Here is a 57,671-nt window from a genome sequence, read left to right as displayed (position 1 = left end):
CAACGAACGTTATTTTTCAAGATCCGATCCCAATTGGAACGACATTTATCGCAAATAGTGTGACTGTGGATGGGGTTTCACAACCTGGGGTAAATCCAGCGACTGGGTTTACAGTAGCTAATATATCTCCTGGCGGAAGTAGGACTGTTACATTTCAAGTACGAGTAACATCTACACCATCGGGAGGTACGATTGCGAATCGCGGAAATGTATCTGCTAATTTCGTCGTTATTCCGAATCAGCCACCGATAACAATTAATAGACAAACGAATACAGTTGTGACACAAGTTAATACAGGCGGTTTAAATGTAATAAAAGAAGTAAATACAACGCAAGCGGCGGTAGGGGATACTTTAACGTACACAATTGCCGTCCAAAATACAGGGAATGTTCCGTTAACAAATGTATTTTTCCAAGACCCTATTTCTTCTGCTGTTTCATTTGTTGCAAATTCTGTAACAATTAATGGAGTACAGCAAAGTGGACTAAATCCGAATACAGGATTCTCTCTTCCGAATATTCCTGCGGCTCAAACGGTTGTAGTCACATTTGACGTAGTAATTGTACAGAATCCAGAAAATGAAGATATTTTAAATCAAGCAAATGTAACAGCAAGCTTTCAAGTGAATCCGAATGAACCACCAGTAACAATCAATGTACCGAGTAATGTTGTGAATACGACAGTACAATCAGGAAACTTTGAAGTTGTGAAAGCAGTCAATACGGATGTTGCAACAGTAGGGGATATTTTAGTATATACAATAGAAGTCATAAATGCAGGTAGTGTACCAGCTACGAATGTATTTTTCCAAGATTCAATTCCCCAAGGGACATTATTTATTGAAAATAGTGTAGTTGTGAATGGTGTTTTACAAGAAGGGGCAGATCCAGAACTTGGATTCCTATTAAATAATTTGCCTACTGGCGCCAGTGTTATTGTTACATTTGAAGTATTAATTGATGAAATTCCCCAAGGAAATAATGTTGTAAATAATGCGAATGTAACTGGAGATTTCCTTGTAAATCCAACAGAGCCGCCGATTACTGTAACAGTACCAAGTAATACTGTTATGACGATCGTGAATTCTTCAGGGTTAAATGTAATGAAAAATGTAAGTGCTACTGAAGCCGGTGTAGGAGATACGTTAACGTATACAGTTCGTATACAAAATAGTGGAACGGTGACAGCGACAAATGTATCATTCCTTGATCCGATTCCAGTTGGAACCACTTTTGTAGCGAATAGTGTAACAATAAACGGGACACCTCAACCAGGTTTAAACCCGACAACTGGATTTCCACTTGCTAATATTCCAGTAGGAGGAATGGTGACGGTCACTTTTCAAGTGACAATCACGAGTGTACCGCCAAATAGAGTTCTTCCGAATAATGCGAATGTCACTGCTGATTTCCAAGTAAGTCCTCTCCAGCCACCAATTACAATTGTAACGATTAGTAATATTGTTGTGACGCGAGTGAATGTAGGATCACTTAATGTAATGAAGAGTGTAAATACACTACAAGCCGGTGTAGGAGATACGTTAACGTATACGATTCTTATTCAAAATACAGGAACTGTTCCTGCAACGAATATTGTTTTTCAAGATCCAATTCCGTCTGGTACTGCCTTTGTAGCAAATAGTGTGACGATAAATGGAGTCGTACAGCAAGGCGCGGATCCTATGCTAGGTTTCCCGGTACCAAATATTCCGGTCGGGCAAACGGCTACGATTACGTTTCAAGTTACAGTGACGAGTGTTCCGAGCGGTGGAAATATAAGAAACCAATCGAACGTTACTGCAAGTTTTCTTATAAACCCAGCAAACCCTCCAATAACGACTGTTACAAATAGTAATTTTGTAGTGACGCAAGTAAACACAGCACAGTTAAATATACAAAAATCTTCATCTGTACAACAAGCAGCACTTGGAGAAACTTACACGTATTCTGTTGTCATTCGAAATAACGGTACAGTAACAGCAACGAATGTCTCTTTCCTTGATCCAATTGCTTTAGAAACAACTTTTGTAGCAAATAGTGTAACGATAAATGGAACGCCACAACCTGGATTTGACCCAAATGTTGGTTTCCCGCTTCCTAATATTGCAGCTGGAACATCATTGACAGTAACGTTCCAAGTTACGGTAGTTGCACCGTCTACACGTGGAGCAGTATTAAATACAGCATCTGCTACAGCCACTTTCTTATTAAATCCTTTACAGCCACCTGTAACAACAACGAATTCAAGTAATACAACGGTAGTTACAATACCGTTACCTCCTCCTGGTGAAGTAACTGCAACAAAAACAGTTGATGTTGCAACTGGGGCCGTTGGGGATGTATTAACGTATACTGTGCTCATTTCAAACGTAGGAATTATCCCTGTTACAGATGTGTTCTTCCAAGATGTCATACCAGAAGGAACGACGTTTGTTGACAATAGTGTAACGATAGGTGGAGTGCAGCAACTTGGTTTAAATCCAGAAATAGGATTTACAGTTACTCCATTATTAATCGCTGGTGGAAGTATTGAGATCACATTCCAAGTGACGATTACAGAAATTCCAGATAATGAAGTCATATTAAATGATGCAGATGTTACATTTACTTCACAACCAAATCCGCAGGAACCACCGATTACGGAAACGATATTAACAAATTTAGTCGTTACGACAATTAATATAGCGTTTATTTTTCCATTGAAACTAGTAGATAAAGAAGTAGCGACGGTGGGAGAAATATTAACGTATGATGTATTGATTTTTAATTTCGGAACAGTGCCAGCGACGAATGTTCAATTTATCGATACTACTTCCGCGGGTGTAGCATTTGTACCAGGAAGTGTGAGCATAAACGGGGTACCAGCACCAGGATTAGATCCTTTCATTGGTTTTACAGTTCCAGATATACCTGTCGATGATTTTGTACTTGTCACATATCAGGAAGTGGTTACAAGCATACCAGAAGGTGGAACGATTGTTAATTTTGTAGACGTTACAGCTACATTTGCTGTAAGTGAAACAGAACCGCCTATTACGGAAACAACGACAAGTAATACGACATTAACAGAAATCAATGAGCCTGGTTTGAATGTTTTAAAATCAGTGAGTCAGCCGGTTGTTGCAGTAGGCGATACAATCACATATACAACAGTAGTTCAAAATACAGGAACAGTGCCAGCAACGAATGTTCAATATAGTGATGTATTACCTTCCTCTATAGCATTCGTGCCGAACAGTGTAACGATAGATGGTGTGTTACAACCTGGATTCAATCTGAATAATGGATTCCCGCTTCCAGATATAAATCCAGGTGAAAGTGTAGAAGTCATCTTCCAAGTAACCGTTGTTAGTGCGCCATCAAACGGAACAATTGCCAATACGGCAAATGTAACTGGAAGTTTTGTATTAGTACCAGGAGAACCACCAGTTATAGTAACAGAGCCGAGCAATACAACACTTACAACTGTAAATAGAGGGCAATTTAATGTTATTAAACAAGTAAATAGGGTTGCTACTCTCGTTGGAGATATATTAACGTATACGGTTCAAATAACAAATACAGGAACAGTAACAGCTAATGCTGTTCAGTTTGTTGATACCATTTCAGCAGGGGCGTCATTTGTACCAAATAGTGTAACGATAAATGGAGCCCCGCAACCAAACTTAAATCCGATTACTGGATTTGGAGTTGGAGATATCCCAGTTGGTGAAACAGTTATAGTGACGTTTCAAGCGACAGTTACAAACATCCCGTCATCAGGAACAATTACGAACGTTGCAAATATAACAGGAAGCTTTACTTTAGTGCCAGGAGAACCACCAGTTGTAGTAACAGAGCCGAGTAATACGACGATAACTAGAGTGAATAGAGGACGATTCAGCGTTATAAAATCTGTAAATAAAGAAGCTACACGATTAGGAGATACGTTAACGTATAGTGTGCAAGTTACAAATACGGGAACGGTAACAGCAACGAATGTTCAGTTTATCGATGTTCCATCACCTAGTTTAGAATTCGTTCCTGGAAGTGTACAAATAAATGGGATTCCGCAAGTAGGTTTAGATCCATTTGTAGGCTTTGCATTGCCTGATCTTGCAGTAGGGGATAGTGTATTAATTACATTTGAAGTAAATGTAATCGCAGTTCCGCCTTCTAGTAGCATTATGAATACAGCAAGAGTAACGGGTGATTTCGAATTGATTCCAGGAGAACCTCCGTCTACAATTACCAATTCAAGTAATACGACGGTTACGCCGGTAAATAGAGGCAGCTTAGATATGCTAAAAGAAGTAGACCATTCAGTTGTTGGTGTAGGAGAAACGGTAACGTATACTGTTCGTATATTAAATACTGGTACTGCTGATGCAATGAATGTTCAATTTATCGATGTGCTATCTCAGGAAGCTGATTTCGTTCCAAATAGTGTAACGATAAATGGGGTTCCGCAACCGGGGTTAAATCCGCAGATTGGATTTACGATACCTGATATACCAGTTGGTGAGACGTCACTTGTAACATATGAAGCTACGATTACAAGTTTTCCGGATGGTGGTACAGTAGTGAACGTTGCTGGGGCGTTAGCAGAATATATTTTAGTACCAGGGGAGCCGCCAGTTACAGTGATGGATACAAGCAATACAGTTATAGTGACGGTAAATACTGCAATCTTATTTGTTGCAAAAGGAGCAAACTTTGAAGTAGCAATGATAGGGGATGTTGTCACTTACGGAATCGCTGTTATAAATGATAGTACAGTTCCTGTGACCAATATTGTGTTAACAGATATCATTGATCCGAATACGCTATTTATAAATGGTACGGTAACGGTAAATGATGTACCTCTTCCATTTGCTAATCCGAATACTGGTATTCCGTTAGGTGATTTTCAGCCAAATGATGCAGCAATTATTAATTTCCAAGTTGTAATAATAGGAGGGCAAGTAAATAATTTAGTTACAAATACTGCTACAGCGAATGGGCTTGCAACTGTAAATCCGAATGAGCCGCCAGTAGTAGTTGAAGGTGATAGTAATACAGTTGTTATCCCGTTTATTCCTCAAAATGTCTCAACGACAGTCGTAAAAACGGCAGATTTACAGGTAGCAACAATTGGAGATGTCATTACGTTTACGACAGTCATCACAAATACGGGCGATACTGTAATGCAAAATATTCGTTTTCAAGATATGTTAGATAGTAGTGTTCGATTTGTTCCTGGAAGTGTAACGGTTGATAATACGCCAGTGCCGAATGTAAGCCCGGCAGTAGGGTTTCTTATCGGAAGTTTAAATCCTGGTGAAGCAAGGACAGTTTCGTTCCAAGTAGCAGTACAGAGCGCGCCAAATGGTTCAGGAAATTATATAAATCAAGCGAGTATTCGTTTTGAACATCAAGTAGGCACAGTATTGCCACCTGTTACACAAATAGTAGAAAGTAACATAGTTGTCATTCCATTTGTTCCAACGATTGAACACATTTGCGAAACAAACTTTAATTGCTTAGATAAGATTCCATTTCAATGTTCTCCGTGTAATCATTTGCATGGACATAAAAAATAAAAACAGAAAGAGCATCCAATTATTTTTCAGGATGCTCTTTCTGTTTTAATCATATAGATTCATTTTCGGGCGAGGTGAAAAATTCTTCGATTTTGTCGGAGAGTAGTAATGGAATGGCTCCTTTTATAACAGAAATGTCCCAGTCCCACCATGCGAGATTCTCTAGTTTGTCAATCGTTTCTTGCGGGAAACGATATCGAACAAATTTTGCAGGATTACCAGCTACAATTGCATACGGGGGTACGTCTTTTGTAACAACGCTTCTGGCGCCGATAATGGCCCCGTTACCAATTGTAACACCAGATAAAATGCAGGATTGATAACCAATCCATACATCATTGCCGACTACGATATCACCTTTTGAAGAAGGGTGACCAGTAATATGTGCTCCTTCATCAAAAAGTGCATTAAATGGATAAGTTGTTATCCAGTCTGCGCGATGTTCACCGCCAAGTATGAAAACGACTTCTTCTGCTAATGAACAAAACTTACCTATTTTTAATTTTGTTTCATCGTTCCAAGAAAAAATGGTTGGCCCTACTTTACTATAAGTATAATCACCAATATCATATTTATTATATTCAGGTTTTTGATTTAAATATAACATGCTTCTTCAGCCTCCTTTCTCAATTAAGTGATACGTATGGAATATTATATGCAAGATGTAGTAATGTGAACTGTATTAATAGGTGAAATGAACAAAAGGGAGTGGGATGTATGCGATACGAAATGGGTTTATATAATAAACCGTTTCAGTCAATTCAATCAGGAAAAAAAGTATATGAAGTACGCCTATACGATAAAAAACGTCAACTAATAAACAAAGGTGATGAAATCGTATTTACGAATCTTACGACAACAGAAATGATGACGGTAAAAGTAACGGAAATAAAGCGATACGAGAGCTTTAAATCTATGTATGAACAAATTGATAAAAAATTATTGGATTGTGAAAATGATAGTTTAGAGGAAATGTTAGAAAGTACATACAAAATATATACGAAAGAACAAGAAAAAGAGTGGGGAACAGTTGCGATTCGTATTGAGGTAATAAAATGATAAGAAATCGCGGGGCGGCCATCATTGTACAGGAAGGAAAAATCGCTCTTATAAAACGTATTCGAGAAGAGGAAACATATTATGTTTTTCCTGGCGGAGGGATTGAGGAAGGTGAAACGCCTGAAGAGGCAACGAAAAGAGAGGTATACGAAGAATTAGGGCTACATATAAAAGTGAAGCACCTTATTGCAAAGTTAAAATATAAAGGAAATGAATATTATTATGGCGCCTATATTACAGGGGGAGTGTTCGGAAGCGGAACAGGTGAGGAATTTCAGCGGGAAGGTAGAGGAAGTTATATTCCGTTATGGCTACCGATAAACGAGTTGGAAAAAGTGAATATAAAACCTTATGAAGTGGTCGGAAATATATTTAATTATTATAAAATATAACGTCTGACAACATACAAAAAAAACCATTGACATAGGCTTCTGATTTAAGTATTGTATTCGAGTATGTTTATAATCAGGAGGTTTATATGAGCAATCAAACTACTACACATCATGTGAAAATGACAACAGCGGATCCATCTGGAATTGGTCTATTTGGATTAGCGATGGTAACACTTGTAGCATCATCTCAAAAGTTAGGCTTAACAGATGGCGTTTCACTTGTATTACCATGGGCAATCTTTTTAGGAGGATTTGCACAAATCTTTGCTTGCATTCACGATGCAAAGCATAACAATACATTCGGTACGACAGCATTTGGTGCGTACGGCCTATTTTGGTTAGGTGTTGGAATGACTTGGTTAATTCAACTTGGAGTATTTGGCGAAAAATTAGCACAAGTTGCAGATTCAAAACAGCTTGGTGTAGCCTTTATCGGATATTTGATTTTCACAATCTTTATGACGATTGGTGCAATGGAAACACATAAAGTATTATTTATGATCTTCGTCCTTATTGATTTCTTATTTATTGGTCTTTCATTAAGTACTTTAGGTGTTATGCCGCACGCAATGCATAATTTAGCAGCATATTCTGAACTTCTTATTTCATTATTATCTTTCTATGGTTCAGCAGCAGCAGTGTTAAACACACACTTCGGAAAAGTTGTTTTACCAGTAGGGAAGCCTTTTGGTATTTTTAAAAAGTAATAAAAAAGCACAGATGATTGTATAGTCATCTGTGCTTTTTTTATTTATTCCTCTATTTGTGGGCTGTCTGAAAAATCCTGATTGGTGAGGACTCATTAAAGTTTCACTTTATTTGAAATAAGTAATGTGAAATGTAAATAAAAGTAGAAAAAAATCAATTGAAATTGATTCTCATTATTAATATAATGAGAATGAGAATCATTTATTGTTAGAGGGGGATGCCAAAGTGGCAAAAATTTTAATAGCTTATGCAAGTATGTCAGGAAATACAGAGAGTATTGCTGATTTAATTAAAGTTAGTTTAGATGCTTTTGATCATGAAGTAGTATTGCAAGAGATGGAAGGCATGGATGCTGAAGAATTATTAGCTTATGATGGAATCATTTTAGGATCTTATACGTGGGGCGATGGTGAATTACCATTTGAAGCAGAAGATTTTCATGAGGACTTAGAAAATATAGATTTAGCTGGGAAAAAGGTAGCGGTATTCGGATCAGGTGATACGGCGTATGAACTGTTTTGTGAAGCGGTAACGATATTTGAAGAACGCCTTGTAGAACGAGGTGCAGAGCTTGTACAAGAAGGGCTGAAAATTGAATTAGCTCCAGAAGATCAAGAGGATGTTGAAAAATGCAGTAATTTTGCAATTGCATTTGCTGAGAAGTTCTAAGAATGGGAGTGTCAACGTGGAGACGATGTTAAGTGCAACTGCTATTACAAAGTTAAGAGATGGAAAACTGTTGTTAGCTACTACATATAATGGCTTATTTGTTGAACAAGACGGAGAATGGAAACGAATTTTAAATGGTTTTCAAAAACGAATTAGGGATTTACATAGCGAAGATAATGTAGTTTATGGTGTAGGTGACGAAGGGATTTTTATTCGTAGTATGAATGGTGGAGAGAACTGGACAATTCAGCGTTTTCCAACAAAAGCAACAAGTTGGAATGTATGTAGCAATGTACAAGGAACTGTTGTTGCTCATGGAGAAAAAACGCTGTATCTTTCTAATAATTTCGGTTCGACATGGGAGACTATTCATCCGTTTCTTGAGTATGGCAGTGCGGCACCGTCTATTCGATCATTATTTTTATATAAACATTACTTATTTATTGGTACGAAAATACATGCTAAGTATGGTGGTGTTTGGCTCTTTGATTTGAAGACACGTAAATTAAAGAGGATTAAAATTACGATGAATCAAATGATCTCTGCGTTGACTTTACACAATTCTTATTTAGTAGCGGCAAGTGGATCGTGCAAGGGAGTTAGCGGGAATATTTCTTATTGTAAAATAGATGACAGTATTGCGAGTGAAAAAATATATTGGCATACATGTCAAAGTGAGCAGAAAGCAAGTAGTTATTTAGACTTAAGTGTAGACCAACATGTCTTATATACAACTTCAACACAAAATAAGGCGGGTATTAGTAGTGTGTGCCGTGTACTTCTTGACGAAGGTATTGTTACAGTATGTGATTCAGTTAAAGGGCACGGATGGCGCATTGTTAATCAAAAAGATGGTTATGTAGTAGCTGGATCAGGTGAATTAAAAGCAATGCAGTGGGAACAAAAAATAATTTAAGAAAAAACTTTACTTTTATTATATTGATATGATATAGTATGTTTAAACCATTTTACTTTTAATAATATAGAGATTTAAATGAGCTGTAACTTCCGAGGAGGATAGCAATGTTAAATCTCCTCAGGGGTTGCAGTTTTTTAATATCTGGCTTATTATTGTAAGGTGGTTGAAAATGAATATGTACATATAGGTACATTGTAGGAGGATTTTTTTCATGCAAAACGGTAAAGTAAAATGGTTTAACTCAGAAAAAGGTTTCGGTTTCATCGAAGTTGAAGGCGGAGAAGACGTATTCGTTCATTTCTCAGCTATCCAAGGCGAAGGCTTCAAAACTTTAGAAGAAGGTCAAGAAGTTACTTTCGAAGTAGAACAAGGTAACCGTGGACCTCAAGCTACTAACGTAAACAAGAAGTAATTTTTGAAAAAAGAAGGGCTCGCCCTTCTTTTTTTTTTTTTTGCATTTTTATAGATGTCCTCCTACTTACATATCATAATAAGACTGAATTTTCATTTATTTATTCGAAGGATTTTTGTATAAAGTACATGAATAAATAAATACTGAAAATAGAGTGTTTGTGTGAAAAAGGAATTTAGAAAGAGGTAAATAAATTGAAAAACGCTACACATTTCATTGTGTTTGATATTGAGAGGAATTTCAGACCGTATAAATCAGAAGATCCGTCAGAAATAGTTGATATCGGAGCTGTAAAAATAGAAATAGGTACAATGAAGATAATTGAAGAATTTTCGGAGTTAGTAAAACCAAGTGCACGATTAACTCGTCATACAACAAAATTAACCGGTATTACGAAGAAAGATTTAATGGCTGTAGACAAATTCCCTCAAATTATAGAGAAATTTATTCAGTTTATCGGAGAAGATTCTATATTTGTTTCATGGGGAAAAGAAGATTATCGCTTTCTATCTCATGATTGTACATTACATGGTGTTGAATGCCCCATTATAGAAAAAGAAAGTAGAATTGATTTGCAAAAATTTGTTTTCCAAGCATATGAGGAATTGTTTGAACATACGCCAAGTTTACAATTTGCGGTAGAACAGCTCGCTTTAACGTGGGAAGGGAAACAGCACCGTGCTTTAGCAGATGCCGAAAATACAGCAAATATACTTCTTAAAGTGTATAGCGAGAGAGATATTAATAAGCGATACAAAAGACATGGTGAACTTGAACTTGTAAAAAACGGAAAACTAACAGAAAAAGCGAAAAAAAAGATGCGGAAATGGGTGTTTAAAGAACTAAAGAAAAATACAGAACGCCCTTTTGAATGGAGTACATTTGAAAGTAGTGACACGTGGGAAAGTATAACGGAAAGATATTATATAAGTGAAAATACAGTAGAACTCCTGAAAAAACATTTTCGTACGGCAGTGAGAAAAGCGGAACGACAGATTAGGTATTTGGCTGAGATGGAGGAGAATGTAGAGGTTAAATGACATTCTCCTCTATTTCTAGCTACATAAATTTAACATCATTATACTGATGGATGAATAAAGTATTCATATTAAATAGGAATTGATTTGTTGTGATTAGGCCATTATAATTGCTTTGAAAATTAAGGGGTGGTAAGAATTTTTAAATACATTCATAAAATTAGAGCCCATAGAAATGAAAGAGGGTAGAGTTAAATGGAAGCAATCTTTAACATTGTAACAGTTTTAGTTTTGGGGATAATATTTGCCACGCTATCAGCAGTAATTATACTTCCTTTCATAGCAAAGAAGAAGAATTGGAAAAAGCTTAATATATCTTTAAAGCGTGGTGTATTAAAGGTTAAAATCGAAGAATAAAATATGAGTTTTATACAAGGGAGGTGTGATAGTGATAGACTTGGATATTAAAGATGTCACCGTACAGATGGAATTAAACGGTGTCTTTTGGAATGAGGATGGGGTTGCTGAAATGACGGTGACTACAAAAGCTGAGTATTCTCTTCTTCTTCGTTTAGTAGTTGACTTAAAAAGTAAAACTATTAGGGCGACAAGTGCCGACATAGTAAATGGATTCTGCCCTCTGTGCAAACAGAAAAAGGACAAATGTAGTGAACTTAATGACCTACAAAACAAAATGGGAATTTTAGAAGAAGCCTACGATTGGGTGAGAGAGCATCCGGAATATCGTTTTCAATTATCTTTTTACGAGTATAATAAATTTGAGGTAGTGAAGTGAAGCTTTCATTTTACCAACATACATAGTGACTACTCTAATGGAAATACGCTTGTACAACAAGGAAGGAATTTACTGGATTCTGCAACAAGTGTTATCTTGGATTAAAAATAAATATTTTTGTTATAAAGCAGAAAAACTGATTCTTAGTAGAATCGGTTTTTTATATAACTATAAAATATGTCCACAATAAAAGAGCGCTTATTAAAAGCGCTCGGTAAAAATAGTTATATGGAAGGATTTATTCAATCCCGTTCGGATCATAAGAATATTGCTGCTTATTCTCAATCCGCTCAATCACATCTTGCAACTCATCCGGCTTCAGGAATTCAATAGGAGAGAAGCCTTTCTCAAACGTAAGTGTATCAGCCTCAATCATTAATACGTATCGGTCATTTACCTTCGCAATATGTATTTGATCCCCGAAATCAGCAAGCAAAGCCTTCACAGAGATATGATCTGCTTTTAGTTTTAATTCCACTTCAGGAGCGTGCTCGACGATTTGAGCGGTAGCTTCCATTACTTCTTCGGTTGAAAATTGTTCCATAATTTCCCGCTTCGGACTAGCAGCCCATACTTCCATCGCTTGGTCGAATTGTTCGCGTTCTTCCGTACCTTCTTCAAATACATCTTCAATTTGGTCGTATACCATGTCCATTACTTGTGTTTTCATAATTTCAGGCATAGAGCGTTCATATTCGACGAATTTTAAGAAGTCTTCAAAGTAGCGGGCATGTGATGCTTGGTGTATTTTTAGTTCGCCTACTTCAACCATACCTTCTTCAGGCATGTATGGGTATTGGATAGATTTCATATTCTTTGTTGTGATGGCCATTTCAACGTTACGAATCAGTGTGGATTCATCAGAAATAGAAGCAACCTTTGGTTCGAAGTCGCATTTCATTACGAATACGAATGGGTCATCAAAGTATTTTCGAAGTTTTGCCTGAGCAATTAAAAATACACCACCGCGTACAGCGCTTGTGTCAAGATATGTATAAACGAGAGGTTCGCTCATATCTTTAAAGTTGTCCTTTGTTTCTGCAAAGCGAATACGATTAAAAAGGTTGTAATGAGGGTTTGAATCAAGTTCGTGCCCCTCCTCTACAATAAAGCGACCAATTTTTGTTGGGGCTTGTTCTGTTTTTGCATGACGTTCTACTTTTCGCTTCGATATTTTTAATAACTCACCATTCAAAAATTCTTTTAAGGAGCTATCTTCATATTCTTCAGCGTCTAAAGTTTGAAAATGTTTGTAGCGTTTATCAACTGCTTCACCTTTTCCTTCTACTTGTACAACATAAAAGGAAAGATAATTTATTTCAAAATCCATATTTATCACCTTGTTTCATTTCATTAACTCTTATCAGTATAGAGATGGAAAAAACTTTCGTCAATTTATATAAGGAAGGGGGAGCCCCTTCCTTATATAATTTTTATTTTCTCGATTAAAATCCGTCTTCTAATGCTGCGAATGGAATGTTTAGTCTGTTTTCTACTGTACGTAAACGTTGGTTTAAGCGGTTTAGTCTACGTGTATGGCGCTCAACTGTATTTTCTAGTTGACGTACTCTTTGTTCAAGCTCATTTACGCGTCTTTCTAATTGACGATTTCCAGTGCCAGGAAAAGAGATTGGAAGTTGGAATTGTCTATTTTGGTCATATGGATTCGTTTGCTCTGCTTGATCTATATTAGATTGGTATTGTGCTTGTAAGTCATACTGTGGTTGTTGGTACGCATATTGATTATATGGATCATATGGATTGTAGGGATACATAATAACATCCTCCATTTCTTTAAAATAGGTTGAATTCACCATAATGTATGTGCAAAAGCGGAGCGGTGGCACGGCAAATACCTATTTATGTTGACGGGATTTCTCTTTATCCCGCATTAACGGGCAGTAAGACCCCACTGATTAAAGTTTCACTTTATAAAAAATAGCTTGAGGGTTTTTGATTTGTATTTCTTTTGCTTGATGGTATATACTGGATAAAAGAGAGAGTTTACATAAAAGTTACAATTCTATCAAACTCAAACTTTTATGTAAATATGTATAGACATTTATAAAAGAAAAGAGTAATTTATATAGAGTGAAAAATAACTTGTAACATTTTATAAACATATTGTAAAATGATTGTAACAAAACATACATAAAAATGAAATAAATACATAATAGTGATGTTGGGGAAAGGGAGAGAGTATATTGTTCCGTAAAGTAAAGGGTATATTAGTTGGGGTGTTATGTGTAGCTGTAGTGAGTGGCTGTGGTGCAAAAGTAAGTGATGTTGCATTGGTAAGTGATATTGGTGGGCACACTGTAGAGGCTAAAGCAGAAGTGCAGGATACTATTAGTTTAGTTGATGGTCGAACTGGTACTGAAGTGAAAAAATTAGATTTATCTGGTTTAGGCTATTTTGAAGATGAAGCGAAATTTAAAAAGTCTGTAACAAAGGTTGTTGGTGAGGTTGGAAAAAGCGTCGACAAAAAAATGGTTCCTTCACGTATAGCACCTGATGGAAGTTGGCAAGAAGGAAAACCTTCTTATGAATTAATGGAAAAAGAATTAGTAGATAAATTGTTAAACGTTGGTATGTGGGATGCTACGTATCAGTTGCCGATTGTGGAGAAAAAACCAGTCGCAACATTAAGTGATGCGCAAGGAAATGGTACGGTAATTGGTAGATATGAAACGAACTTAGGTGGTTCAACAGGTGGCCGTATTGAGAATATTCGTTTGTCAGCAGCGAGCATAAATGGAGTTGTGTTAGCAAAAGGAGACCGTTTCTCTTTTAATTCTTTAATCGGTGATACAACACCAGATAAAGGATATCAATTAGGGAAAGAAATAGTTGATGGTAAATTAGTAGATGGATATGGCGGTGGTGTTTGTCAAACATCTTCAACTTTATACAATGCAGCAGATCAAGCTGGCCTGAAAATGGTGGAGAGAACTACACATTCTAAAACGGTAGGTTATGTTCCACAAGGAAGAGATGCTACAATTGCATATCCATATTTAGATTTAGTATTTGAAAATACGAATGATGCACCTGTGAAGCTTTATATGGGCATTCAGGGTGGAAAGCTAGTTGCTGAAGTACATAAAATGAGATAAGAGTTATAAAGCCCCCTTTTCTGAAAGTTAGAAAAGGGGGCATTTTATTATGAAAATAAAAATGTATGTAAATTCTGACTTTTCTTATTTACATAGGATGATTTTAGTTGTATCCTTCATAGTAACGGTTATATGTAATGGGAAAATATAGGGATAAGGAGATGAGGTTATTCATGGTACAAATTCATCCGAAAACACGTATTGGTCATGTTGAATTTAAAGTGAAAGATTTAGAGCGTCAAATTTCTTTTTATGAGAATGTTGTAGGATTAGAGGTAATTAAGCAAGAGGGGAATAAAGCATATTTATCTGGAAAAGGTGGAAAAAACGCGTTACTTGTTCTTGAAAAGATAGAGGACGGGGTACTGCAAGAACCGCGTACGACTGGTATATATCATGTAGCCTTTTTAGTTCCGACTCGTGAAGCTTTTGCTTCTGCGCTATTTGGGGTTCTTCGTAATAAGAATGTAATTGACAGCCCGGCTGAGCAAGAAGGGCGTTATACATATTCAAATGAAATTTTACCAATTTCAAGGTTTAATAGTGCAAGTGATCATACATATAGCGAAGCTTATTATTTGCAAGATTTAGAGGGGAATGGTATTGAAATTTATGCAGACCGACCGCGCGATCAATGGGGAGAAGGGCCAGGAGGAAGTACACCACTTGATTTAAAAGAATTGGCAACACTCGTTGATTATGAGTTTGATGGTTTGCCTGCTAATACTGTCGTTGGGCATGTACATTTACGAATAGCTGATGTAGAGAAATCACATGAATTTTATGTGGAAACAGTAGGTTTTGAAGTACAGCAGCGTGAAGAGGATTGCTTATTTATTTCAGCAGGGGGATATCATCACCATATTGGTGCAAATACGTGGAACGGAGTAAACAATCCACACCCACCAGTACATGCAACTGGACTAAAGGTATATGCGATTGTACTACCGCATAAAGAAGCGTTAGATGAAGTGAAAGAAAGATTAATAGAAAAACAACATGAAATAAATGAAACTACAAATGGGTTTGCGGTAGTAGATCCAAGTGGTATTACAGTGCAGTTTGAAATAGAAACAGTGTAAAAGAAGCGAGAAAGTGTATAATCACTTTCTTGCTTCTTTGTGATCATTCATATCTCAATCCAATATCTTCTTACTACATTCCCATCTTCCTCAGTGAAATCATCATTACGAAGCCCACCGTTATGTAAAATCGTTTTTTCAGAAGCGGTATTCACTGCGTCGCAAACGACAAGTACTTTCTCGATGTTTAATTCCTTCGTTTTTTCTAGCGATAATTTTAATAACTTTGTAGCATAACCTTTTCTTCTTTCAGAAGGGCGAATGCCATAACCAATATGACCGCCAGCGTTAAATAAATGTTCGGTTAAACTATGACGTATATTAACAGCTCCCACAATTTTATTTTCATCTGTAACAAGCCAATATGTAGAATCTGGTACCCAAGTTTCAGGGATATTTATTCCGTTATGCGCATCGAGAAGTTCTTGAACCATAGCTGGGAAGTTGGCAGGATTTTTTGTGATAACCCACGGGATCATTGTTTCACCGCTATCTTTCCATTCGTTATAGAAATCTAAGTATTCTTCTTGTAAATCAGTAGTAGGTGTAAGTAATGAGACGTTCATTGTTAGTAAGCTCCTTTATTTATGTAGTTTTTATAAAAAATTATGAAACAAAGTGAAAGCGTTTTCCAAAATTTCTCAACCTAATTTCATGCAATCCACCTTTGGTTTTTTAGAAAATTAGTGAAGGTTTAAAATTAGGAGTTATTTATTTTATGTTAATATTTAAAATATTAACATAAAACAGTCGGAGTATTAAGTGTATTTTAGTGGTATTCTTTCATGTTGATAAATGGATGTTTGTGATAATTTTTGTTTTATCTATCTATAATGAATGAAAGGGGGAAGTGCCCGTGAGTGTAGATTTTGATTTTATTATACGAATCGGTGTTGCTGGCTTGTTAGGAGCAATGATTGGTATTGAAAGAGAAATTCGATCGAAAGAAGCTGGATTAAAGACTCATTTCCTCGTAGCGGTAGGAAGTGCGTTAATAATGGTTGTTTCGAAATATGCCTTTTCAGATATTGTGTATGAAGAGCATACGTCTCTAGACCCAAGTCGGATTGCGGCACAAGTCGTTAGTGGAGTTGGTTTTTTAGGTGCAGGCACAATTATTATTCAAAAGCAGGCGGTGAAAGGATTAACGACCGCGGCTGGTTTATGGGCTACTGCCGGTATAGGATTAGCAATTGGAGCGGGAATGTATGTAGTAGGCATTGGAGCGACGATTCTCGTTTTAATTGGTTTAGAAATTGTAAGTCGTATTTTTAAGGTGCAATTTTTATTTCCACAAAATATAACAGTGCAAATGTTTGTAAATAAACATGAAGCGGTACAACAAATATTAGAAACACTACAAGTGAAAGGCATCCCAATACTCTCATATGAGGTGGAAGCTTCACAGCAAGGTACAGAAACTGTTTATAAGGTAGGGATGCAACTGAAAAATATATCGTCAGAAGAAAAGAATGAGTTTATTCAGCATATGCAAACATTACCGGAAGTTACATTTATAAAGTTAAAATCATAGTGTTGAAAACGAGGATAGATGTAGCAGGAATTTTGCTATTATCTATCTTTTTTTGATATAAAATGCACGGAAAGTCAAGCGTTAATTTTATATGGAATGGATACATGTGTGAACGTTACCTTATTTTTTTCTCAATACAGGACAAAAAGTAAAAATAGTAAAATAATGGAGCGGGACACTAAAAATGTAAGGTAGGGGAGAGCATGAAAGGCTATTCAAAGAAAATGTTAGTAGGGGTAAGTTTTGCTAGTTTAATGTTAGGGAGTTTTCAAGGAGTAAGTTTGGCAGAAGATACTAAGGGAGAGCAAGTTTCTTATCGAAATGTGCTCAAAATGGAGCCAGTCGGTGTACAACTACCAGTACAAGAATTAGCTCATTCATCGAAAGTGCTCGAAAGCAAGTCTTTTGAGAAAAGGTTACAATTTGCCGATTTATCACAAAGACCACCTGAGGTGAAAAAAGAAAGTAAGCAATTAGCTGTAGCGAAAACTTATACAATTGCCGAATTAAATCAATTAAGCAATCAGCAGTTAGTAGATTTACTTGTAACAATTGATTGGGAGCAAATTACGGGGCTATTTCAGTTTAATATAGACAGTCTAGCATTCTATCAAAATGATAGTAGGATGCAGGCGATTATTGATAAATTGAAGCAGCAAGGACAAGCCTATACGAAGGATGATTCAAAAGGGATTGAGACATTAGTAGAGGTAGTACGTTCAGGGTTTTATTTAGGATTTTATAATTCGGAACTTAGTAAATTAAATGAACGGAGTTATCATGATAAATGCTTACCTGCATTAAAAGCGATGGCTAACAATTCAAATTTTAAGCTGGGTACATTAGAGCAAAATAGAGTGGTATCATCATACGGAAAGTTAATAGGAAACGCTTCGAGCGATGTGGAAACGATAACATCGGCTGCAAAGATTTTTAAACAATATAATGATAATTTTTCTACATTAGTAGATAATCTTTCAGCTGGAAATGCTATTTACGATATTATGCAAGGTGTTGATTACGACATTCAATCGTATTTGTACGATACGAGGAAAGCACCGAAAGATACAGTATGGTATCAGAAAATAGATAGTTATATTAATGAATTAAGTCGTTTTGCATTAATGGGAACGATTACAGCAAAAAACGGTTGGCTTATTAATAATGGCATTTATTATACAGGTAGACTCGGTATGTTCCATAGTACAGGAACGAAAGGGTTACAAGTTGTAACAGATGCGATGAAAATGTATCCGTATTTAGGGGAGCAATATTTCGTAGCTGCTGAGCAAATTGCAACGAATTATGGCGGAAAAGATGCAAATGGTAAAGTGGTGAATTTAGATCAAATAAGAGAAGATGGAAAGAAAAAATATTTGCCAAAAACGTATACGTTTGATGATGGGGCAATTGTTTTAAAAGCTGGAGATAAAGTGACAGAAGAAAAAGTAAAACGTTTATATTGGGCGGCAAAAGAAGTAAAGGCACAATTCTATCGTACGGTTGAAAGTGATCAACCTTTAGAAAAAGGAAATCCTGATGATGTATTAACGATGGTTATTTATAATAGCCCAGCAGAATATCAATTTAATCGTCAATTGTACGGTTATGAAACGAATAACGGTGGTCTTTATATAGAAGGAACAGGTACGTTCTTTACTTATGAGCGTACGCCAGAAGAAAGTATTTATAGTTTAGAAGAATTATTCAGACACGAGTTCACGCATTATTTACAAGGTAGATATGAAGTACCAGGGTTATGGGGACAAGGGAAAATATATGAAAATGAAAGATTATCTTGGTTTGAAGAAGGAAATGCTGAATTTTTTGCAGGGGCAACGAGAACGGATAATGTTGTACCGAGAAAGAGTATTATAGGAGGATTATCTTCAAACCCAGAGGAGCGTTATACGGCAGAGCGAACGTTAAATGCAAAGTATGGAACGTGGGATTTCTATAATTATTCCTTTGCTTTACAATCGTATATGTACAATAAGAGATATGATATGTTTGATAAAATACATGATCTTATTAGGAAAAATGATGTAACAGCATATGATGCATATCGCTCTACATTAAGTAAAGATGCGAATTTAAATAAAGAATATCAAGACTATATGCAAATGCTAGTTGATAATCGTGAGAAATATAATGTGCCATTAGTATCAGACGATTATTTAGCGAATCATGCATCGAAGCCAGTTTCAGATATTGCAGCAGAAATAACAGCGGAAGCAAAATTGAAAAATGTATCAGTGAAGAAAAATAAATCACAGTTCTTTAATACATTCACACTACAAGGAACATATACAGGAACTGCAGCAAAAGGAGAATATGAAGATTGGAAAACAATTACACAAAACGTTAATGATACGTTAAAACGTTTAAGTGCAAAGGAATGGACAGGCTATAAAACAGTAACAGCATACTTCGTAAATTATCGCGTGAATGCATCAGGACAATTTGAATATGATGTTGTGTTCCACGGTATTAATACAGAAGAAGGTGCAGAGAATAAAGCACCAGTTGCAGTTATAAACGGTCCGTATAGTGGAAATGTAAATGAAGCAATTTCATTTAAAAGCGACGGATCAAAAGATGAAGACGGGAAAATTACTTCGTATAAATGGGAGTTTGGTGATGGAGCAGTAAGTAATGAGCAAAATCCAACTCACGTATATACAAAAGAAGGAACGTATACAACGAAATTAACGGTAACAGACGATAAAGGAGCAACTAATACTGCTACAGCGACTGTAACTGTTCAAAAGAAAGAAGATAACAGTGTAGAAAAAGAACCGAATAACTCATTCCAAACAGCAAACAAACTGCAGTTAAATCAAGTCTTACGTGCTAGTTTAGGAAATGGCGATACAAGTGATTTCTTTGAAATTAATGTGGAGACTGCTAAAAACCTTCAAATTAACGTAACGAATGAAAATAATATCGGAATGAACTGGGTACTTTATTCTGAAGCAGATTTAAATAATTATGTTACGTATGCTCAGCAGCAAGGGAATAAACTAGTAGGTAGTTACTACACGTATCCAGGGAAGTATTATTTACATGTGTATCAGTATGGCGGGGGGACAGGGAATTATACGGTGGAAGTGAAGTAGTAAAAAGGGAGTTGTCTTTTTCAATGAATGGCACAAGGTCTGTACTTTAATGGAAAAACAACTGTAGGAAATGTCTATAATGATAATAACAAATTAAGTGTCGAGAGATGTTATATTTACATTAAACCAATCTAATCAGTAAATGAGATAAAGTCGATGAACTAGTATTTCATCACGATGTAAGAAAAGTTATAAATATTAAGTGTTTTTAATTGAATTAAACTAAAGGATCAGAGTATATCTGTAACAATAGATAAGCTCTGATCCTTATTATTTTTAATTAATATACATGAATTTAAGATAATTAATAAGTAAGCTAGCGCTAGCGGGATTCTTAAAATTCATTTATGTAATTAACTAAACAGAAAATTTTTATCGCATTAGTAAGGGATACTAATAGAAAAGCGTGTCCCTTTACCTAAGTTACTCTCTATCTCTATATCTCCGTTTAATTCTTTAATAATACTATAAGCAATCATAGTACCAAGCCCAGTTCCTTTTTCTGTTGTTGAATAGAATGGCAAAGCAATTCGTTTTATTTGTTGAGATGACATCCCAATTCCTGAATCAATAATATCAATTATGATATTTCCTTTTACTTTTTGTATATTTATTTGTAATAATCCACCATTTTTCATAGCCTCAATTCCGTTTTGGATGATGTTGTTTAGACAGAGTTTGAATTTTTCGGGGTCCCCATTTATATAAAAGGAATCTGTACTATTTTGTTTGATTTCAACTTTGTATGATAGAGCGAGTGGTGAAATAGTATCTTTCACCTGATTTAAAATGTGATTAATATCTATTTTCTCTTTTAGGGTGTTCTGTGGTTTGGTTAAAGATAAATAGTTATTAATAGTAGATTGTATTTGCTGCATTTCAATTAACATGATTTCTAAGTATTGATCCTGAGATAGCTTAGAGGCATGTTTTTCATTTAATAATTGAGTGAATCCATGTACCGTGGTTAGTGGATTGTGGATTTCGTGTGCAATTGACGCTGCTAGTTCGCTAGCTATATAAAATTTTTCAGCCCGTTGTAGCTTTTCTTTCATTTTATATTTCTCGATCATTCCCTCTATTAAATAAACTGATAATAATACTGTGAAAATATTAATGATTATGTAATTTAATAAAAATTCTATGAGAGTAGAGTCTATTTTCCCTCCTGTATGTATTTGAGTTACAATACCGCAAATAGAAAGTGAAGTTGTACATACTAAAATAAGGAGTAAGCTTAATAATACTTTTTTTTCTTTAATATACATAGGTAATAAGTAACGAAAGAGCATTGTTATACCAAAAATAATAGTGAAGATAATAAATGATGGAAGAACGCCATTTCCGCCTAAGTAAAACCGATAAGAAAGATATAAAATTCCTATAAAAACAATGTTTTTTGTATTTCCATATAGAAAAACTAATATAATAGGAATAAAACGTAAATCATAAATAAATCCCACATGTAAATGAAAAGGAAAAGTCATACAAAAAATAATAGCAATGGAGGAAAGGATAGAAAATAATATATTATTACATGTTGTTTTTTCTTTAAACTCTAGCCAAAATACGTGATAGCTAAGGATACAAATTATTATAATAAAGGTATTTAATAAAAGAGTAGAAATTCCCATAGTTTTGCATCTCCAATAGTTTGTAAGTAGAATTATGTATGAGTTGGACATAGATGTTTAGTATTAGTAGACTTTTTATCTAAAAAAGGAAGGGTACTTGAAAAATGCTGTTATATTACTCGTATTAAAATTGATAAGGAAAATAGAAAAAATCTATTTAAATTTATGTACATATGAAATTATAAACTAACTTTTGTATAGGTAAAATTGGGATTGAGTTACTGATAAAATAAGGTTTTTTAAGTATGAATATTCTGTAAAAATGATATACATGGTGACTCCTGTTTTGTAGCCTTCGTTATATTAACATGGAATATATCAAATTACAAAGTGAAATTTTAGAAAAATTTTATTAGTACATTTTATCTGAAATAGAAATGCTATTTATGTGAGTATTTTGGTACTTACTCGTATAAAACTTTGTTAGAAAAAGACTTTAAAATTCACATGTTTTTTATGAAGCGTAATATTGTAACTTTATCTATGTGGGTTTCTCAATAACTATTAAGGTGCAGAGTTAAGATATATAGGTTTATAGATATGAATTATTACATAAAAACGCACTTGGAAAAGGATGTATGATGGTAATAGAATACAAACATCAAGGGGGAACTTAAAATGAAGTTAAATAAACTAGTGCTTAGTTGTGGAGTAGTTTCAGCATTAACACTTGGTGTGTTAGGGAATAATACTTATGCTGAAGAAGTACACAAAACGAATGATCCAATTCATGTAGTTGAACATGTTTCTGCAGACTTATTATTAACCCAAACAATGGATTATAGTGGCGAGGCTGAAACTTCTTTCGTATATGATGGGAGTACTGACTTAAGCTTCTCTATGAAAAATAATGGTCAAAATACAATGGGATATAGTGTAAAAGGTCCAAATACAGAGCTAATTGTTGGTGGTTATATAAAACCTGGAGAACAACAAATTAATGTTACAAATGTACGGAATGCTTTATCTCCATTACCGAATGGAACATATAAAATTTATGTTTCAAATGATGATGGTTCTAAGGGGCAATTCCAAGTTTCAGTAAGATCTATGAATTAAATTTAAAACGCTTTGCTTTTAAGTTAATTTAATCTTTACTTATTGGAAAGAAGCTAAATTGAATTGAGAATTACCGATAAAAATGAAAACGAGCACCTTATCTAATTGTGAGAGGGTGTTCGTTTTTTGCTATTAAACAGAAAACAATTATAAATACATTTTGATATTTCCATTGCTAACCTACTAGATTGTGTCAACGAGAGAATGTCTACTATAAAAGATATCAAAATAAAGATGATGTAACATTCCGCTAAATTATATGGGGAAATAGAAAAACCACTCTTATATGAGTGGTTTTTAGTAATTATTTTTAGGTTATACATTTAAAATTAGGCTAAGTTATAGAAATAATAAACATTTAATCCGTTGTTATTATTTTGGTTCTGGATAATGATTGTAGTATGAGATTCTAATAAATTCTTGGTAGACATTTGTTAATTTGGCATCTCTAAGAGCATCGTTGAATTTTTGCATACGTACACTCCCTTGAGCGTAGCCTCCACCTGGAGTATAAGGGTTTCTTGCTTCAAAGTCATCCAAAAATACTTTTAATTTTTTATAGTCTTGAGATTGATAGAAAGCCACGGCCTCTTCAGGAGTGACATCAAAGTAAGAGGATGACGTTGAGTTATAAGAAGCTGCTTGAGCAGTAGGTGCCTCTAGCATAGTTGCAGCTCCACCGAACATAGTAAGCGCCATAGAAGATACAATAATTTTTTTTAACATAATAAAACCTCCATGTAGAATATTGGATTAACAGTAACCCTGTAATCATTGTAGTTACATTGAAAGTGATTATCAAATGCAATATTGCATAATGTATCCCGCTATTTGTGGGCAGTAAGACTCACGCCCAAAAATTCAATGAAAGTAAAGAAGTTAGATGGGGATCGAGCTGAATAAAGTTTTACTTTATTCTTTAAATGAGGAGTCACCCTTATATCTCAATGAAGGAGCGTAATAGAGAATTAATAGATTAAAAGAGGTGTATAAATTATTCGGATTAACCAGAAAATGAAAAGGCTATTTTTAATAGGGAGAAAGCTTAATAACTGAAGTGAAGGAATTGGTATTTATATATTTAACATACATATTTGTCTTTTAACTTGTAGGCGTGTTTTAGAATTTGTATATAGTAAATTCGTTAAAAAACTTGATAAATAATAAAATGTGTAAATTTTTTGACTATTTCATTAAAATTATTTAATATTTGTAATTTATTGTTTTATAATGATAATCGGGTCGATCGTGAATGTTTTAGATATTGCGATATATACTCGGATTAATTTATTCTAGGGAGGTTACAAAATTGGGTAAGAGAGTCATTATAAGAGTTTTTACATTATTATCAGTACTGGCATTATTCCTTAATGTATTTTTACCTAGGGCTAGTGCAGAGGTTATGACGCATGAGAAATATTCAATGGACTGGAGTTATAGTAATAGTCTAGGTAAGTACATTCGCACTGAAATGATTAAAAATTCAAGTGGTCAAATTGCTTATTGCTTAACTCTTGGATTAAAATCACCAAATGGTGAAGATCTTCCTGAAATGGGGAAAACAGATAATGTAGTATATAGAGTCTTATTAAATGGTTTCCCACAAAAAAGTGCTGAACAGCTGGGAGTAGCTAATAAAAATGAAGCGCATTATGCAACGCAACTTGCGGTTTGGAATGCATTAGGTCAACTCGATGTAAATGAATTAAAACATGAGAATAAAAATGTTGAAAAAGCAGCTAAGGCTATTATTAGTAATGCTAATAATAGTGAAGAGACTCAAGATGTTTTTATGAATGTGATTCCTGCTGAAAAGCAAAAAGCAGAATTAAAGGGTGAATTCTTCGAAACAAATCTATATTCAGTACAAACAAATGCTAAGAGTGGTTCTTATAAGGTAGTAGCGAAAAATGCACCTAATGGAGTTAGAATTGTTAGTGAAAATGGAGAAGTGAAAGATCAGCTTTCAGTTGGAGAAAAATTTCGTATCCAAATTCCTAAGAATACAAAAACGGGTGAATTTAATTTAAGTGTAGCTGCTAATTTAACTAAAGTTCAAGCAATTGCTTACCGTGGTACGGATACTGTTCAGAACGCTACAGTACTATTAGAAAGAAATGAAGAAAAGCTTAGTAGTGATCTTGCAGTAAATTGGGAAGCAGCTGGTTCTTTAAAAATTAAAAAGGTTGGAGAAAATGGAGAAGTTTTAGCTGATGCAGTATTTGAGGTCTTTAATGCAAATAATGAATCAGTTGGAAAAATCACGACTGGTGCTGATGGTATGGCAGAATTAAACAACTTACCAATTGGTACTTACACATTAAAAGAAATTAAAGCACCAACAGGCTATGTTTCAGATGATAAACCACAAACTATTGAAGTTAAGACAGGAGAAACAGGAGCTGTCCAAATAGTAAATAACAAAGTAAAAGGTAACATCGAAATTAAAAAGCTCAGTGATTCAGGAAAGGTTTTACCAAATGTTGAATTCACAGTCTTTACTGAAGATGGAAAAGAAGTGCAAAAAGTAGTAACAAAAGAAAATGGAATTGCAAACGTTGAAGGTCTTACGTATGGTAAGTATTATTTCTTAGAGACAAAAACACCTAATGGATATATTGGAAATAAAACAAAGTATCCTTTTGAAATTAAAGAGCACAATAAAACACTTACTTTTACAGTGGAAAATACCGAAGTGAAAGGTAGTGTAAAATTACTAAAAGTAGATAATGAAGATATTAGCAAAAAATTAGAAGGTGCAGTATTTGAATTGAAAGATGAAAGTGGAAAAGTAGTTGGGGAATATAAGACAGATAAAAATGGCGAGATTAACGTCAAAGATTTAGCGTATGGTAAATATTCATTTGTAGAAAAGGCTTCTCCACATGGTTACGTTCTTGTTAAAGAACCAATTATGTTCGAAATAAAGGAACATGGGAAGATTATTGAGTTATTGGCAGTTAATCATCTTATCAAAGGTGATCTAGAAATTACAAAGGTAGATGTAGCTGATGGAAATAACAAGCTTCCAAATGCAGAATTTACGATTTATAACGAAGCAGGAAAAGAAGTAGTAAAAGGAAAAACAGACGATAAAGGAATCGCTAAATTTGAAAAATTACCATTTGGAAAATACACATATAAAGAAACTGTTGCGCCAAAAGGTTATGTATTAAATGAAGAAACGTTCTCTTTTGAAATTAAAGAGAATGGTCAAATCATTAAACACATTGTCAAAGATGAAAAGATTCCTTCAATAAAAACAACAGCTACTGATAAAACAGATGGTACAAAAGAAATACACACGTCTAAGTCTGTAACAATCCAAGATAAAGTGGAATACAAAGACCTACAAGTAGGTAAAGAATACACTTTAAAAGGTAAATTAATGAATAAAGAGACTAATAAACCATTAGTTGTAAATGGTAAAGAAGTAACAGCTGAAACGAAGTTTACACCAAAAGAAGCAAATGGCTCTATTACATTAGACTTTACATTTGATGCAACTGGTTTAGAAGAAAAAGAGGTAGTAGTATTCGAAGAGTTATTGAAAGAAGGAAAAATTGTTACAACACATGCTGATATCAATGATAAAGGTCAAACAGTTAAGTTCGTTAAGCCATTAGTAAAAACGACAGCAACAAACAAAGCTGATGGTGGAAAAGAGATTCATTCAAAGGATTCTATCACTATTCAAGACAAAGTGGAGTATACTAACTTAGTTGTAGGTAAAGAGTACACTGTAAAAGGTAAACTAATGAATAAAGCTATTAACAAACCATTATTAATTGATGGAAAAGAAGTAACAGCTGAAACGAAGTTTACTGCAAAAGAAAAGAACGGTTTTGTAACATTAGACTTTACTTTTGTTGGTGCTGAACAGCAAGGAAGAGAAGTAGTCGTGTTTGAAGACTTATTACATGAAGGTCAAGTAATTGCAACACATGCTGACATTAACGATGTAGGTCAAACAGTTCGATTTGTAGAACCTTCTATTAAAACGACAGCAACAAACAAAGCTGATGGTTCTAAAGAGTTAGACGCTTCTAAATCTGTAACAATCCAAGATAAAGTGGAATACAAAGACTTAATCGTGGGTAAAGAGTATGTTGTAAAAGGTAAACTGATGGATAAAGCAACAAACAAGCCATTATTAGTTGATGGAAAAGAAGTAACAGTAGAATCTAAGTTTATTGCTAAAGAGAAGAATGGTTCTATCACACTAGATTTCACATTTAATGCTTCTGCATTACAAGGTAAAGAAGTAGTAGTATTTGAAGAACTGTATCAAGATAATATATTAGTAGCTATTCACGCTGAAATTGAAGATAAGGAACAAACAGTGAAATTTAAAGAGGTAAAGCCGGAACAACCTAAACCAGAACAGCCAAATTCAGATAAAAATACTCCAACACCAGAGCAGCCTAACGAGCAAGTAAAAGAACAACCACAACCTAAGCAAGAAATTCAATCTAAAATTGGATGGTTACCGCAAACAGGTACTAATCTTACAAGTTGGATCTCTATGGCTGCAGGCGCATTACTGTTAATTGTTGGTGGAGTGATTTTCTTAAAACGTAAAAATGCATAGAGATTAAAAAATAAGCACATCTGTTTTTATAACAAGATGTGCTTATTTTTATCATTTTAGCCAAGAAGACTCCTATATTCAAGCGTGAATGGCATTTAAAATAGCAAATTTATTTGTAGTAAATAATACATAATTTTGTTTTACTGTTTTAATTAAAATACGGTCTGTTGTCCCATAAGCTGTTCCAATACGTATGACATCTACTTCTTCAACACCAGCATAGGTAGCATCTTCGGTAATCTCAATCACATCACGTAATGGAATTGTAATCTCCGCCAATTGCCATGAAATAATTAACTCTTCATTTGTTTTTTTTACATTAATGCCTAGCATTATACCAAGACCCTTCAATAATAATACGCTACACTTCTAATCTTATTATATAAATTTTTAGATTTTTTATCTATATGTAGGAATAGAATTTATTTATATTTGTGAGCATCTTAATGATGTCAAACAAATAGAAGGATATACAGTCTTTCTATTAAGAAATATGGTAAGAACAAAAGTTCACTTCAAATTAATATGAATTTGATATGGTTGAGATATTATGAACGAGAAATAGTAAGAGTTGCAGGAAGGAAATGAATAATGAGACTTAAATTAGTAGGAATTTTCATTTGTGTAATTATGATGTTAGGTATCTTTATAATTTACACCAATCAATCTATTGGTAAAGAACCAGATAAGACGAACTATGAATCTCGTGAAAACTCCATAAATAAAGAGAAAGATAGTAGAGGAAAAGGGCAATCAAAATACAATGAAAGTTCTTTTGCTAGTATACAGGCTGTAGTTAATAAGGAATATGGATTACCCGAAGACTATAAACCAGAGGATTTAGTTGTACCAAATGTACCATTCTCATTTAGTGGAACGGTAGAAAAGAGCCACCTCCGTAAAGAGGCGGCAGAAGCACTGGAAAAGTTATTTGATTTAGCAAAGCAGGAGGGGATTCAGTTAAATGCTGTTTCGGGATTTCGTTCCTATGACTATCAACAACGATTGTATACAAACAATGTGAAAAGAAAAGGACAAGAGCATACGGATCGCTTCTCGGCAAAACCAGGACATAGCGAACATCAAACAGGGTTAACAATGGACGTTTCTTCTAAAAGTGCGAACAATGAACTAGAGTTATCCTTTGCTAATACGAAGGAAGGAAAATGGCTGAAAGAAAACGCGCATCGCGCAGGGTTTATCATTCGTTACCCTAAGGGAAAGGAAAGTATTACAGGTTATGCATATGAACCTTGGCATATTCGCTATGTAGGAGATATTGCTGAAAATATATATAAACAAAAGCAGACTTTAGAAGAATACATGAATCTATGAAAATAGAATTGAAGAATTAAACTGGCTATCAATAGACGTGAGATTGTAAAAGGCAGGGGATATAAATTAAGGTGTTTTTTAATTTTTTTGGTGAAGAGGGAAGGTCTCCCTCTTCTTTTTTCATTCCTTGTAAAATTTGAGGATGTCTTAAGGGAATGAAAAGATGGATTGTGTGAATTTATTAATATAGGCTACTTTAGGTGGCTTCTAGAGATGTTTTTTGAGGGAATACAATGTTATAAGTTTGTAGTATTCATTGCAGCAATTGACTATATTATAGGAGCATTCACGTTGGAATATAACAGAGAATTATAGAGTAAAGTAGGATTCAAAAGCATTGTTAAAAATGTTGGTGTTATAAGTTATTTTCCTATCAAAATAATTAGTCTTTTTTCAAAATTTAAGGTTGTTATTTTATTATATCTAGTAACTATTTATATTATTTAATAATTACTTTGTTTACTATTAAGGTAGTTATCTTACAAAATTGTAAGGTTATTTTAATTGACACTCGTATGTATAAGTAACTATACTGGTTACACAATATTGGTGAGTATATTTAATAATCTCTATCTATAAGTGTATGTCCGAGGATTATTTTTGGAGTAATAGTTCGATTTTAAATTCGTTATACGATATATAGCGATATAAATAACGTGATCTATTCTTTATTCAAAGTCGTATTATTTAAAGATTAATTATAAATGATATATTTACCAAATTGTAATAAATTGATAGAGGTGTTACATTTTGAAATATAAATTAATTGCTACAGGAATTCTTGCTGGAAGTCTATTATCCTACTCATCTAATACATTTGCAAATACTCATAAGTTCCCAGATGTTCCTGCATGGGCGGACAAATCCGTTAATTATTTAGTTGATAAACAGGTATTGAATGGCTATCCAGACGGAACTTTCGGTTCAAATGACTCATTAGACAGAGCTTCGGCTACAAAAATTATGACAAAAGTTTTAGGTATACAAATTGACTCTAATGCAAAACCATCATTTACAGATTCACAAAACCACTGGGCTACTCCGTATATTGCTGCTGCTGAAAAAGCTGGTATTGTTAAAGGTGAGGGTAATGGAATCTTCAATCCATCCGGAAAAGTAACTCGCGCTGCTATGGCTACGATGCTAGTAAATGCATATAAACTACAAAGCACATCAAATCATAACGAGCAGGTTAAATTTGAAGATTTAAAAGGGCATTGGGGAGAAAAATATGCCAATATTTTAATCGGTTTGAAAATTTCCAATGGTACTGAGAACGGTTGGCAACCAAATAGATTTATAACACGTGCTGAAGCTGCTCAACTTACTGCAAAAACAGATATGATGCAACATCGTCCAAAAAACCCATTAGAAAGTAAAACAATCATTATTGATCCTGGACATGGTGGCGAAGATCCTGGGAAATCCACAAAGGGATTACCTGAAAGTAAGATTGTACTAGACACTTCTTTACGTCTACAACAATTACTTGAAAAGCATACACCATTTACAGTTTTATTAACTCGTCAATCTGATAATAGACCAGGACATGATCAAAAAAGTTCTTTACAGGAACGTGTTAAATTTGCTAAGAAAAATCAGGGTAATATCTTTATAAGCGTACATGCAAATGCTTTTAATGGTAATGCAAAAGGGACAGAAACATATTACTATAAATCTTCTAAATCCGAAAAAACAAATCCTCATGTGGAAGAAAGTCGCGTTTTAGCAGAAAAAATTCAAACACGTTTAGTAGAGGCACTTCAAACACGAGACAGAGGAGTTAAACATGGAGACCTTCATGTTATAAGAGAAAATGACATGCCAGCTGTGTTGACGGAACTGGCGTTTATAGATAATGGTATTGATTACAGTAAATTATCTACGGAAAATGGCAGACAAATTGCAGCAGAAGCCATTTATGAAGGAATTTTAGATTATTATGAATGGAAAGGAAATAATGTATCTGAATATAGGCTGTAATAAGTAATTGAAAATATAGTAATTCTCGAAATGAAGAATTCTATAATTTTTTTGTATTTTTTTAAACAACAATTTTAAATTTGTATTTAAAATTGTTGTTTAAATCGTTACTTTATGTTTTAATAATATTGATAATAGTTATCAATAATAGTGAGAGGAAGATTAGTGAAACATGTGTTTTTAGTTAGTGTCATAAAGTTAATGAATTTCTATATTGTATGGCTATGAATCTATCTCTATTTTTGTGAACTAGAAATAATATATTTATATCTTTTAAATGTTTAAGAAGGAGTGGCTGTCTGTATGAAAAAAGCAAAAGAAATAGCTAAATGCGTTGCGGTAGCGTCCGTTATTATGTCTGGATCATTTGGTTTACAAGCAACATCTGCATTTGCAGAGTCTAAAGGAACTGTAGAAAATCTTCAAAATGGTGGGAAGGTCTATAATAGTTTTAAAACTACTTATGACATGAAGCAAAATATCAAAAATTCAATAAAGGTTTCTTTTATTGAGGATCCTTACGCAGATAAAAAGATTGCAATTGTTACCACCGATGGTAGTAATATAGATGCTAAATATACAATTAATAGCGGATACTATAACGCAGGTTTAAAATGGCCATCAGCCTATCATACTGAAGCAGAAATAACAAGTGGTGATAGTGCTCAATTCCATAAAGCTGCCCCAGTTAATACAATGACTTCAGCAAAGGTCACTTCTGAGGTAGGGTATACACTTGGTGGAAGTGTTAAAGTAGGAGTAAATGATAAAGGGCCAAATGCCGATGCAAGTATCACAGGTAGCTTTGCTTGGAAAGAAAGTGTATCTTATGATCAAGTAGATTATAAAACGGTATTGGAGACTCACACAGATAAAAAATTAAATTGGAAAGTAGGATTCCAATCATTTAATTTCCCAGAGTGGGGAATTTATAATCGTGATTCATTCAATACTTTCTATGGTAATCAACTATTTATGAAATCACGTAGTTATAATGAAGGAACGAATAATTTTGTTTCAAAAGATACAGTACCAGCTTTAACAGGATATGGTTTTTCTCCAAACGTAGTAGCGGTTATTACTGCTGATAAAACAGAAACTACATCAGATTTAAAAATAACAAATCGTAGAATTTCAGATCAGTACAATATCGAATGGGTAAGTTCAAAATGGTGGGGAACAAATAATAAAGATACATATAATGAATTCTTTACGAACCACTATAAATTAGACTGGAAAAACCATCAAGTTACTCTTGATAAACAAAAAGCCCTTGAAGAACAAATGAATAGTATCAACAGTGTGAATGATAAACTTAACAAAGGAAAAGGGAAATTATCTCTTTCAATGAATGGAAATCAACTCCAAGCTACGTCTAGCAATGCTGGTTATGGTATCAGTTACGAAGATAAAAATTGGGGTATCTTTGTAAATGGTGAAAAGGTCTATACTTTTAATGAAAAATCAACTGTAGGCAATATATCTAATGATATTAACAAATTAAACATTAAAGGACCTTATATCGAGATTAAACAGATTTAGTCAGAAAATGATGGACGATTGATGGACAATTATCTCATCAAGATACGAGTACGCTAGTTTATTTTAAATTTGTATAATGTAACGAAAGGACCAGATCTTATTTATTTTATAGATAAGATCTGGTCCTTATTACTTTTTTGTTTGCACACGAAGTTAAGATAACATTAGATGTTTTTTGTCCAGACTTTCACTCGATTAGAAAAGAGCATAAAGTATTTGAAAGCTATTGATGCTACGCAAGGGGATATTGTTTAAAGTAATCAGAACTTCATCGGTTGTTAAGTTACCACTTTAAATATATAATTAAATTTCATTAAAAAGATACTCTATTCAAAGTCCTTATTGGGTTTTTGAAGTGAAATATATACTATTTGAGGTGTGTGAAATGGGGAAATCTCGAGAGCAGACGATGGAAAATATCTTAAAGGCTGCTAAGAAAAAATTTGGAGAGCGTGGCTACGAAGGTACGAGCATACAAGAAATTGCAAAAGAAGCGAAAGTGAATGTTGCTATGGCCTCTTACTATTTTAATGGGAAAGAAAACCTATATTATGAGGTGTTTAAGAAATATGGTCTTGCTAATGAGCTACCCAATTTTCTTGAGAAGAATCAATTTGATCCTATCAATGCCCTTAGAGAATATTTAACGGTTTTTACTACACATATAAAAGAGAACCCTGAAATTGGATCATTGGCATATGAGGAGATTATTAAGGAAAGTGCACGATTAGAAAAGATTAAACCGTATTTCATAGGTAATTTTGAACAGTTAAAAGAAATATTACAGGAGGGTGAAAAGCAAGGAGTTTTTCATTTCTTCTCTATAAATCATACGATACATTGGATCACTTCTATTGTTTTATTTCCAAAGTTTAAAAAGTTTATTGATTCTTTAGGCCCAAATGAAACGAATGATACAAATCATGAATGGATGCCAGAAGACTTAGTGAATAGGATTGTTACTGCATTAACAGATAAACCTAACGTGTAAATTATTCAGTGTATATGAATTCTATTATTACTATTTAAAGCCTAATTTCTCAATGTATTGTAGAGAAATTAGGCTTTTTTCAACACGTCATTAAAGTATTTATAATTCAATGACTCAATTTGCTGATTATATTTTCAAGTATTCGTTTTGAGCTACATAGATATAGTTTTTGTTGCAACTGTTTGTTGAAATGCTTTATCATGCTCAACAATAACCATTGTGGGATTAAATTGTTGAATAAGCTCTTCGATTTGCATACGGGAATAGATATCTATAAAATTTAGTGGTTCATCCCATATATATATATGAGCTTTTTCACATAAGCTTTTAGCGATAAGCAGTTTTTTCTTTTGTCCACCAGAATAATGAGATATATCTTTCTCAAATTGAATTCGGTCAAAGTCCATCTTACGTAGGATGGATTTAAATAAGGTCTCATCAATCTTGTGCTGTTCAATAAAGTCTGATAGCGATCCCTTTAAATGAGAAGTATCTTGTTGGACATAGGAAATGATGAGTCCTGTACCTAAAATAACTAAGCCTGTATGCTGTATCGGATGTCCTAGAATTAGTTTTAGGATACTACTTTTTCCGCTCCCATTCGTTCCATCAAGTACAATTCGGTCACCTTGTTCAACTATGAAGCTAATCGAATCATTCACAATTTGGTCATCGTACTTAACGGACACATCAACCAAAGTAATCAATTCATTTGATTTAAATTGTAATTGTTCCAATTTTAAGGACTCAGTTTTCTCCACATTTTTTAGTAATTTTGACTTTTCTTCAATAGCTTTTTGTTGTCTTGATTCAAGGTTTTTTGCTCTTTTCATCATCTTGGCTGCTTTATGACCTACAAACCCCTTATCCAACTTAGAGCCTGAATTCCTCGTTCCATTTTTTGAAGCTTCCACATCATGAGACCAACTTGCTGAACGCTTGGAAGACTGTTTTAATCTCCCTATGTCTTTTTGTAGACGCTCATTTGTAGCCTCTTCGTGCTCTTGCTGTCTATCAAAATTTAACTTCCAAGAAGAATAGTTACCACTCTGAACTTCAATATTTGCTCTATTTATAGATAGGATATGGTCAACGCACCCATCTAAAAAGATTCTGTCATGTGAAATTAAAATAAATCCTTTTTTCTTCCTTAGATAATCAGAGACTATCTTTCGTGCATCAGTATCTAAGTGATTTGTTGGTTCATCAATTAATAGGAATTGGCCCTCATTTAAAAACAGTGCAGCAAGCAACACCTTTGTTTGTTCCCCATTTGATAATGTTTTAAATGGTCTGTATATGACCTCAGCATCAACATTTAAATAGGATATCTCACGCAGAAATTCCCAATCTTCTGCTTGGGGACAAATTTCTTCAAGGATTTCATAAGTGAATTTGTTCTTATCTGCAACAGAGTAGGGGAAGTAATTGAATTCTACCGAAGCAAGGATTTTCCCACCATACTCATAATTCCCTAACAATAAATTAAAGAATGTTGTTTTACCTCGTCCGTTTCTACCGATAAATCCTAGCTTCCAATCCGTATCTATTTGGAAGTTTACACTTTCAAAAATATTATCAAAGCTACCTGGGTATGAAAAAGTTAAATCTTGGACTTTTATCATTGACATAATAATTCCTCCTTTATATATCGAAACGTTTCATATAAAGTCGGAACATCCATCCATTTTTTAATTGCTCTATATAAGTTTGATGGATATTAACGACTTATATAGAGCATTACATGTGTAACAATAGTGTCTGAAGTACTCATTTTTCTCGCTCCTTTATTTGTTAGGTACATTTAACAATTAATAAGTTCCAACTAACATAAACGGGAATAAAAAAATCCCCCAATTGTAATCGGAAGGATTAGTCTTTCGTCTATACTTAATAAGTACTTATTAATCATTTGAATCATGACAAATAAAGTATGAACTGAATTTTAAAAATGGATAGACTAACCCTATATTTTGTAGTTTGAAGTTATAAAATTCAACTTAAAATATAAATTAGTTAATCATTATTCATCCATCATTCCTTTCATAATTCTATTTTTAGAGTAACATTCTTTTTAGAGAGATGCAATATCAGCTTCAGCTTCACCTAATCCTAGATTATTTATAATTCTTTGAGTAAGGAGGAAATATGAAATTGACATCAATCTAAGTTGTAACTATAATTGTTACAGTTAGTTTCGAAAACTAATTCGAATTTCTATGTTAAAGATAGTATATTTTCATTCCTTTTTAAGTGTGACAGTTAGCAACTAACTATAATTCAATAGAGGATTAGATTTTATCTCATATTTAAAGAGTAGATAAGTTATACAATCCAAATTTATGATGCACAAATACTTGAAAAACTACATTTTTTAACTGATCCTTTTTGGAATCCTCAGTATTGAAAATTGTAAACATCTACAAAAAGTTAATAAGACTGTTGTATGTAGAAAGAAATTTTTTAAAAAGGTCATAATATGGATAATAGGTAGCACACATTTTAATTAGTAGGAGTTGTGCTACTATCAAGACATTTCTTAATAAAAGTATAGAAAAAACTCAAGAAGGTGAGTCCATTGCGTAAAAATGCATATGTGCAATTTTATGTATTGATATTGGCTTTAATAGCTTATATAAGCTTTTGCTGTATATTTTTATTTGTTCTTCCGAATCATTATTTCGTATCAGATTTTAATATCCGGCTATCATCTTTAGTCGTTGAAACTACTGTATTTATCTCATTACTGTATTCTATATTATCCAGAAAAATTAAGTTAGGAGTATTCTGGATTTGCATAATTATTGCGATAGGGTGTTTCCTGATAGGAAATTTCATATCTGCTTTTCAAGTACTTAATGTAGAATTACCAATACAAAATTTTAATATCTCTGATATATTTTTGTTGTTTTTCTTATTTTTCTTTCTCTTTGCGTTTTTTTATAAAATTATGATGGAATGTAACAAATGGGAGAGAGCGTATTTACTTTGTGATTTATGCATTGTTGTTACTGCTATTTTTACATTAGAGTGGTACCTATTTAATAAACCTTCCGCAAATATCTTATTCTTTTCAATTGGAGATGTTTTTCTTTCATTTATTTTTCCGATTATAGATTTATTGCTTCTATTACTTGGAGTTACACTAATCTTTCGACCTGCTATTTTCAATGCAAAAAGTAAATTGTTTATTTTTATCTTAGTATTAACTGGATTGGCTATTACGGACTACTTATATTTTTACTTACAAGATGATTTGTCAGATCGTTCAGTTATATTATTAAGGTGTTTGTATAGAGTTTTCCTATTATTTATCGCTATTGCTGCTACAATCCCAAAGAATACTTCTTCTAAAAGAAATTATTTTATTGTCAACCCGAAATTTGGAAGGGAACTTCTTGGCATATTTCCTTATCTTGCAGTTGCAGTCTTAATTGGCTTTACTTTGAAAGAACAAACTTCTTCAGCTACATTGATTACGGGAAATTGTATTGCTTTTGTATTTGTACTGATTCGTCATACAATTGTACGAATGCAAAACAAAGATTTAACCGAGACCTTAAAAGTGTTTAATAATCAATTAGAACAAACAGTATCTCAAAGAACAAGGGATTTAATAAACAAATCTAATGATTTGGTAAAAAATCAAGAGAGATTTAAGTCTTTATATGAGTATCATCCAGATCCTATTTTAACGATTGATTCAAATGGTATCGTATTAAATATAAACCAGGCTGGAAGTATGTTATTAGGAAAAGAAAGTGCTGCATTAATAGGGAAAGAGTGCTTCTCTATTTTTTTAGATGAAGATAAATCTGAATTGGAATCGGCTATAAAGAAAGGGAAACGATGTAGTTCATCTTCGTTACAGTTACGTGTGAAAAATAACAATGAGAAGGATATTCTCTTTTGGTATGTCACTATAGTTCCTATTATGATAGAAGGACAAACCTTTGGGAGTTATGTAATGGTAAAAGACATAACGAGGATGAAACAACAACAGGATGAGATAAATTATCTTGCGTTCCATGATACGGTGACGGAGATTGGAAATCGTATATTCTTCCAACAAGAATTAGATAGATCCATTAAGCGTGCACAAAAAACACAGGATAAGTTCGGGCTCCTGTATATTGATTTAAATCGCTTTAAGACCATTAATGATACATTGGGTCATTCGATTGGTGACAGAGTTTTAAAAGAAGTTGCCAAACGTTTTAGGACATGTCTGTCACCGACTATTCCTCTAGCAAGAATAGGTGGAGATGAGTTTGCAATCATTGTCCATAACCAAACAGAGCAACAGCTATTGGATTTGTGTAAAACTCTATTTCGTATAACTGAAGAACCATTTGTAGTAAATCAGCATAGTTTTTACTTATCTCTTAGTATAGGAATAGCAGTGTATCCATTTGGAGGAATAAATACTACTACACTTTTACAACACGCTGATATCGCTATGTATAGCGCAAAGGAAAAAGGTAACAATGCTGTTTGTATGTATGACGAGACATTATCACAAAAAGTAACTCGTCGATTACGATTAGAACAGGATTTACCAAATGCAATTGAAAATAATGAGTTATTTTTATTGTATCAACCACAAATTGATAGTAAGGCAGGTAAGGTTATTGGTGCAGAGGCTTTAATACGCTGGCAACATCCAGAGCTTGGGCTGATTTCTCCTTTTGAGTTTATACCTATCGCAGAAGAAACGGCGCAGATTATTTCAATTGGGAAGTGGACGTTACAGAAAGCGTGTCGACAACTGAAAGAATGGCATTCTGCGGGCTATTCAAATCTAAAGATGGGGATAAATTTATCAGCTATAGAGTTTGAACAGAAAGATTTTGTTCAAACAATGATATCTACCATAGAAGAGATAGGAGTACCTGCTAATTCAATTGATTTGGAATTAACAGAGCGAATAGCAATGGTAGATGAAAAAGAAACCTTATCGAAGTTAAAAGTATTAAAATCATATGGTGTACATTTATCAATTGACGATTTTGGTACAGGTTATTCTTCACTAGCGTATCTGCCTCTTTATCCAATTGATATTTTGAAAATTCCAAGAGAATTTGTTAATAGGATCGGAACTTCTACTGATGGAGATGAAATTATACAAACCATTATTTCACTTGCTCATACTTTAAACATGAAAGTGATAGCAGAAGGGGTGGAAACGAAGGAACAATTAAAAGTGTTACAACGTAATGGATGTTATCTAATTCAGGGCTATTACTACAGTAAACCTGTAAATGAAGATGAATTTATCGATTTTTTAAGTACAATGCAAAATGAATAAGTGAAAAATCAGTATCTGTATAAAGTAAAGTGAAAAGACGTTCTATCCATATGGATTTGAACGTCTTTCTTATGTTTATTTTCAGTAGTTATGCAGCAAGCTTTCAGCCTTTGAAAGTAAAATAAGTATCTATATTCCTTGTATTTTGGGCTAATGGGATATGAGGTGAAAATTGCTTCATGTGAAAACGCATTAGGGACAGCTTGTATATTCTTAAAGCAATTTGAAAAAGGATTAGCAGTTTGTATGGAATTAGGAAATGAAGAGTATGTATATCATTTCAATATTTTACATTCTCTTAATGAATATGAAGCAATTAAACTCTTAGAAGAAGTGAAAAAAGTGTTTCTTACTTCGAAAAGCAAGGTTTATGGGATTTCGTAGAAGAATATGCAGATCTAAAAAAGGAAGAAATTATACAATAATCACATGCTATCATTTTTAATAGCTAATTAACAAAGGGACTCCAATTATGGAGTCCCTTTGTTAATGGGGTAACGCTCTGGTTTATCTAATTATAACAATATTTGTAAAAAATGCAAAGGGGTCCTAGTTTGGAGGGGGAATTATTTAATCTTTTTTATTTAATAAAAGGGATAATATTTAGTTATCTTCGCTTCTTAATTATGTTTTCTATCACAATTTGAAGTGAATTTCATTTAATCTTATTTATTTTATAGGAATTATAAGGTATACTAAAAATAGGTGCGAAATGTACCATTTGAAAAAGAGTGAATTGCAAAAAGGAATCCGTAAAGGATTCCTTTTTTGTTTCTTTGAAAATGAAGCAATGTTCTAATTATCTCTTTCATTTCTATGAATGCGCTGCGATCTTATAAACTAAAAAAGAATTTTTGGGAAATTGCCATATTCCTGTAACAAAACAAAGGTATGTTATGTGTGTTAAATATAAAGAGAAAGAAGGAAAAGTTGTGAAAAAAATTTTGCCAATTGTTGCGTTATTAGGCATGATGAGTTTCGGAGTACAGGAAATGAATGTAAGAGCTGATACATACCACAAAGGCGATTCAAAAATTAGTTTTTGGGATTCGAAAAGAAAGGGTACTAATTTCATGAATAGTACGTCATTACCTGAAAACTATAAAAGTGCAAAAGAAGCTAATATTGAATATGTACGTTTAGCACCTGATAAATGGGCAAAAGATAAAGATTTTCTATTTGAGGATAAACCAGATACTTCTGGAAAGGATTTTCTGATAGGTAATGCAGATAACTATCAGGGATTAGTAAAGGAGGATTTAGAAAAATTAAAGGCGGATTTAGATGCCGCACAATCACAAGGAATGAAAGTTGTTCTTACAATGTTATCCTTACCTGGTGATCGATGGCGCCAATTTAATAATAACAAGAATGACGACAGAATATGGGAGGAAGAGAAGTATCAAGAACAAGCAAGTCAATTTTGGAAGGATCTTGCTTTGGAATTAAAAGATCACCCCGCGGTGGTTGGTTATAATATTATAAATGAACCACATCCAGAAACAGCTAAAAATAATAGATATAATGATTTTTGGACGGAAGATTATGAGAAATGGTATGCAAAAGTGAAGGGAACGACAGCGGATTTAAACAGATTTTATCAAAAAGTAATCAATTCCATTCGTGAAGTAGACCAAGAAACACCGATTATTTTAGATTCAGGTTTATATGCTACTCCATGGGCCTTTAAATATTTAAAACCAGTAAATGATAAAAAAACCCTATATGCATTTCATATGTATGAACCATATGAATTAACGAGTCAAGGTGAAAAACAAAATAAGGAGTATCAATATCCAGGATTAGTAAAAGTAGGAGATTTAGAGAAACCTGTAATGTGGAATAAGCAGGGATTAGAGCAATTTTTGAAGCCAATCCAACAATGGTCTAAGAAAAATCATGTATCATCTAATCGAATTATTGCAGAGGAGTTTGGAATTAACCGTACTGTTCCAGGAGCTACCCAATACATGCAAGATCTTATTTCTATCTTCAACCAAAAAGGTTGGCATAAATCATTCTATGCATTTCGTGAAGACACATGGACAGGGATGGATTATGAATTGGGAACAGGAAAAATAAAATGGGATGAAGAGGGTAAACCGATGCGTCAAGATAATTCACTCTGGGATGTAATAAAAAAAGATTTACAAACGCGTAAATAGTTTAGAATATTAGGCCTAAGGACTAAATGTAAGCATCTAATTCAAATAGAATTAGATGCTTTTTATTTCGAAAAAAGGTGGAGTTGAATTAAAGATTCCATCTTTTCTTTTGCATAAAGAGTACCAATCAGGTTTATTTACAACGAAAAATAAGATTTTTAGAGAATAGCTTAGAAAAAAATTGTGGAGGTTCAAACAAATGTGGTCACAATTGTTTAAACCTTTAAAGTAAATAAGTTTTATGAATTTTTTGTGAGATTCCAACCCTTAAATGTTGAAAATTATTTACTGATTTCTCCAATTGGGTGTATTTCTCCAATTAGATGGGAGTTTAGAATACAGAATCAAAACATAATAGGCTGTTATCGATGAGTTTATCGTAAAGTTGTTATTTAATGTGTCATCAAATAACATTTATATACAATAATAAATAAAGAAAAGGAGATATTTATGAAAAAATATAGAGTAATAGACACAACTTAAATAGTATGAATAGTTTAGATTGTAAAAACATGAAGAAGAAAACAAAAAATCCTTAAGAGTACTAAGGAAAAATGAGGGAGATAATATGGGGAATAATTCAAAACATAAAACTAGAAAAATACTTGCAGCTACTGCTACAGTAACTATGCTTGCGACTGGAATGATTTCTTCATCAGATGTCTTTGCGGAGCAAAAGGAGCAGCAAAAAAATTTACCGACATCACTGCAAAGTGAAAAGTCAGTTAAATCAGAAAATATAACATTTACAGTCCCAGGAAAAGGAGATGTTGAGGTACTAAAACAACAGGAAAGAAAAAGTATGGCATTTAGTCCATATGAACCAACTGGTTTATATGCAAAACCAAATGAACAAATAACGATTAATGTAGAAGGTAATCAAGATATTCAGGTATATATTGGAACGTATTCGTATGATGCTTCTTGGAGAGAAGATTCTAAGATAAAATCATTTACATTAAAACCTGGTGTAAACACAATCCAATCTCCAAATGGGGGGCTGATTTATTTTTATAATAAACAGCAAGGTGGTACCATTCGAACAACAATCACAACAGGTGGAACGACTACGCCTTTCTTTGAACTAGGAAAGCATACGAAACAAGATTTAATAAACATGCTGGACCAATATCCTAATGCACATGCAGTGGAGTTAAAAGGCGAACGTGTATTAATTACGGCCAGCCCTGCACGTGTTAAGAAATATTTGTTGGGTTCTAATACAGATCCTGTACAACTCTTAAAAAAGATGGATGAAGCTACTCGAATTCAAGACAAAGTAGCTGGATTATCTGAAGAACAAGTAGATAAACATTATGTTCATTACGTAGAAGAAAATCATTCTCCTGATTATTATATGTATGCAACTTCTTATCGAACAGCATATGTAGGAGATGCAATCCAATACGTGTTAGATATTAATAAATTTATAACAGATGGCTGGGGCCCTTGGCATGAGGCAGGACATTTGAGACAACAATCGCCCTGGAAGTTTTATAATATGACAGAAGTACAAAATAATATATACAGCCTTTCTGTAGAAAAAGCATTTAATCAACCATCCAACTTAGAGAAAAGTGGAATTTATCCAAAAGCATTTCAATATTTAGAACAAGTGAATAAAAATTATGATGAAATTAGCGATGTTTTTGTAAAGCTTGTTATGCTTTGGCAACTACAGTTAGCGTATGGAGAGGATTTTTATCCTAAATTGCATCAATTGTATAGAGACATGCCTTCAAGTGAACTTCCACAAACTGATGAAAATAAAAAACAATTATTTATGATTTCAGCATCAAAAGTAGCCAAACAAAATTTGATTCCTTTCTTTGAGAAGTGGGGATTACGTCCAAATAACGATACCATTCAAAAGGTAGCTGCATTAGGATATCCAATTTTAACAGCAGAGATTTGGAAGGGTACGGATTCTAATCCAATTAAACCAGATATGCCTGATGTAAATAATATTTTAGAAGGAAACCAGTTTGCATGGTCGCTGAAAGGGATTGGAGATTTTGAATTCGCAAAAGTAAATTTAAATAAATCAACAGAAGAAATGCAAATTGATCTAAAAGCAGGTGTACCACATAACTACTTTGATAGTACATATGCAAGTATTAAAGTGCAAAACACATCAGGTAAAGTAGTATATAACAAGGAGTTTTATGGGAATAAACAGCAAAATGCTGGAACACAAAAAGTTTCAGTAAAGACCGGTGATCTTATTGAGCTTATACATTTAGAAGGCAGAGAGAGGGCAACATTAATAAATTTAGATAACAATAAACGTGAAAACCTTGATAAAAAAGTAATGTATGAAGTTACAAAGGATGGCCTGAAAAAAGTAAATCAAATTGTTAATCCGAAACCAGATACAGAAGCGCCCACACAGCCACAAGGATTATATGCAAGTAACCTTACTTCTAACAGTGTAGAGCTAAAATGGAATCCTTCTACAGATAATATAGGTGTAAAAGAATATCAGGTATTACGTGATGGACAATTGATTCAAACCGTACAAGGAACGACATTTATTGATCAAAACTTAACAGCTAATAAGGAATATAAATATGCAGTGAAGGCTGTAGATGCAGCTGGAAATACATCAATTCAAAGTGAAATTCTTCCGGTAAAAACCAAAGATCAAAATGTATCTTATGAAAAATGGGATCCAAAGAAGGCATATACAAAGGGCGATAAAGTAGAACATCAAGGGACGGTGTATGAAGCGGTTCAAAATCATCAAGGAAATGGTGACCCGAATTGGATATTTGCGTTATCTTTATGGAAACCACTTACAATCAAATAACATGTAAGAATTAGATGTGAAGATAGAACAACATAAAATTGGGGCAGTATTTTAAAGATTTACTGGATGTTGTTTGAATTTTGATAGATTTCTCTACTAAGTTATTATTCAATAATAAAAATTAGAAAAGGATGTAGATTAGTGATTAGTCAGAAAACGAAGAAAAGATTTAATAAAGTTATTATAATGACCGCAGCATGTAGCATGTTTTCTATGTTTGGAGCATCTATTTCGCACACTAAAGCTGCAACACATTCAGCTGCTCCAGCAGTTTATGTGAGTCCCCAAAATATACCTGCCTCAGATATTATTAGTATAGACTGGTCACCAGTTCAGACTCCACCTTATACGTACTGGGCTGTACACAACTGGAATGCAGGTGGTGAAGCTGGAGGATATGCTGGTTTTCAACAACAAAGTGGGTTTGATGAAAATGGAAAACGTACTTTACATTTTGCCTTATGGGATCCAATTTCCTCTAAAGAAGCAATAAAGGCCGAATACTTATCTCCGAATTCGCAAGCTGGACCCTTTGGAGGAGAAGGAACAGGAATGAAGGTTCAAACAACTTATGGTTGGAAAGACTACAATTGGTACACAATGACAATGCGTTCATGGCAAGAAAATGGTCATACTAAATTTGGACAATGGATGAAAGATGTAACAAAGAATAAATGGCATCAAATTGCAATTATGGACTTTCCGGTTGCTAATGTTGCATTTAATCATGGTTTAGGAATGTTTCAAGAAGACTGGGCTGATAGTGGACAGAATGTTCGAGAAGCGCGATTGAAAAATGGTTATAGCCGAAAATTAGTTGATAAACAATGGAGTTCTTGGAATAATCAAAGTATTTCTGGAACGCATGATAATACTTATCAATATGATGGAGGATCTACATCAGAATATGTATGGGTCAAAGCAGGAGGTAATACGCAGTCTACTATTGGGGCAGGAAAAATATTCACGCTAAATCAACCTACTCAACCTGAAATAGGAAAATTAGATTTTGATATCCAATCTATATATTATGAAAATGAAAAATTAAATGTATCTTGGAAACTAAAAGAAAATAGTACACCGCAATTTAAGGGGAAAATTGAAATTTATAACAATGAAAATATGACGGGCCAACCTATTAACGTAATTAATGATATTAAATCTTATCAAAATGGAATCAGTCAATCTATATCATTACCAACAAATGCTTATGCAAAAATTGTATTAACGGATATATTTGATCAAACTGTTGAGAAAAAGGTACAAATCAAAAATGAATCTCCAAACATTTTTGAAGGTAATGAATTTGCATGGTCGCTGAAAGGGATTGGAGATTTTGAATTTGCGAAAGTAAATTTAAATAAATCAACAGAAGAAATGCAAATTGATCTAAAAGCAGGTGTACCACATGACTACTTTGATAGTACATATGCAAGTATTAAAGTGCAAAACACATCAGGTAAAGTGGTCTATAACAAAGAGATTTATGGAAACAAACAGCAAAATGCTGAATCGCAAAAAGTTCCAGTCAAAGTAGGCGATTATATAGAGTTAACACATCTAGAAGGTGTACATAGAGCCACTCTTACAAATGTAGATAATAGTAAACAAGAGAGCTTTGGAAAAAAAGCAATATACGAAGTTACAAAGGAAGGCCTGAAGAAAGTAGAAAAAATGCCAGAAGCAACAATTTTAGAAGGAAACAAGTTTGCCTGGTCATTAAAAGGATATAGTGATAGAGAAATTGCAAAAGTAGATTATGATAAAACGGTAGAAGAGATGAAGGTAAAACTAGAAGCAGGTGTACCACATTCCTATTTTGCTAGTACGTATGCGAGTATTAAGGTCCAGAATTCTTCTGGTAACGTTCTGTACAATAAGGAAATCGTGGGAAATAAACAACAAAATGCTGAAAACCAAACTGTGCCCGTCAAGGTAGGGGATTACATTGAATTTATCCATATAGAAGGAGAAGCAGCAAAGGAAAAAACGCGAGCAACTTTAATTAACCTTGAAAATAACAAAAATGAAACCATTGGAAAAACAGCAAGATATCAAGTTACAAAAGAAGGCTTGAAGAAAGTAGAGAAAATGCCAGAAACAACGGTTTTAGATGGAAATCAATTCGCTTGGTCATTAAAGGGATATAATGATCGAGAAATCGCGAAAATAGAATATAACAAAGCAACAGAAAAAATGCAGCTTAAATTAGAAGCGGGTATACCCCATTCTTATTTTAGTAATACGTATGTAAGCATTAAAGTCCAGAATTTATCTGGTAATATTTTGTACAATAAAGAAATTATAGGGAATAGACAACAAGATGCTGAGAGCCAAACCGTTTCAGTCAAAGTAGGAGATTGTATTGAGTTTACTCATATAGAGGGAGAAGCACAAAAGGAAAAGACACGCGCCACACTTACTAATCTTGAGAATAGTAAGCAGGAGTATATGGGAAAGAAAAGAATATATCAGGTTACCTCTATGGGATTATTAATAAAGTCATAGATTTCACTACAAAAGTTAAATTATAGATTTATATATTATATAAAAATCTTAACCATTATACGCATTAAAAAATTCTCAAGAGAATATAGATCGGCGGGTATAGTATGAACATATTTAAAGGGTTTCTAATTTCATCAATTGCAATGACCACATTTGTAGGAACAGATCTAATTTTACAAAATGATAGTATTCATAATAAAGTTTACGCTGAATCTTATAATGTCACATACAAAGAAAGAGATTCACAGGAAGAAAGATTAGTTGTAAAGTTTAAAAATCAAATTGACTTACCTTATGAAGATGGTATTGAGAAACGAATAAAAAATGGGGATTATGATAACAATTTAAAGGAGTTATTTTCCGAAAATACAGAACTTACTTTGAATCGTCTGTTCTCATCTGTAAATCCGATAGAGATTGAAAAGTTATCAGTACAATCTAAATCAGTTGCTAATGAATCAGCTAATAATTTATTAAATTATTATATTGTACAAGCTCCTAATAACATAGAAATAGAATTATTACTGAAAAAATTTGAAACATCTCCTCTCGTAGAGGAGGCTTATATACAAGAAAAACAAATTTTGACACCTCCTGAAATACAGTTACCAGATTTGTCTGTAAATCCGTACGATGATCCTAGATTTCAAAATCAAGGATATCTTGAAGCGGCACCAAAGGGAATTAATGCCTCGCATGCTTGGAGCATTAAAGGTGGTGACGGAAAGGGTACAACTTTTGTGGATATGGAATATGGATGGTTATTGAACCATGAGGATCTAGTTAATAAAAATATAAAGCTTATGTCTGGACAAAATATAAGCCAGCATAGAGCTCATGGTACTTCTGTATTAGGAATTGTTTCATCAGAAGATAATCAAATTGGAAATATTGGAATTGCACCAAGTGCAAATGTAAAAGTAATATCCCAGATCAGGGATAATGGAATTTATAATACAGCGGATGCTATTTTAAGTGCTGTACATAATTTACAAGCGGGAGATATTCTTTTATTAGAGGCACAAGCTTCGTATGATGGGTATGGGGATAAATATTTACCTGTAGAAGTACATCCAGATATTTTTGATGCAATTCGTGTTGGTGCAGATAAAGGGATTATTATTATAGAAGCTGGCGCAAATGGTTCAAACGACTTAGATAATTTTAAAGATCGTAATGGAAAAAAGATCTTAAATCGAAATAGTCCAGACTTCAAGGATTCAGGTGCTATTATGGTTGGGGCGGGATCATCAACTGTTCCACATAAACGTTTATGGTTTTCAAATTATGGAAGTCGATTAGATGTATATGGATGGGGAGAAAATGTTGATACAACATCAGCAAATCCAAGTCAAAATACTACAAATTTATATACATCAACATTTAGTGGAACATCAAGTGCTTCACCAATTATTGCTGGAGCAGCAACTTCGATTCAAGGTATTGCTAAAGAACATCGAGGTTCTCCTTATACACCAGCCGAATTAAGAAATATCTTAAGTAATCCGAATACAGGAACAAAATCTCAAGATCCGTGGAATGATAGAATAGGTGTTTTACCTGATCTAAAATCTATATTAGATAACTTAGGTTTTAATTCAGATATACCGGACTCTTCTAGTATTTTAGAAGGAAACCAGTTTGCATGGTCACTAAAAGGAATTAGTGATTTCGAGTTTGCAAAAATTAATTTCAATAAGTCAACAGAAGAAATGCAAATCGACTTAAAAGCAGGCGTACCGCATCATTATTTTAATGAAACGTATGCGAGTATTAAAGTACAAAATGCATCAGGAAAAGTAGTATACAATAAAGACATTTATGGAAACAAACAACAAAATGCTGAATCGCAAAGAGTTCCAGTCAAAGTAGGAGACTATATTGAATTAACACATCTAGAAGGTATTCATAGAGCTACTTTAACAAATGTAGGTAATAGTAAACAAGAAAGCTTTGGAAAAAAAGCAATATACCAAGTTACAAAGGAAGGTCTGAAGAAAGCAGAAAAAATGCCCGAAGCTACAATTTTAGATGGAAATCAATTTGCATGGTCACTAAAAGGAATTAGTGATTTCGAGTTTGCAAAAGTTAATTTTAATAAGTCGACAGAAGAAATGCAAATCGCCTTAAAAGCAGGCGTACCGCATCATTATTTTAATGAAACGTATGCGAGTATTAAAGTACAAAACACATCAGGAAAAGTGGTCTATAACAAAGAGATTTATGGAAACAAACAGCAAAATGCTGAATCGCAAAAATTTCCAGTCAAAGTAGGGGATTATATAGAGTTAACACATCTAGAAGGTGTACATAGAGCTACTCTTACAAATGTAGATAATAGTAAACAAGAAAGTTTTGGAAAAAAAGTCATGTACGAAGTTACAAAAGAAGGCTTGAAGAAAGTAGAAAAAATGCCAGAAACAACGGTTTTAGATGGAAATCATTTTGGGTGGTCTTTAAAAGGATATAGTGATAGAGAAATCGCAAAAGTTGATTATAATAGGACAACAGAGAAAATGCAGGTGAATTTAGAAGCAGGCGTACCACATTCTTACTTTAATAATACGTATGCAAGTATTACAGTAAAGAATTCGACCGGTAGTGTTGTGTATAATAAGGAAATAGTAGGAAATAGACAACAAACTGCTGAAATCCAAAAGGTGCCCGTAAAAGCGGGAGATTACATTGAGATTACCCATATGGAAGGGGAAGCAGTAAAGGAAAAGACACGCGCTACACTTATTAACCTTGAGAATAATAAACAAGAATATATAGGCAAAAAAAGAACCTATCAAGTTACTTCAACGGGATTAAACAAAATAGATTAACATGAAGAACCTTCTAATTATTAGTTAGATGCAAATAGTCGTTCATTATGAACGGCTATTTGGCTTTTATTTAAAGAAAAGTGAAATGAAACTACTCTCTCTTTTGTATATACTCTCCTTGCCATCAACTGCTACATTTGTTTATCAGGGGGGGAAATTTTAAAAATGTGCTTGAGAATTGATAAATGTTTAAGTGTTATAGATTTGAGAAAAAAGAAACAGAATAGTAAGGTATTTGTTGATAAATCCTCTCTGTTGTTACAATATTTTACATATTTGGTATGATATATATATGAGTTCTATGTATATTAAGGGAGGAATGAGAATGAAAAGTTTCATAACACGTGCAAGTGGTAATACAATCTCAAAAAGGTTAGTTTTAATGGTGTTGTCGATGGTTTTAATGATATTGATGATTACACCATCGAATGATGTATCGGCAGCCAATCTATCAAAAGCAGGTTCACTAAAAGGCGTAAATTTATTTAATGGAAGTTGGACAGTTGCTATACAGGCAGCAAATTTACAATATGTTTCGGCTGAGCCTTCGGGAAATATAATAGCAAATCGTAATGCAGTTAATGGATGGGAGAAATTCGAATTAATTTCGACTGGGGAATTATATACGTACGCTTTAAAAGCTAAAAGTAATGGGAAGTATGTTTCGTTTGAGCCAAATGGTAGAGTAGTAGCAGATCGTACATCAATTGGTGCATGGGAAAAGTTTATCTTATATAATGGTGGAGACAATAGGATATATGTATTACAAGCACTAAGTAATGGTAGATATATATCAGCAAATGGTGGTAGAGAATTAACAGCTACTAGTTATGTAGCTGGAAGCTGGGAAAGATTTGTTATTGTATACTTCTAAACTTTGAAGTGTTATATATCTAAATGATAATGGCATGTTTAGTTGGTATAAATACCTAATACAATAAAGTTTTAAGCATGTAATACAAGTGTATATTAACGTGTAAAAGGGCTGCAAATAATTAGCAGTCCTTTTTGCATGGACTTACTGAGGTTATAATGAGAAGAAAAAGAACCCTATAGGGTTCTTTTTCAAGGCATATTAACAGTAAGGAGAATCATGAAATGCTACTTCAAATCTTTATTAGGGGAAAGATTTTGAAAAAGCTTAACACGTATTTATTTTTACATAAATGTAAGATGTAGTAAATTGATAATGTTTATACTTACTATTACTAATATTCAATTAAGATAGTTAATACTATTTGTATGGTGTTAATGAAGTACATATTTAGAAAACTAATAATAGCCCCAAGTTGGTTAAATATGTCTAATATTATATTTTATTTGTTAAAAGAGCTTATAGTTATATCATTTCAAAAATTAATTAACATTTAAACAATTTTAACTGAAATTGGATGTGTATTAAATAAAATAGACAAAGACCCTGTAATAAATACAGGGCCGGATACAGGGTTAAGGGAACGCATAGTTTCTTAATATCATAGTAGCATATATTCTTTGTATAGCTACATGAGGATTTTGACAGAATTAAGAACAAGACAGAAAATCTGTAGGAAAGCAAATATAGTGCTGGAAATGTGATTTTAAATTAAGCTATAGGTATATTGAAATGGATGAAAACTCTTGAGTACAATGATTAAATTGCCTTTAATTATGAGGTTTAGGTTAGAGGGATAATTGGATCTTACTGAAAAGAAAAAATGTTTTTTAGATTAAAAGAAGAAAAGACACCTTTTGGGTGTCTTTTCTTTAGGTAAACAGTTCACATATTGCTGAATTAGATACGAAACCATAATTCGACTACGAAGTAAATCCTAACATAATCTGAACAGAAAAAATATGTAATATTACATTTTTAGTTTTTAATTATTTTATTCAATATAGAGAAGCAACGTAAATAAAAGGGCATGCAGTAGTATCTGCAGCCCTTTTTAGGAGGAACTCAAGACACCATTAGGACACGTATTGGAAACAGGTTCAAAAATAGTATGTGTGAAAAGAAAAAGTCCTATACCAAAAGTAGACAGGACCTTATCTTTTTTACATTTTAAAAAATGAAATTCTGTCCTTTTGAAATCAGTACAGCACACACTTGGTTCGAAATGAAATTAGAAAAAGTATACATGAAAATGGCAGACAACTATTTTGTTGCCTGCCGGTGCCAGTGGGTTGAATGAGTTAGTCAATTCAATAAATTGTGCTATCCCATTACCAGAAGATTGAAGCCGCTAGTTCAAACGGCTTAGACATAGTTTGTCTAATAAAGAAAAAATTATGAGTAGAAATTTTGTTTGCTCTATATGAAAAGATAAATAGATATTCATCAGACAAGGATAATTTAGCATATCTTGAATAGGGTGTAGGAATGAATTAAAGAAAGGGATATTTGTTTAGGAAGGGACTGACTCAGGAGTGGGACTTTCGGACAGGGTTTGGGGAGCGGTGATTGCCTTTGGCATTGCGACTAATATCGTTGCTTGTATAATGGCAGTATACATTCAAAAATATGAGCTAATGATAAATCATCTTACAAATATTTTATTTTTAATAATTATCTCTTTAACGTTTATAAAGATGAAAATTAACAGATGGGTGGCTTTAGGATTTACATTAGTTGTAATAGAGAAGGGTATTAAAGCGGGATATGACTTCTACACACATAATTATTATAGTGTCAGTTGGAGTTTAGCTATTATTGTCTATTGCATATACGAGATGGAAAAGTATCATATTGAAATAAACGAATAGGCGCAACAAAAAGGTGTTAGTAGGTGGAATTCTTTTTAAAATACTATAAAAAAGACACTACAAGAGTGTCTTTTTTTTGAAAATACTCTATAATTAACTTTGGGGAAGGTAATGTTAGAGTATTCGTTTAGCATTATCTTTATATTTGATAAACCATGAAATCGAAAGATTTTGTGGTTTATTTTATGAACAATAGATATTACAGTATTGGCAGTGAGCTATTAATCATTTTAAGCATTAGGGGAGAATGGATTAAAAGTCTAACATCGAATAACGGTTCCGGAATATAGTGTTGCGAAATGATCTCCCATATCCCAAACGGTACTTGCCTGTATATAGCCCTTAAAGCCTTCTGAAGAATAATAAATCTCTTTTGGTATACTTTCTTTAGTTTGGAAATGTGCTTTAGAGTACTTTACATAATGGTTTTTAACAACTTTTGCTTCTGGAACAATAGTGTTTTTTTGTTCCAATGTTGGCCTAGCACTAGAAGGTGGTATGAATTTTACATTGTCTTGGTAATTAGGATCTAAGGTGTCAGCTTGTACACTGTGTGACGAAACAAAGGTGCTTAGACTACTTCCCGCGATTAAAGTTGCAAATACTAACTTTGAGAATTTTGTTAATCTACTCATTCTATAATCTCCTTTTTATTATTTTGTAAGGTATCTCCTTACACCTCACAGTCTATATCCACTACAAAAGGGTGTACATACATATTGATAGACAAAATTCTACAAAATACCGCATGTTTTTGGGATTTATGTATAATAATCCAATGTCTAATAGTCTATCAAAAGTAAAAAGTAGGTCTTATATAAAAGAAAATGAATAATTTATGCAGGTAATGTATATGGAATTATTGTTTAAATATTCTAAAATGAGTTGATAAAGATGTTGGTAGGTTTTTTGGAAAACAAATAATTTCCTAGGTGAAATTTGGAAGGAAGATTCTCTGTTAGAGTTTTTATAAGGGAATTCATTTTCGTAGATTCAAAATGTAAAAATAACTAAAAGAGCAAGTGTTTCAATGGGTAAAAAGCTATGTTGAGTCTTTTTTCTCTGTCGGTGGTCGTCTAATCAATGAAATGACGGATGCTTATGATAGTTTGTGTCTAGCAACATTCGTGTATAAACGAATGAATTAAGAAAAGGGTGAAATATTGGATAACTCGAAATGGATGCCTTTAAGTAATGTTGATGATGATGAAATTTGGGTAGGAGCAAGAGTTAGGTTGTACAATGTTGGTATGAATAGAGAAGATAAAGAAAATAATTTCTATGAATATATTATTTCTTATATCTACGACAACACTAAATACTTACAACTAACTAATTTAACAACAGGAAAAGCAGGTTATATTATTTGTGTCATTGAAAAAGAATTACCAAATAATTATGCTTTGGGCAGAACATTAAAGCAAAGAATAGGTTTAGAAAATACCTATTTTAGATTTGAATAATCAACAAATAAGGGAAGCACCAACTCTAAGGTGTCTTCCCTTATTTAATACAATATTAACAGAGCCTAAATAAAAAAGTGAGAAAAATGATAAACATTCTTCTCACTTTCATCAATTAGGGTGGCATATACATAAATATGCGTTTGGGTGGATTTTTGGATGAAAAATCCACATGCATAGTATAACAAACTACATAAGGTAGATTATATGTAATATTGCATATAGGGAAAGATTCTTCTATAGAAATAAAATACAGTTTATACTGAATTATTTATTTATTATAAGGTAATAATATATTATCGGATTTTATATCTATTACTTATGTATACGTGTTACAATGAATTTCTCCAATTTATTTTATTCTTTTATATAGAATTTATGGTTTAGTTATCTCTTACAACAAAATCGGCCGTAGTAAATGATTCATGAATAGTGTGATGCATTTAGAATGGTTCAAAGGCTGTTAAACATAATCATACAAAGAATAAATTTATGTAGTTATTTTTTAGAGAATTTATTATGGTAAAGACTTCATCCGATTTGAATAGCGCTAAATTAAAATTTTTATCCAATCAAGGTCAAATAATATCTGTTAAATGAAGGTTATGTTTCATCCATTTTATTGGGAACAATTCGTAGTTTTAGAATTGCTGAATATGGAAAGATAACATATTCGAAAGGAGGATAGATAAAACGCTGCCTGTGAAATTTAAATCGTTAAATAAGGAAGTTGAGATGATAGGATTTAATAGGGGTTTCATTTCGAATGGTACTGTAAATATATGTAGAAAAAATAAAGGAGAAAAATTTAAATAAACTATATCAGTAGTAAAAGTGAAAGGGAGAAGTATCTAGTGTTTAATATAAAAGAAAGATTGGGACAAATAAAGCTTAAAACGAAGTTGTCTATGGCATTTATTGCAATATTAATTATACCAAGTCTAATCGTAGGAATATCATCTTATAATAAAGCAAAAACAGATCTTAATGAAACAATTCTACAATCAGCAAAAGATAATATAAGTATTTTAGATAAGATTGTTGATGATGAATTAGAAAATAAGCAAACAGATGTCTCTCATTTTGCAAAGGTACTCACACAAGGGGATTATAATCCTGAACAATCGCAAAATGTACAGAGTAAATTTGATCAATATATACAGTTACATCCAGAGATAGAAACGATTTATACGGCATCCAGTAACAATCAATTTATTCATGCACCTGTTGGAAAAATACCAGAAGGGTTTAATCCGTTAGAAAGCAGTTGGTATAAGGATGCAGTAAAAGCAAATGGAGAGATTATTGTTTCATCTCCATATAAATCAAAGTCTACAGGAAATATGGTATTAGCAATTGCAAAGCAAAATGCAGATAAAAGTGGTGTCATTGGCGTAGATTTGAATATTAAAGATATAGTAAAAACATCCAAAATGATTAAAATTGGAAAGCAAGGATTTGTATCTATAGTCAGTCAAGATAAAACAATAGTTGTTCATCCATCACTAAAACCAGGAGAGAAATTAGAGAAAACTTTAGCGGATGAACTGTACAAAAAAGAAGATGACGTAATTACTTATAGCCTTAACGGGGAAGATCGAAACATAAGCTTTAAGACAAACAAAAAAACAGGTTGGAAAATAGCTGGCGTAATGCCTACGAAAGAAATTGAAGAAGCGACCAATCCTATTTTTTATAAAACGCTCACTATAATAGGGGCTTCATTATTGTTAGGTGGAATTGTAATTTTATTCATACTTAGATCTATTATTAATCCACTAAGACAATTAGTTATTTCGGCCCAAAGAATTAGTCAGGGAGATTTAACCGAGAAAATAGATATTCGTTCAAAGGATGAACTTGGTCAATTAGGCGGTAGTTTCAATACAATGGCAGAGTCGTTACGTAATATTATTTCTCAAATTAACACATCTGCAGGACATGTAGCTGCGTCTTCTGAGGAACTAACTGCTAGTGTAGAACAAGCAAGCGTTGCGACGGAACAAATTACAAAAGAGATGGAAGAGATCTCGAATAGTGCAGAGGTTCAAAATAATGAAGTTGAGTCTGGAGCTGAATTAATTGGTGAGGTAACACGAAATATTCAATATGTAGCTGAGAATGCATCTGAAGTATCGGCTTCATCCATATACACAAAACAAAAAGCCAATGAAGGTGAACAATTAGTAGAACAAACTGTAACACAAATGCAGTCTATCCATCACTCTGTTTCTCAATCCGATAATGTAATAAAATTATTAGATAAGAAATCGCAACAAATTGGAAGTATATTAGAAGCGATTCAAAATATTGCGGAACAAACAAATTTATTAGCATTAAATGCAGCAATTGAAGCAGCTAGAGCAGGAGAACAGGGGCGAGGATTTGCAATTGTTGCCGATGAAGTTAGGAAGCTAGCAGAGCAATCATCCGATTCTTCGATGGAAATTGGAAGTTTAATTAAGGAAATACAAGCAGACGTACATGAGACTGTAAAAGCTATGAATGAAGTAGGAGTAGAAGTACAGTCGGGAATTAAGGTTGCGAATGATACAAAACAAAGTTTTTATGAGATTTCAAAATCTGCAAATGAAATTGTATCAAAAGTACATGGTATGGTAGAACTATCAAATAAAATGACAACTGATGCAATGAAAGTCGATACATCGATTGATCAAATAGCTATGGCTGTAAAAGAGAATTCTTCAAGTATGCAAACGATAGCTGGTTCATCTGAGGAACAACATGCTTCTATGGAAGAGATAAATTCTTCAGCAATACAATTAGCGCAGATGGCGGAAGAACTTCAAGAGTTAATTGGTGGATTTAAGATTTAAGTTGAGATTCTAGGAGAGAATGCTAGAATCTTGTTACAGAGTGGAAATGAAAAATCTTATAACATAGTATATAAGTATAATACGTACTCTCTACACGTATTGAACAGGCAGATAAGCCATTTAAAAACCCTCCATTTGGAGGGTTTTTAAATACATTTACATTAAATTTGTTGTGGTGCACCACCAACACTATATGAAGGAGTAGGATAATGACCATGAGTAGCAAGCTGATTTGTTTTAGAAAACTGAAAAATTCCCACCGTTAATACCCCAATAAAAGCAATGCCAGATAATAATAAGCTAATTTTTTTCATTATTTTAAGACTCCTTTTTCAATTAATTTTAGTCTTGCTTGATAACAAATATGGAAATAGTCACTTACCTTTTTGTGGTTCTCTAATTGTCTACATTTTGTGGCAAATAATTCAGCGTATTCGACAACATATTCCCATAACTCTTCTTTCTCAAAGTATAAGATTCCTTCTTGAATGATTTTTTCTAATTCTTCCAATGGAATGTTTTCGTTTAAGCTTTTTAAAATAAAGAAGTGATGCATATATTCTTCGTTATGGATTTCTCTGCAGATTTTTAATCCCTTAACAATGAGTTTGCTAGCCGTCGATTGTTCTCCTAACTTATAATGTTCCTTAGCTTGTAGGAAGATAGCCTTGAAGTGTGTAGGGATTTTCTCTGTTACTTCTGAAAGGTGGCGAATAGCTAAAGTAGACATACTTTGATCAGAATACAGCCACCCCATAGTACTTTTTACGTATAACAAGGAATCTTCTACCTTATTCTTTTGTAGTAAATCAATTGCACATTGTAGATATTCTTCAGCTTGTTCGTACTGTTTTAAATAGATGCAGCAACCACCTAACAAACTATTACAAAAGGCTGTTTTTACTTCATAACCTTCATATTTTGAAAAGATTACTCTCGATTTATTTGCGTATTCGATAGAAGCAAGCATGTTATAGGTATGGTGATAAAAAGTAGCAATTCTATAGTAGAACTCAGCGTGTTCAATTTCATCTGGTATGTCTACTAATATCTTTTCTGCCAGTTTATAATGTTCCTCTGCCTCAGTAAAATTTGATATAAAAGTGGAATGAATGGATTTAAAAAAGTGATAATAGAAGCGTAGAAAATGGTCTGTAGGCATATCATAGTCACTAATGGCATCAAAGCTATTTTGTTGAATACCAAGGCTATCTGTTAAGACATTATAACGGAATTCAAGTAGTGAATAATATAGTAACAAATTTTGATCTTGATGTTCTTGATTTGGCTCAGTACTTAATTTGCTGATTTTTTCATCAATTTTCTTTTTTAGATTAGTAGCTTTTATAACTTGTTGAGATAGCATAGATCGATACCAGTCGTTTAATAGAGAGGTTAACTGCTCATTTCCTTTTACTGAGACACTCATAATATACGCCCCCATCTTATAGAAATATCCTAATCCAATTTAATTGTAACTATCATAGCAAAATAGAAGAAAAAATAGTATGATTTTACAACTTTTTCAA

The 57,671-nt window shown here is 33.3% G+C and carries 41 protein-coding genes (1 of these 41 cut by a window edge); 30 read left to right on the top strand and 11 right to left on the bottom strand.

Annotation, left to right across the window (positions count from 1 at the left end):
* A protein-coding gene (locus tag BUA87_RS21420) for a DUF7507 domain-containing protein (protein WP_071714647.1) crosses the window boundary here: on the top strand, positions 1 to 5,561 show its 3' portion. It extends 1,912 nt beyond the left edge of the window; the window shows 5,561 of its 7,473 coding nt (coding positions 1,913-7,473); the start codon falls outside the window, past its left edge; its stop codon occupies positions 5,559 to 5,561.
* 49 nt (positions 5,562 to 5,610) lie between these two features.
* Here the strand turns inward: BUA87_RS21420 and BUA87_RS21415 are convergent, their stop codons facing one another.
* The gene (locus BUA87_RS21415) at positions 5,611 to 6,168 is read right to left on the bottom strand and encodes a CatB-related O-acetyltransferase (RefSeq protein WP_000966309.1); all 558 of its coding nucleotides are present in this window, start codon (positions 6,166 to 6,168) and stop codon (positions 5,611 to 5,613) included.
* Between the two features lie 110 nt (positions 6,169 to 6,278).
* On the opposite strand from BUA87_RS21415, the gene BUA87_RS21410 reads away from it, so the two are divergent.
* The 9 genes from BUA87_RS21410 (at position 6,279) to BUA87_RS21375 (ending at position 11,493) form a co-directional block, all read left to right on the top strand.
* Entirely contained in the window at positions 6,279 to 6,620 is a 342-nt protein-coding gene (locus BUA87_RS21410; RefSeq protein WP_016512464.1) for an ASCH domain-containing protein, read from the top strand.
* A complete protein-coding gene (locus BUA87_RS21405) occupies positions 6,617 to 7,012 on the top strand; it encodes an NUDIX hydrolase (RefSeq protein ID WP_016512465.1) in 396 nt (131 codons plus the stop codon). Before BUA87_RS21410 ends, BUA87_RS21405 begins: the two co-directional genes overlap by 4 nt.
* An 86-nt stretch (positions 7,013 to 7,098) precedes the next feature.
* Positions 7,099 to 7,719, top strand: coding sequence for an acetate uptake transporter (locus BUA87_RS21400; RefSeq protein WP_000070945.1), 621 nt, complete (start codon positions 7,099 to 7,101; stop codon positions 7,717 to 7,719).
* A 226-nt stretch (positions 7,720 to 7,945) separates the two neighbouring features.
* Positions 7,946 to 8,389, top strand: coding sequence for a flavodoxin (locus BUA87_RS21395; protein WP_001062759.1), 444 nt, complete (start codon positions 7,946 to 7,948; stop codon positions 8,387 to 8,389).
* Between the two features lie 16 nt (positions 8,390 to 8,405).
* Positions 8,406 to 9,305 (top strand): WD40/YVTN/BNR-like repeat-containing protein, encoded by a 900-nt coding sequence (locus BUA87_RS21390; protein WP_000449497.1) that lies wholly within the window; start codon positions 8,406 to 8,408, stop codon positions 9,303 to 9,305.
* Between the two features lie 214 nt (positions 9,306 to 9,519).
* Positions 9,520 to 9,720, top strand: coding sequence for a cold shock-like protein CspB (gene cspB / locus BUA87_RS21385; RefSeq protein WP_001179150.1), 201 nt, complete (start codon positions 9,520 to 9,522; stop codon positions 9,718 to 9,720).
* Positions 9,721 to 9,914: 194 nt separating this feature from the next.
* Complete coding sequence (locus BUA87_RS21380; RefSeq protein WP_016512466.1) at positions 9,915 to 10,760, top strand: exonuclease; 846 nt, start codon at positions 9,915 to 9,917, stop codon at positions 10,758 to 10,760.
* 192 nt (positions 10,761 to 10,952) lie between these two features.
* A complete protein-coding gene (locus tag BUA87_RS31425) occupies positions 10,953 to 11,114 on the top strand; it encodes a hypothetical protein (RefSeq protein WP_000387293.1) in 162 nt (53 codons plus the stop codon).
* Positions 11,115 to 11,145: 31 nt separating this feature from the next.
* Entirely contained in the window at positions 11,146 to 11,493 is a 348-nt protein-coding gene (locus BUA87_RS21375) for a hypothetical protein (protein WP_000566112.1), read from the top strand.
* A 238-nt stretch (positions 11,494 to 11,731) separates the two neighbouring features.
* Here the strand turns inward: BUA87_RS21375 and BUA87_RS21370 are convergent, their stop codons facing one another.
* Together BUA87_RS21370 and BUA87_RS21365 are read right to left on the bottom strand one after the other, a co-directional pair.
* The gene (locus BUA87_RS21370) at positions 11,732 to 12,823 is read right to left on the bottom strand and encodes a DUF3900 domain-containing protein (protein WP_000345035.1); all 1,092 of its coding nucleotides are present in this window, start codon (positions 12,821 to 12,823) and stop codon (positions 11,732 to 11,734) included.
* A gap of 115 nt (positions 12,824 to 12,938) precedes the next feature.
* Positions 12,939 to 13,268, bottom strand: coding sequence for a hypothetical protein (locus BUA87_RS21365; RefSeq protein ID WP_000283707.1), 330 nt, complete (start codon positions 13,266 to 13,268; stop codon positions 12,939 to 12,941).
* Between the two features lie 429 nt (positions 13,269 to 13,697).
* On the opposite strand from BUA87_RS21365, the gene BUA87_RS21360 reads away from it, so the two are divergent.
* The gene (locus BUA87_RS21360) at positions 13,698 to 14,609 is read left to right on the top strand and encodes a VanW family protein (protein WP_000488980.1); all 912 of its coding nucleotides are present in this window, start codon (positions 13,698 to 13,700) and stop codon (positions 14,607 to 14,609) included.
* 173 nt (positions 14,610 to 14,782) lie between these two features.
* Entirely contained in the window at positions 14,783 to 15,691 is a 909-nt protein-coding gene (locus BUA87_RS21355) for a VOC family protein (protein ID WP_000249882.1), read from the top strand.
* A gap of 47 nt (positions 15,692 to 15,738) precedes the next feature.
* On the opposite strand, the gene BUA87_RS21350 is transcribed toward BUA87_RS21355, so the two are convergent.
* The gene (locus tag BUA87_RS21350) at positions 15,739 to 16,257 is read right to left on the bottom strand and encodes a GNAT family N-acetyltransferase (RefSeq protein ID WP_001103133.1); all 519 of its coding nucleotides are present in this window, start codon (positions 16,255 to 16,257) and stop codon (positions 15,739 to 15,741) included.
* 290 nt (positions 16,258 to 16,547) lie between these two features.
* On the opposite strand from BUA87_RS21350, the gene BUA87_RS21345 reads away from it, so the two are divergent.
* Both BUA87_RS21345 and colA read left to right on the top strand, forming a co-directional pair.
* Complete coding sequence (locus tag BUA87_RS21345; RefSeq protein ID WP_000109730.1) at positions 16,548 to 17,225, top strand: MgtC/SapB family protein; 678 nt, start codon at positions 16,548 to 16,550, stop codon at positions 17,223 to 17,225.
* 203 nt (positions 17,226 to 17,428) lie between these two features.
* Positions 17,429 to 20,344: a collagenase ColA gene (gene colA, locus BUA87_RS21340; protein ID WP_072940750.1), complete on the top strand. Its 2,916-nt coding sequence runs from the start codon at positions 17,429 to 17,431 to the stop codon at positions 20,342 to 20,344.
* Between the two features lie 380 nt (positions 20,345 to 20,724).
* Here the strand turns inward: colA and BUA87_RS21335 are convergent, their stop codons facing one another.
* A complete protein-coding gene (locus BUA87_RS21335; RefSeq protein WP_000513023.1) occupies positions 20,725 to 21,978 on the bottom strand; it encodes a sensor histidine kinase in 1,254 nt (417 codons plus the stop codon).
* Positions 21,979 to 22,596: 618 nt separating this feature from the next.
* On the opposite strand from BUA87_RS21335, the gene BUA87_RS21330 reads away from it, so the two are divergent.
* Positions 22,597 to 23,037, top strand: coding sequence for a hypothetical protein (locus BUA87_RS21330; RefSeq protein ID WP_000773517.1), 441 nt, complete (start codon positions 22,597 to 22,599; stop codon positions 23,035 to 23,037).
* A gap of 372 nt (positions 23,038 to 23,409) precedes the next feature.
* Here BUA87_RS21330 and BUA87_RS21325 read toward each other — a convergent pair whose 3' ends face one another.
* The gene (locus tag BUA87_RS21325; RefSeq protein WP_000913814.1) at positions 23,410 to 23,763 is read right to left on the bottom strand and encodes a hypothetical protein; all 354 of its coding nucleotides are present in this window, start codon (positions 23,761 to 23,763) and stop codon (positions 23,410 to 23,412) included.
* A gap of 583 nt (positions 23,764 to 24,346) precedes the next feature.
* On the opposite strand from BUA87_RS21325, the gene BUA87_RS21320 reads away from it, so the two are divergent.
* A complete protein-coding gene (locus tag BUA87_RS21320; protein WP_072940747.1) occupies positions 24,347 to 27,628 on the top strand; it encodes a VaFE repeat-containing surface-anchored protein in 3,282 nt (1,093 codons plus the stop codon).
* A 78-nt stretch (positions 27,629 to 27,706) separates the two neighbouring features.
* On the opposite strand, the gene BUA87_RS21315 is transcribed toward BUA87_RS21320, so the two are convergent.
* Positions 27,707 to 27,961, bottom strand: a complete 255-nt coding sequence (locus tag BUA87_RS21315) for a SunI/YnzG family protein (RefSeq protein WP_000900689.1) — start codon at positions 27,959 to 27,961, stop codon at positions 27,707 to 27,709.
* 258 nt (positions 27,962 to 28,219) lie between these two features.
* On the opposite strand from BUA87_RS21315, the gene BUA87_RS21310 reads away from it, so the two are divergent.
* From BUA87_RS21310 to hlyIIR, 4 genes are all read left to right on the top strand, one after another.
* Positions 28,220 to 28,963: a M15 family metallopeptidase gene (locus BUA87_RS21310; RefSeq protein ID WP_001237442.1), complete on the top strand. Its 744-nt coding sequence runs from the start codon at positions 28,220 to 28,222 to the stop codon at positions 28,961 to 28,963.
* 750 nt (positions 28,964 to 29,713) lie between these two features.
* Entirely contained in the window at positions 29,714 to 30,946 is a 1,233-nt protein-coding gene (locus BUA87_RS21305) for an N-acetylmuramoyl-L-alanine amidase (protein WP_000875659.1), read from the top strand.
* A 303-nt stretch (positions 30,947 to 31,249) separates the two neighbouring features.
* Positions 31,250 to 32,488 (top strand): hemolysin II HlyII, encoded by a 1,239-nt coding sequence (gene hlyII / locus BUA87_RS21300; RefSeq protein ID WP_000709371.1) that lies wholly within the window; start codon positions 31,250 to 31,252, stop codon positions 32,486 to 32,488.
* A 385-nt stretch (positions 32,489 to 32,873) separates the two neighbouring features.
* Positions 32,874 to 33,479 (top strand): hemolysin II regulator HlyIIR, encoded by a 606-nt coding sequence (gene hlyIIR / locus BUA87_RS21295; RefSeq protein ID WP_016080734.1) that lies wholly within the window; start codon positions 32,874 to 32,876, stop codon positions 33,477 to 33,479.
* A 152-nt stretch (positions 33,480 to 33,631) separates the two neighbouring features.
* Here the strand turns inward: hlyIIR and BUA87_RS21290 are convergent, their stop codons facing one another.
* Positions 33,632 to 35,110 (bottom strand): Lsa family ABC-F type ribosomal protection protein, encoded by a 1,479-nt coding sequence (locus tag BUA87_RS21290; RefSeq protein WP_000061792.1) that lies wholly within the window; start codon positions 35,108 to 35,110, stop codon positions 33,632 to 33,634.
* Between the two features lie 947 nt (positions 35,111 to 36,057).
* On the opposite strand from BUA87_RS21290, the gene BUA87_RS21285 reads away from it, so the two are divergent.
* From BUA87_RS21285 to BUA87_RS21245, 8 genes are all read left to right on the top strand, one after another.
* The gene (locus tag BUA87_RS21285; RefSeq protein ID WP_001230614.1) at positions 36,058 to 38,787 is read left to right on the top strand and encodes a sensor domain-containing protein; all 2,730 of its coding nucleotides are present in this window, start codon (positions 36,058 to 36,060) and stop codon (positions 38,785 to 38,787) included.
* Positions 38,788 to 38,940: 153 nt separating this feature from the next.
* Positions 38,941 to 39,171, top strand: a complete 231-nt coding sequence (locus BUA87_RS21280) for a hypothetical protein (RefSeq protein WP_029948057.1) — start codon at positions 38,941 to 38,943, stop codon at positions 39,169 to 39,171.
* A 512-nt stretch (positions 39,172 to 39,683) separates the two neighbouring features.
* Entirely contained in the window at positions 39,684 to 40,952 is a 1,269-nt protein-coding gene (locus BUA87_RS21275; RefSeq protein WP_000337846.1) for a glycoside hydrolase family 5 protein, read from the top strand.
* 568 nt (positions 40,953 to 41,520) lie between these two features.
* Positions 41,521 to 43,761: a M60 family metallopeptidase gene (locus BUA87_RS21270; protein ID WP_072940745.1), complete on the top strand. Its 2,241-nt coding sequence runs from the start codon at positions 41,521 to 41,523 to the stop codon at positions 43,759 to 43,761.
* 141 nt (positions 43,762 to 43,902) lie between these two features.
* A complete protein-coding gene (locus BUA87_RS21265; RefSeq protein WP_072940741.1) occupies positions 43,903 to 46,269 on the top strand; it encodes a putative mucin/carbohydrate-binding domain-containing protein in 2,367 nt (788 codons plus the stop codon).
* Between the two features lie 104 nt (positions 46,270 to 46,373).
* Complete coding sequence (locus BUA87_RS21260) at positions 46,374 to 49,097, top strand: putative mucin/carbohydrate-binding domain-containing protein (RefSeq protein WP_071714639.1); 2,724 nt, start codon at positions 46,374 to 46,376, stop codon at positions 49,095 to 49,097.
* A gap of 325 nt (positions 49,098 to 49,422) precedes the next feature.
* The gene (locus BUA87_RS21250; RefSeq protein WP_000834557.1) at positions 49,423 to 49,971 is read left to right on the top strand and encodes a fascin domain-containing protein; all 549 of its coding nucleotides are present in this window, start codon (positions 49,423 to 49,425) and stop codon (positions 49,969 to 49,971) included.
* A 1,535-nt stretch (positions 49,972 to 51,506) separates the two neighbouring features.
* Positions 51,507 to 51,842 (top strand): hypothetical protein, encoded by a 336-nt coding sequence (locus BUA87_RS21245; protein WP_000524431.1) that lies wholly within the window; start codon positions 51,507 to 51,509, stop codon positions 51,840 to 51,842.
* Between the two features lie 260 nt (positions 51,843 to 52,102).
* Here BUA87_RS21245 and BUA87_RS21240 read toward each other — a convergent pair whose 3' ends face one another.
* Positions 52,103 to 52,477 (bottom strand): hypothetical protein, encoded by a 375-nt coding sequence (locus BUA87_RS21240; RefSeq protein WP_000088962.1) that lies wholly within the window; start codon positions 52,475 to 52,477, stop codon positions 52,103 to 52,105.
* Positions 52,478 to 53,023: 546 nt separating this feature from the next.
* Here BUA87_RS21240 and BUA87_RS21230 point away from each other — a divergent pair.
* A complete protein-coding gene (locus BUA87_RS21230) occupies positions 53,024 to 53,305 on the top strand; it encodes a hypothetical protein (protein WP_061660978.1) in 282 nt (93 codons plus the stop codon).
* An 854-nt stretch (positions 53,306 to 54,159) separates the two neighbouring features.
* Positions 54,160 to 56,142 (top strand): methyl-accepting chemotaxis protein, encoded by a 1,983-nt coding sequence (locus BUA87_RS21225; protein WP_072940738.1) that lies wholly within the window; start codon positions 54,160 to 54,162, stop codon positions 56,140 to 56,142.
* A 161-nt stretch (positions 56,143 to 56,303) separates the two neighbouring features.
* Here the strand turns inward: BUA87_RS21225 and BUA87_RS31420 are convergent, their stop codons facing one another.
* Both BUA87_RS31420 and BUA87_RS21220 read right to left on the bottom strand, forming a co-directional pair.
* The gene (locus BUA87_RS31420) at positions 56,304 to 56,456 is read right to left on the bottom strand and encodes a hypothetical protein (protein ID WP_000724110.1); all 153 of its coding nucleotides are present in this window, start codon (positions 56,454 to 56,456) and stop codon (positions 56,304 to 56,306) included.
* A complete protein-coding gene (locus BUA87_RS21220; protein WP_000116965.1) occupies positions 56,456 to 57,571 on the bottom strand; it encodes a response regulator aspartate phosphatase in 1,116 nt (371 codons plus the stop codon). The genes BUA87_RS31420 and BUA87_RS21220 overlap by 1 nt, the downstream gene beginning before the upstream one ends.
* Between the last annotated feature and the right edge of the window lie 100 nt (positions 57,572 to 57,671).

The sequence above is a fragment of the Bacillus sp. bc15 genome, from assembly GCF_900142585.1.
Taxonomy (GTDB): domain Bacteria; phylum Bacillota; class Bacilli; order Bacillales; family Bacillaceae_G; genus Bacillus_A; species Bacillus_A cereus.
This window is presented reverse-complemented; position numbering and strand designations above follow the sequence as displayed.

Bases quoted from the DNA above. Each gene is read 5' to 3' on its own strand.
- BUA87_RS21310 (WP_001237442.1), top strand. From the start codon at position 28,220: ATGAGACTTAAATTAGTAGGAATTTTCATTTGTGTAATTATGATGTTA.
- BUA87_RS21400 (WP_000070945.1), top strand. From the start codon at position 7,099: ATGAGCAATCAAACTACTACACATCATGTGAAAATGACAACAGCGGAT.
- BUA87_RS21335 (WP_000513023.1), bottom strand. From the start codon at position 21,978: ATGGGAATTTCTACTCTTTTATTAAATACCTTTATTATAATAATTTGT.
- BUA87_RS21230 (WP_061660978.1), top strand. From the start codon at position 53,024: ATGCCTTTAAGTAATGTTGATGATGATGAAATTTGGGTAGGAGCAAGA.
- BUA87_RS21220 (WP_000116965.1), bottom strand. From the start codon at position 57,571: ATGAGTGTCTCAGTAAAAGGAAATGAGCAGTTAACCTCTCTATTAAAC.
- BUA87_RS21270 (WP_072940745.1), top strand. From the start codon at position 41,521: ATGGGGAATAATTCAAAACATAAAACTAGAAAAATACTTGCAGCTACT.
- BUA87_RS21365 (WP_000283707.1), bottom strand. From the start codon at position 13,268: ATGTATCCCTACAATCCATATGATCCATATAATCAATATGCGTACCAA.
- BUA87_RS21415 (WP_000966309.1), bottom strand. From the start codon at position 6,168: ATGTTATATTTAAATCAAAAACCTGAATATAATAAATATGATATTGGT.
- colA (WP_072940750.1), top strand. From the start codon at position 17,429: ATGAAAGGCTATTCAAAGAAAATGTTAGTAGGGGTAAGTTTTGCTAGT.
- BUA87_RS21250 (WP_000834557.1), top strand. From the start codon at position 49,423: ATGAAAAGTTTCATAACACGTGCAAGTGGTAATACAATCTCAAAAAGG.
- BUA87_RS21240 (WP_000088962.1), bottom strand. From the start codon at position 52,477: ATGAGTAGATTAACAAAATTCTCAAAGTTAGTATTTGCAACTTTAATC.
- BUA87_RS21325 (WP_000913814.1), bottom strand. From the start codon at position 23,763: ATGTTAAAAAAAATTATTGTATCTTCTATGGCGCTTACTATGTTCGGT.
- BUA87_RS31420 (WP_000724110.1), bottom strand. From the start codon at position 56,456: ATGAAAAAAATTAGCTTATTATTATCTGGCATTGCTTTTATTGGGGTA.
- BUA87_RS21315 (WP_000900689.1), bottom strand. From the start codon at position 27,961: ATGCTAGGCATTAATGTAAAAAAAACAAATGAAGAGTTAATTATTTCA.
- BUA87_RS21370 (WP_000345035.1), bottom strand. From the start codon at position 12,823: ATGGATTTTGAAATAAATTATCTTTCCTTTTATGTTGTACAAGTAGAA.
- BUA87_RS31425 (WP_000387293.1), top strand. From the start codon at position 10,953: ATGGAAGCAATCTTTAACATTGTAACAGTTTTAGTTTTGGGGATAATA.
- hlyIIR (WP_016080734.1), top strand. From the start codon at position 32,874: ATGGGGAAATCTCGAGAGCAGACGATGGAAAATATCTTAAAGGCTGCT.
- BUA87_RS21290 (WP_000061792.1), bottom strand. From the start codon at position 35,110: ATGTCAATGATAAAAGTCCAAGATTTAACTTTTTCATACCCAGGTAGC.
- BUA87_RS21280 (WP_029948057.1), top strand. From the start codon at position 38,941: ATGGGATATGAGGTGAAAATTGCTTCATGTGAAAACGCATTAGGGACA.
- cspB (WP_001179150.1), top strand. From the start codon at position 9,520: ATGCAAAACGGTAAAGTAAAATGGTTTAACTCAGAAAAAGGTTTCGGT.
- BUA87_RS21260 (WP_071714639.1), top strand. From the start codon at position 46,374: ATGAACATATTTAAAGGGTTTCTAATTTCATCAATTGCAATGACCACA.
- BUA87_RS21410 (WP_016512464.1), top strand. From the start codon at position 6,279: ATGCGATACGAAATGGGTTTATATAATAAACCGTTTCAGTCAATTCAA.
- hlyII (WP_000709371.1), top strand. From the start codon at position 31,250: ATGAAAAAAGCAAAAGAAATAGCTAAATGCGTTGCGGTAGCGTCCGTT.
- BUA87_RS21330 (WP_000773517.1), top strand. From the start codon at position 22,597: ATGAAGTTAAATAAACTAGTGCTTAGTTGTGGAGTAGTTTCAGCATTA.
- BUA87_RS21405 (WP_016512465.1), top strand. From the start codon at position 6,617: ATGATAAGAAATCGCGGGGCGGCCATCATTGTACAGGAAGGAAAAATC.
- BUA87_RS21275 (WP_000337846.1), top strand. From the start codon at position 39,684: ATGTGTGTTAAATATAAAGAGAAAGAAGGAAAAGTTGTGAAAAAAATT.
- BUA87_RS21355 (WP_000249882.1), top strand. From the start codon at position 14,783: ATGGTACAAATTCATCCGAAAACACGTATTGGTCATGTTGAATTTAAA.
- BUA87_RS21350 (WP_001103133.1), bottom strand. From the start codon at position 16,257: ATGAACGTCTCATTACTTACACCTACTACTGATTTACAAGAAGAATAC.